The organism is Pseudoalteromonas luteoviolacea NCIMB 1944 (genome assembly GCF_001625565.1).
Lineage (GTDB): Bacteria > Pseudomonadota > Gammaproteobacteria > Enterobacterales > Alteromonadaceae > Pseudoalteromonas > Pseudoalteromonas luteoviolacea_F.
This window is the reverse complement of sequence record NZ_AUXS01000019.1, coordinates 1-57,671: the sequence shown is the minus strand read 5'-3', so window position 1 is coordinate 57,671 and position 57,671 is coordinate 1. Positions and strand designations below refer to the sequence as shown.

Genomic DNA, 57,671 nt, shown 5'->3' with positions numbered 1-57,671 from the left:
CCCATTCTTTTTCTATCAAATTTATGCTCAATTGAGGAGAGGTTAAAAGCTTATGATTCTGGAGGCAATGACTTTATTGCAAAACCTGCAGAGCCTACCGAACTGATTAAAAAGATTAATACGCTTCTTTCGTATGCACAACAGTCTAGCAATGACGCGGAAGATATCGCGATTCAAGCGCTTTCTGACATAGCCTCCCTTGGAACAATCATTCAGTTTTATAAACAAACCCAGCAATGTAGAACATACAGTCAACTTGCCAGCGCCATTTTTGAAACAACTCGCTCTTTTGGGCTACGCACCTCGCTGGTTTTTAGAGTAAACCGAGAAGAGATTGTCTTTTTCGACAACAAAGTGTTTAACAATATCGACGTTAGCTTACTTAGTTCTCTTAAAAATGCCCAGCGCATCATGGAGTTCGGTAGCTGTCGAGCTGCGTTTAATTGGCAATATTGTAGTTTGTTGATAAAAAACATGCCACGCAATGACAGTCGCAGTGGCGTTATGAAAGACTATCTCGCTTATTTAATGGATGGAATTGAGAGTTGTATTTTAAGAATAAAGACGGAGATTAGCCTAGGTAATACCCTTGACACTTATAAAAACCAAAATGCCGTGATAAAAACCGGTATCGTCGAGATCATAGAACACCTTGAGACTGAGCTAAATCAGCTATTTGCGTCTTTTGAACTGGGCCATGAACTTTCCCAGCAAACAGAAACCCAGCTACTTTCTTTGATAACCAACGCTCAAAACAAAGCTGATACATTGATGGAGGCTGGCTATGGGATCGAATCAGACTTAGAAGAAATACTTGAGCAGTTTAACGAACCAAAACACCAACTTTGATATCTTGATTCAAATGAAATCTTAATTACCCATTAAGCGGTGATGGCGCATTGCGATGGGTATTTAACTCTGACAACTATTTCGATTCTGCATAACTTCTGGTGGGTAACGGGAAAAGCAGTTTTGCTTTTCTAACTCAATTGGAATTTTGGCGACTTGTTTTTAAGTAAATATCAAGGTCCTTCGTCAAGTCTAAGAGCTGGTTCACTAACCTAACCATACTTTCAATTTCTTGCTTGCTAATCGAACCCAAACCGTCAGTTTTATGCTTGTGCAGTGCTGCAAATAGGCTTTGTAACGAAGTTTTGATTGCATCATTGTATTCAGCTACTCCCCGAAGGTTTAGTCGCTGTTTTTCAACTGCCTCTTTTTCGCTTTTTTGAAGCGTCGAGATCACTGCTTCAGATTCTGAGCAACGACTTTTAATGCCGCGCGCCAACTCACTTACCTCTTCACAATTGTCTTGCTGAGCTATTTCAAACTTGGTTACCTCTGGATAGTGTTTTATATACGATACCAGCACACTTATCGGTTTAAGAACTTTATACCAAATTGAATAGATTAACCAAATTATCAAAATGGCATACACAAGCTCTAACATCACGATGGACGAAGAGAGTAATCTTTTCGCATCTTGATATTCTCTTGTGCGTTTACTAAGTAAGTTTCTTTCCTCTTGTTCAAAAGCAAACAGAACCAACTCTATCTCTTCCATTAGGTGTTTACCTAAGTCAGTTTTGACTAAATCAACGGCTTCTTGCTTCGTAGCATGCTGTAATAGCTCGATTGTTTGCTCTAGTTCTGAAAACTTTTTATTAAGAATGACATCGAGCTCAGCGAGCCGTTTTTGTTGTGTCGGATTGTCAGCCGTTTTGCGCATTAATACCTCAAAAGTGCTTAAGCTTAAATTTGTTCCCTTTCTAAACGGTTCTAGGTAATCCATATTTTGAGTGAGCAAAAACCCTCGCTGACCTGTTTCTGCATTTTTAACATGTACTTTGAGCTGGCTAATTAAATCGATGACTTCATACGTATGTATTAACCAATATTCATGTTCATTTTTATTTGCATGACTACTCACTATGATAGATAGGTTCACGCCTGCTGCGACAAGGCTAAAAATCATAAAAATCAAAAGAACACTTTTTAAACTATAACCCAAAGCTCTACCCACCTTTTATTAACTCAATAAATTGTAGACCGAATAAGATAGGATGTAACTGACTTCAATTTGACTTAAAACACTTTGTACAAACTAGTAAACTAAAACTTAAAATACAGTGACAACAAATAAGTTCTCCGTCCTATTTTTAAAAAGACTCTGATCACCCTAAAATTTATAGCTAGAGGATGAAGTTGAAACTCCCAACGGCTATATGCGTGCGTTAACAATGATTTTATATCCAACACCCACTTTTGTTTTTATTACTTGAGGTTTTCTTGGGTTAATTTCGATTTTTTTCCTTAGTCTGCAAATAATTGTATCGACAGCCCGGATAGATTCAGGGCCTTCACCTAGTCGAGTCGCATCTATTATCTCCTCTCGCGAATATGTGCGCGGCGCGTTTTTTGCCAGCAAAAACAGAACTGCTTGTTCATGGTATGTCAATTCAATCTCTGCACCGGAATGTTCCAATAACATTTGATTGTAGATATCTAGCTTTTTGTCAGCAAGATACAATATTCCTATTGTTTTGGGCTGCATTGAAGTTGCGTCAATTAAGAGGTTAATTCGTAACAACAACTCCTTAACCGTATACGGCTTTGCTAGATAGTCACTGGCACCGAACTCTAAACCAGCAATTCTATCTTCATCACTTCCCCGGCCAGATGAAATAATGATGGGTGTCGAAGTTTTATTGCTTTTCAATTTACGCAGTAAAACCAAACCATCTTCGTCTGGTAAACCTAAATCGAGTATCATTAGCGCGTAGCTTTTTTTTTGTAAAGCATCCCAGCAAGTTTTCGCACTGTTAACCACATCTACCTTAAATCCAGTTAGCTCCAAGTATGCACAAGTCACCTCGGCCAGTTGTTCATCATCTTCAATTAGGAGTAAAGAGTGCACTAAGTTTCCTCATTTGATCAATTTTGTGTACAGAGATATTTCAGAAACATGTTAGACAAAGTATAGACACATATGGACGCTATAACTGTTAATGGTACACACGCTTTCATGAGCAATGCGCTTTTACAATCATACTCCCACAGAGGTATCTCTATGAAACAGTTAGCAGGAAAAGTCATGATTGTAGAAGACGATTTAGAGTATTTAAATCTCTACAGGGAGGTATTAAACACCCACTTCGATGTTCATTTTTTTACATGTGCACGGGATGCGCTCGGGGCCGTGAACACATTAAACCCACAGGCAATTATACTCGACCTACATTTGCCAGATATTTCCGGAATAGAACTTTGTAATGAACTCAACCAACAAAAACGAGAATTAACGGACGTCGAGATAATATTTGTCTCGGGTGAAACTGACATAGCACAAAAGCTAAAAGCTTATGAACTAGGTGCCGCAGACTTTTTAGGCAAGCCCTTTGAAATAGAAGATCTCAAGCATAAAATCGCATCAAGCATTCAACGTCATATCACCAAGCAAAAGTTGCGTGAAGAACCTCTAAAAAACACCTACTCTCCCAATCATTACAATACACAAGCGCCACTATGCAACCAAATTATGCACTTTTACAACTATTTATCTGGTTGCACTAACCCGCAGAATATTGCCGATGCGTTTTTTTCATTAATGTCAAATTTTGGTTTACAGACATCAATTTGTTTCAGGCTACCCAATGTTAAATGCTTACGCGACGACCATATTCGCCCGACACCAATCGAAGAAGAAATCTTTGAGATACTTCGACATACAGGGCAAATACATGAATTCGCAAACAGAATGCTCGTAAACGAAGAGCAAGTTTCCTTTTTAATCAAAAATATAGAGTGCGAAAGCCTAAGCTTTAAGGAAATTAAACATTCCGTTTCAGACATAGCTCAAGCGATGAATGCAAAAATAATCGCGCTTTCTGCATTAGGGGAAAAAACACCAATATCGTGTGACCTTTCTAGAAACCTTGATGAGCTTTGTTTCAATATATCCGACTATCAAATCGATACAAATAGATTACTCACCATCATGACGTATAAAATCACCGAGCATTTACAGTCTTTAAACATCCCGAACGAAGAAAACCTCAGACTGAATGAATTAATACAAAACACCATTCAAGAGATTGACGCAGCAAGTGAAAATCTTTTAGTCACTACATCAAAGTTGTCAGAGCTATTGAAATATTCAAAGTAATTTCAAAGTGCCTCCTACTGGCATATGCTAAATAGATAAAGATTACTTCATGAGTTACGCACTTAATCCTTTCTACATAGCGCACATACTTCACACTTTTTGACTATACTTTCAATAACTTTATGCCGTTCACGCTACCAACAGAAACGGTGGTAGTCGGTTTAATACCCCACTTACTTTTAGCTGGTTTGAGACAATTTAATGAAGCTGAGAACATTAATTTTTTTGGTTATGCTGTCTTGCACGACGGTTCCTTTAATCATATTTCACCTGTTAAACATAACAAGCGAAAAACAGCTCCTACTTAACGAAACCATCGCAAAACTGCAAGATGTTGCAGACATTAACCACAAACGAATTACGAGTCTACTTGCGAACAAAAAAAACTCAGTCGCCCTAATAAAGAGTCGAACTCAACTTAGGCAATTATTAAAACGATCTGACCGCGATGCAGCTCAAAAAGATGTAGCACGAATAGATAAGATTATAAGTCACGCGATTTCTTCGAGTGAAAGCATCTATGGCATCGCCATTTACAATCACGGCAAAGAACTTATTTATACTTCGAGAGAAGGTTTGCGCTCTCTCATCAATGTAAGTGACTTAAAAAAAGATAGTTCACTTTATAACGTAAAAATACTGTTTTCAGATCAATTGCAATTGCTCCTTTTTATCGAGCCAATCGAATTGGATGGACAACTAATTGGCTATATTGAGGTTGCATTTAAAAATGATGAACTTAGATCCATTGTCAGTGACTACACAGGCTTAGGCAAAAGTGGAGAAATAGTTCTGGCTTCGCGCGATGAAAATGGAGATGCTTTCTTTCTTACTCCAACAAGAAACGATCCAACAGTTGCCCTCTCCCTCACAGTGCCTAAAAGCAACCTAGAAATCCCTATAACACACGCGATCAATGGTACTAATGACATATTTCCGGACTATGTCGATTATAGAGAGGTCCCCGTATTGGCCATTTCACATCACATCCCAGAAACTGATTGGGGTATGGTTGTAAAAATTGACAAAGCCGAGGCATTTAAACGGGTTGAAGAACTAAATTTGCAGTCAATAGAAGTTGTAATTGGCGCACTTTGCTTGGTTTCTTTGCTTTCTTTTATATTGATCAGTTGGATCACCAAACCCTTTTTGATAATTCACGAGGTTTTAGCAAAAGCAGTTAATGATAAGCACATTTCAATCACAGAGCACCATACAATCCATGAGATCCAGGAGGTCGTGCAGTCCCTTAACTTCATGCTTCAACAACGCAATCAAAATGAAGAAGCCCTGTATAACAGCATCAAGGAGCTCACCAAACTAAACCATCAACTAGACTCTGAAGCTGAGCGCTTTAAAAGGTGGAAAGAGTCAAACTTCATTGGCATTATTCATTCAGATGCAAAAGGGAATATCCTCGACGCTAACTCAACTCTGCTTGAAATGATTGGCTATACACAAGACGAATTAACTGATGGCAAAATAGATTGGAAGAACCTGACACCAGAAAAGTATCTGCCGCTCGATCTGCGTGCTGTAGAGGAAGCGAATGACAAAGGGTACTGGACCCCATTCGAAAAGGTTTATATCCACAAATCTGGTTTAGAAGTTCCGATATTAATTGGTGGATCTATTTTCAATAAAGACAGTCAAGAATTCATCGTATTTGTGGTCAGCCTAGCTGATAAATATAAGCAAATGAGAGAGCTCGAACAATACAAAGGAATTATTGAGAATTCGAGTGATATGTTCGCATTCCTTGATTTGACGTATACATTTAAGACAGTTAACCAAGCTTATTTAAAATTGCATGGAAAAAAACGTGAAGAAGTTGTTGGCCATACCGTCTCTGACATTTTAGGCAACACCCTTTTTAAAAAACTAAAGAGCAAAATCGACCATGCTATAAAAGGTAATTCAGTCACGTTTAAAGAAAGCTTGTTTGTTGGGACACCACAAGAGCGTACATTAAGAGTCTCCTATATTCCCTACCACTCAAGTGAAAAGGAAATTATCGGCTTTATTTTCAAAGGCGAAGACATTACCGAGCTCGAGTCCAAACAGAAATTGATTGAGCTAAAAGAAGCTGAGCAAAAGCGTATTATAGAGTCACTGCTAGAAGGTATATTTACCACCGACTCACATGGCACAATTCTTTCCTTTAATCCCGAAGCCGAAAATATATTCGGTTATCAAGAGGACGAAATTGTTGGGCACAATATTGATGAGTTAACCGATGGCATAGATCAGCATAGCGCAAAGCTAGCTAACTACATCAAGTCCGGAAAGTCTCAGATTATCAATAACCGTCTAGGAAGAGACGTAAAGGCAAAACACAAAACCGGTTATATTTTCCCTATTCGTATTTCAGTCGCAAGTATGCCGTTAACGGAACAAGGCGAACTGCATTTCATCGCTAACTTTCAAGACATGAGTGAGCATGAACAACAGGCAAAATTAATCAACCGTAGTTCAAAACTAGAGTCCCTAGGTAATATTGCAGGTGGCGTTGCGCATGATTTTAACAATATCCTAGGCATCATTTTGGGCTACACTAATCTTATTTCAGATCACGATAAAGACCCGTCTTCATGCGTCCAAGCTATTGAAAGAGCTTGCTATCGAGGGCAAAAGCTCACTGGCAATTTGCTTACTTTTGCAAAAAAGAAACCCAGTACGCCTGTATATACCGATCTCAATGAGCTAATAAAGAAAAATAAAAAATTACTCGAAGCTGCAATGACCTCGAAAATTAGACTCACATTGGAACTTAATCCCTTGATTAGCCGTGCTCATATTGAAGAGAACCTATTTGAAGACCTCCTATTAAACTTATCAATCAATGCCATGCACGCGATGCCTAATGGTGGAGAGTTTAAAATATCAACTCAGCAAGTCACGTTATCTGATGAACAAATGGCTGCTCTCGAACTTAAAACAGAAAAAACGATAAGAGTCAGCTTTCAAGACACAGGTGAAGGAATTTTGCCGGAAAATATTGATAAAGTGTTCGACCCTTTCTTTACAACCAAAAAAGAGACAGGAAATGGTTTAGGACTTTCACAGTGTTACGGGTTTGTAAAAGCTTCAAATGGCGCAATCGATGTTTCATCTGAAATAGGGATCGGTACAGTATTTACAGTTTATTTTCCGGCTGTGGTTGAGAAATCTACCAATGGAACTTTTACTCACCAAAAGCAGTTATTGTCCCTCCCTCAACAGATTAAAAATATACTCGTAGTAGACGATGAAGAAGATATTCGTTTTTTAATTCAATCTTTTTTAACAGGAACTAAGGTTAATGTCGTCGAAGCAAGCAATGCCGTTGATGGCCTATCAATACTAAAAGAGCAAAGCATTGATTTGGTGATCAGTGATGTCATCATGCCTAAAATTGACGGGCTTGAGTTTATTCAGGCTGCTTTGAAAAGCAATAAAGAGTTAAAATATATGTTTATATCAGGCTTTATAGGCAATGAAGATATAGAGCACTTAACAACAAATTGTATCCTTTATAAGCCTTTCAACAAGCAACAGCTTATTGAAAAAATTATCGGTATCTTCAGTTGAAAAACTAAAAAAGGCGACATTAAATGTCGCCTTGCACCTTTAATCTCAAGGTTTTAAGGAATTAGTTACACTTACCTAGGTCAGTCCACACTTTCCAGGCGTTACCAACGTTGGAGTTTTGTGCTGGGTTTGCACCACGGTTCCACCAGTTACTGCGGTACTTGCTACCATTGTAAGACACCTCTGTACCAGCTACGTAAACTTGACCGCTGTTCCACTCGGTCAGACCTACACAACCTGTGTTATCAACACCATCAGTCACAGTTACAGACTTAGTTACGCTGTGCGTTGCGCCTGCATCGTCTGTTACGGTCACAGAAACTTGGTATGTGCCAGCATTTGCGAATGCATGCGCAACTGTTGCACCCGTTGTATTGAATCCGCCAACATTCCAGTCATAACTGACTACTTGACCATCTGCATCGCGGCTTGAGCTTGCATCAAAGTCACAAGCTAGAGCTGAACAGCTAAAAGTAAAATCTGCAACAGGCGCTTGATTGTCTTGTACACCGCTACAACCATGTGTCGCGATATAGTCTGAAGCAGCTTTGGCTTGAACTAGACCATAGCCATATTCATCATCACGACCCGCTGTACCTAAATCAATCGCGGTTGCATTTAGTGCATTACGAATATCGACGTTTGTACAACTTGAGTGCTGAGACCACACTAGTGCGGCAACACCTGCAACATGTGGGCTTGCCATTGAAGTACCGCTCTTAAGACCGTAATCTAGTACCGCGTTCAGCTCAACTTTCACACTGCTACCAACTGATGATTTAAGTGCAGTACCTGCTTCTTGTGATAAGGAAAGCACAGGAATAGTTAGGCCATGGTTTGTATCACCAAGCGTACCACCAAATTCACCTGGCGAGTTATTGTAAATGATTGCAGCGACACCACCACCCGCTTGGCAATTAGCTGCCTTATCTTTGAACGATGCACCACCACGCTCAATTAAACAGATGCTTTGTGTAGCAGCACATGTTGTTAAGCCTTGGCCACAATCAACTAGATCAGCACTCACTGTGCCTTCAACTGAGTGCGTCATGCCGCCCGCTTTAACTTGATTACCACCCGTTGTAATAGCAGCAAGAATACCGGAACTTCTTGGCACAGTTGACAGTACATCAGTACCTGGCGCCGCGATTTCAACTTGCACATTATATTGAGAAGATGGGTTTTTAACTCGGTTTTCGTCAATATTCGCGACTGAAACAACCGTATCGTAACTTGCTGGATAACTCATGGTCGCATTACCATCATTACCGGCTGCGGCAATCAACAATACACCTTTGTCGTATGCTGCTTGCAGACGCTCTTGGAAATATTGACTTGGGCTACCACCACCCAAACTCATGTTGATGACTTTTGCGCCATTTTCTACACAGTTATCTACAGCGCGAGCGATACGAGATGTTAGACCTTGTTTACCGTCGTTATCAAATACTCGAACGTTGTGGATCCCTACTCTGTCGTTAGGAAGTACACCTACAACGCCTTTACCGTTTTTAAGTGCAACGATAGTACCAGCAACGTGTGTTCCGTGGCCGGAACCGTCTTGGTACCAAGTTAATCCACCTGGTAAATCAGTGAAACCTGTCGCATTTTGAGGTAAATCTGGGTGACCTAAATCATAACCAGAGTCAATAACACAGACTTTGAATAGATCAGCGTTTGTGTCTTGCAACAAGTTTGCTTGCACTTCAGCTAAACCGTAAGGCGATGCCTCACCAGCAAAGTCTTGAGTAAACGGCTTGTATTCAATGTCTTCTTCGATATAAGCATATTGACCAGACGCTTTAAGTTTTGCCACTTGCTCTGGTGTAAGCTCCATTGTCACAACCGTACCATTGGGATCAGCAGACAGTACTTCTGCTGTTGGTTCCGCGCTAAAGCTCTCTGCAATATTTGCTCTAGAAAAACGGCTCGTCTCAGGAGCAAAAATACTAAGATCACTCTGTTTTAGAATGTACTGTTTTGTCTCTTGAGCTTGAGCAACCGTTGCAGAAAGCGCAGCAACTGCGAATGCGACCGATGTTAACTTAAATGTTTTTTTCATGTTGATTCCTAATTATTATTCTTATCCGCATCCGATGCGGTGGTGTCCTGTTTAATATTTAACTATGTACCTTGTTTAAAAACAAACTACACAAACAAAAATACAATTACAACCTTTTATTTACACTTTTTAATTTTTTTGTCATTAAATACAAAAAAGCAATAAAAAAGTCTTTAATCAATGCTCTGCAAGCAAGAAAGAGAAAGGGTTAATACGAATTGCTTTTCTATTACACTTAAATACAAACTGGCAACATTTTGAAAAATAACACTGGAATTGAAAATTATTTAGCCACAAGGTATGTGGCCAAAGAAAAAAGTTAAACAAAAAATGAAAAAAGCACTAATTTTCTCAGTAAATTACCTGAGTATAATTTACTCCTCAATTTAACCGACCATGTGATTGTCCCAACGTAGGCCTGAGTTTGAATTGAGTACATTAGAACCCTGCACTATTTCACCTCTACCTGTAGATATCATAAAACCTGATTCGGAAGCGCAAATACCTGCACAGTCTCTGACACTAACAACCTTTTTAAGTGAAAGAGTCTCTAAATCCCAAAAGCTTGTGATATTGCCTTTGGGAGAGGTCACACCAAGCGTTTTTCGTTTTTCATCTACAGCCAAACTTGCAGTGTATTGTTTGAAGCTAAGCCAAGTCGCTTGTGGTGCTTTAAGCGGCTCAAGCTTTGAGTTCATTTTGTGCTTATAAATTAAAGGTTTAATAATGTAATCTGGACCCTGAAATTGACAACCAACGTATATATTATCTTGCTGGTCGACACACAAATGCCGAGTACTCAGCTGATGATGAGGCGGCGCAACAGAATCAATAATGTGCCCTTTTTTCAAATCCAAATAAGATAGATTGGGCTTCATATCATTGAGATTCAATTTTGTTCTTGGTGAGCTTGGGTGAGTATGGATCCCACCGTTTGCAATGACTAATATATTTGGGTCAGACAAACTTTGAAGTTGATGAGGACCAACACCGCCACTGGGGAGAAATGTCTCTACTTTCCAGTTTGCGGTGTTTCTCACTGCAATAACACCTTCATTCGGATTCTGTGCATCATCAAATTTATTCTCTGTTGTGAACAACCAGTTTCCATCTTTGCTCAAAATGCCATGACCATAAAAATGATGTGCTTTCGAAGCCTCAATACTTCTGACAACCCTTTGCTCATGCAATTTGATAATATGGAAATAGCGCCCCGGTCTACGCGAAAACGCTAACAGCACTTGTTTATCAGGAAAAAAATGCAAATCGTGCGCTCTTTGTGGCAAAGCTACTTTTCCACGCAGTACTCCGTTGTTATCAAACCAACCAACAAAGTGCTCTCCGGATGATAAGGTAAATGCACTAGCAAACACCCTATTTGATTGGATTAAACAACCAGAAATTAACGAACCAGCGGGTAATAAAGCACTCAGTGCGAGCACGTTTTTACAAAACTCTCTTCTCGGCTTACCGTTTTTAATCGCCGTCATTAGTGTTGAACCCCGGCTGTATATCTGTTACCTGAACAAAGTCTGTACTCATGACGGTTCGCAAAGCAGTGATGGCTACGCCTAACTCATTAATTTTTTCGCGACCTTCTGACTGTTGAATTAAGTCTGCTAATTTATTCCCTTCCATCGTTTTCAATATGGCAAAGATTACTTCGAAGCGCTCATTGATATCATCCTTTAAATCTTCTCTATTGTTAACGGCTACCAGATAGTCATCAAAGCCAAACTCATCACCAGCATCGTATAACGCTTTCAAAGATGTAATATTCGACTCAATACTTTGTAAACTCACCTGTGCCCAATGGCTTTCCAGCTCTTCCGGTTTGCCCGGCACATCAAGGCCTAATGGTTTCTTTAGTTTGTCATCTGCTATCACCTCTAAATACTCAAACCAGTATTTAAAAAGTGTTTCAAGCGCACTTTTACTGCTTTCAAATTCACCATTGCCTGCCTTGAATTGCTGTGAAAATTCGCTTACCCATTGAGAATTAACCGAAGTCATTAAATTATTCACGTTGCTCGCAATGGCTTTCAGATAGTTGCATCGCTCGGCTTTGTCAGCTGCTGTTAAGATATTCGTATCTGTTTCTTGATTGAATACTAAATACTCGAAAGCAGGCAAACCTTGTCTTTGATGAGTAGAATCATTGAACCCCTGTGAAAAGTCGTAACTGGTTTCAATTGTGCTTTCGACAGAGCTGACAATTCTACTTGGTAAAAATGGCCAAAGTTGGATCCTAGAATACGTAAAATTGTCAGCAAGAGGGCCAAATTTAGTTGCACGGATCATCTGCCATTGACTATTTACTTGCTTCCATGAGTCTTGAAGCTGACTCAAATCACTTTGTTGAGGCTCACTAATATTACAGTATGTATTTGTTGCACTGGCCAAAGATTGAGTCGAATCTAAAAAAGACTGATACATAGGCGTGATTACAGAGTCACTAACCGCACCTAATACCTTGCTCTGTCCTTCAGCAACCGGCATTTCACCAGGAGCTAGTGTACCGCCATCTGATGCACCGCCATCTGATGTGCCGCCATCTGATGTACCACCATCTGATGTACCGCCATCTGATGTACCGCCGTCTGATGTACCGCCGTCTGATGTACCGCCACCTAATGTACCGCCACCTAATGTACCGCCATCTGATGTACCGCCACCTGATGTACCGCCACCTGATGTGCCGCCATCTGATGTGCCGCCGTCTGATGTGCCATTGTCAGCCCCGGCGTTATTGGTAGGGGTTGCACTATCGCCGCCCGAGCCTCCGCACCCTGAGAGCAAGGGCAAAGACAACGAACTTACTATCGATAATATCAATAAGTCACTTTTAATAGTCATTGTTTTATCCTAATGAAATTTTAAATTTGTTTTAGAAAATAAATTAGAGATTCACGCTCTTGCAGTGAAAGTGCTTTAAAGGCTTGCTGCTGTTTCTTGGCCTCGCCACTATGCCATAGCACAGCTTCTTCAATGGTTTTTGCCCTGCCATCATGAAGGTAGCCTTCAAACCCTTGAATTCGTTTCTGTAGGCCAATTCCCCACAAAGGCGGCGTACGCCATTCACTTCCGTTCGCTTGGTTTTCCGTTCCTCGGTCAGCTAACCCTTCTCCCATGTCATGCAGTGCTAAATTGGTATATGGCCAGATTTTTTGATTCGCTAACTTATCGACAGGATAATCTGATGAGGTCGTGTAGCTAGGCGTGTGGCAGCCATTACAATTTAGCTGGTAAAAGTGCTTTCGCCCCTGCTGAGCCTTTTTTGATTTCAACTTTCTTGCAGGTGGGACTGTCACTGTTTGACTCATGTATAACGTTGGTTCAAAGAGTTTTTTAGGAATATCTAATATGGATGCGGGTTCTATACTAGCGGCCTGATTACAACCGGTTTGATGTGATAAACAATTCTCAGACTTAAAAACTGGATTGGTAATTCCAATATCATTTAAAAACGCACCGGCAACTTGCTGCTCTAATGTTGGGTGAAGACCTTTAAAACCAAAACGTCCAATTGCCAACTCGCCTGTTTTAACATTTTCAACTCGATTATATTTGGCGCTGATCCCGTCTTTGTTTTTATCGTGCGTATCTTCTTGTGCAAGTAAATCCTCTTCATTAATAGCATCCAATAAGCCCATTCCGTAAATTGCAGGTGCATATCGAGCAGAAATAAAGCTATCTTTGTCAATTTTTCCGTACCCCAAGTCTATTAGTTCATACCTTGGTTTTCTTAGTGTGTAAGGGGTTCCATCGTCGTACTTACCTTCAATTAAGTCATAATGAACTATCACCTGACCTTCCGCTATTGTCGGCGTTTTAATTCTACTGTGGCTTAATCTAACTGAAAACGGCTGTAGCTGCCCCCCGTAACGGCTGTCCACATTGCCATCATCTTTTAGAAAGCGAAATAGTAGCGACATTTTCGCAATTTCACCCGATTCACCTAACTTTCCTCGCCCGCCACTGTTGTGGCAAGCTTTACATGATCTCGCATTGTAAAGGGGGCCTAAACCATCACGGTCTCTGGTGATTGAAGGTGCAGCTACCCATGGATCGCGAAAAAATGAAAAGCCATCCCAAAAATCAAACAAAATCATACCGTCTTCATTTGCTATCGGTTCAATAAAGCTTCTTCTTGGTACTCTACGAGCGGTAGATTCACCGGCAGGTTTCATTTCTTGCTGAGAAAACGCAGGTGGTTGATATACTGAACTTTGTACAAAAACTACAAGTAGTGAAATGGTTGCTATGAAAATCAGCGTTGAAAATATCATTCTCACCATCATTACAACGACTCTAGAAATTTTATTAAAGCTTGCCTATCTGACTTGGTCATATTTACGAAGTTTTGCTGTGCCTGTTGGGCCTCCCCGCCATGCCAAAGTATCGCTTCACTGATTGTCCGTGCCCGCCCGTCGTGTAAAAAAGTTGCTCTAGGATTAACCGTTTGAACCAGTCCAAGCCCCCAAAGAGCTGGTGTTTTCCATTCGCTTCCCGATGCTTCGCCTTCCGGCCTTCCATCAGCTAGCCCTTCGCAGCGCTGGACATATAGGCATGAATTTGAAGTGAGATCATCGCACGCTTCACCGCTTTGTAATTCTCGTTTCATTTCACACTGCCCACCCATATCATGAAGCAATAAATCTGTGTATGGATAGATAACTAGATTTTCCAGTGCTGTAATATTGGTACGCGTATCACTCAAACCAAGAATGTCCACGTCGCCCAAAATACTGCCTTGTGCTTCACCAGTCTTATGTCTTGGGACGTGACAACTGTGGCAATTAGCTGAAAAAAACATGGCTCGCCCCTTTAAAACATCAGCACTCCATGTGTTATTGTCAGCATCAAAACCGCGGCGAACAGGTACAGCTAAGGTTCGGTTATAGAATTCTACTAACGCTAAGTCCAAGTTACCGAGATCAACCCCCTGATGATGCTGCTTTTGCTCTTTTTCAGCTTGTGTGAGACATGCAACTTGTTGATTCGTACATACTTCTTCGGGAACAAGTGAATTTGTCACTCCCATATCGCCTCTGTAAGCGCCCGAAGCTTGCTGCAACACTGAACCGGTAACCGCTTTATATCCAAATCTAGCCAGTAATTTTTCTCCAGTTGTAGGGTGCTCTGTAAAGGCCGCACGCCCTGAAATACCATCCTTATTCTCGTCGTTTTCATCTGCGTAAGCTAAAATTGCAGACTCAGGTATGCTTTCTATTAGGCCAGAGCCAAAAACATGAGGCGTTACTCTCGCAGAGAACTGAACACCTTCCATAAACGGGCCGTATGACAAATCTCTGGCTTTATTTATTGGTTTTCTCAATTCATAAGCTTCTCCATCTGAAAACGTTCCGCTTATCAACTCGTATTCAACCCAAGTATGTGCTTCACCGTATGCTAGCGCATCATCAATCGCGCCATTAAATTTGGCTTTGGCACTGCTTGATAATCCATCAATTGTGCCAAAAACTTGAATTTGGTCACCGTAGATTGGGTCCAAATTCCCTTGGCTATCACCTATTCGAAAAAACATGCTTAACATTGAGTCTTCGGTACTTTGTGGCAATTCACCTCTGCCATCTCTAATGTGACATCCCTGACAGCTTTCATTGTTAAATAGTGGGCCCTGTCCTTCGTGATTCTTTCTAAATATGTGGTCACCTGCTTTAAAATTACTATCTAACGAAAAATTAGCCTCTATGGACGGAATCGCTTCACCAAAAGCATCTTCATTTAATGTAAAAGATGTCGCAGCTCCAGCAGACAAATGTTCACTTTTGTCAGGCGTATCTGTTAACAAGGGTTCAAGGCCATCTTTGGGATCTACATCGAATGCTAAATTTGAAGGTGATTGATCATCAGTGTTATCTGGATCTTCATTTCCATCATCTGGTTCTGGTTCATTATTATTTCCATCGTCAGGCTGCGGTGGCGTAACATTGCCGTCTGTAGGCTGTTGCGGACTTGGTTGGTTCTGTGATGCTCCGTCTGAGCCACCGCCACAGCCTACCAACACACTGTTTGAAAAAAGTAAAACCAAAATCAATTTTGTAATTTTGTAATTCATGATTCAATGCCCCTACTTCGAATCATTAGAGTAAACGTCAAAAGCCGACAATAAATCGGCTTTGTGATGTGACTAACTAATTAAAACTCTTCTTCAGTGTCACCAGTTAGCGACTCAGTTTGTAAACCAAGCGTATCGATGACTTTCTGAACAATTGCAGTTTGATCTTTAAGAGCTGTCATTGCAGCACGAACTTCCAATTGATTCTTTGTGGTCTGGATTTGTACATCAAACGGTAAGTTATTGTTCTTCGCGTTGTCATCGATTACTCGTACAGCGGCCATTGTCGCATCGATAGCAGTTTGTAATTCGCCTGCTAGTTCTTTGTGGCCTGCAGACATTAGCAAGTCATGAATACCCGCTCCTTTCAACACTTCACCATCTGTTCTGGTATAAGTGCCTAAATAGTGGTTTTCTATACCCAATGCATTCAACAAAATATCTCTATGCGTATTGTCTGAAAAACACGAGTGTTCGTCCTCTTGGCTATCAGTTCTAACAGCCACACTCATACGCTCTCCAGCTAGCTCGCCATGGCCTAATCGACCCATACTTTCAAGCATGGCAGCCAAATTTGCCTCTGCATTTTCTTCTTTCGTGTAATTTATGTAGTGGAAACCAGAGCCTGGAGTCCAAGCATCTACAACACCTTGCAAGTCATCAACAAGTAGCTCTGCTGCCGCTTTTAAATACATCCCCCTTCTTGAGCAAATGGTATCTCCAGAAACATTTGTTCCCGACGTACAAGTATCCACTGTATTGATGGTTTGAGTATTTGCGGTTGTATAATAATCAGTAACTGGGCGGTGGCCCGCTGTAAAATCTCGCGCTTGTGTGTACGAACCATCTTGATTTAGGTCTTGGCCCCACAATAAAAACTCAATTGCATGATAACCAGAAGACACATTTGCCTCTTCGTCATTCACTTCAAATTGATTCTTAATTAGCTCTGCGGTTATATCAGGGAAGCTGGTAGCATCGGCGATAATATTACCCCCAGTCGAATAGATAACATCGTCACCTCTAGCCTGCAATCCGTCCATATCTATGGTGTAATCAATCATAGCTTCAGCCAAAGGCCAAGCATTGATAGCTCCCTCTGGGCCTTCTTCTTTCACTAGTACTGGCTGCCCAGCATCATTGGTAGTCAAATCATCAATTGGGCCGTCTCTAAAACGATACACTTCAGATTGACCATAAGGTTCACGGGCATCTAACCAAGCTTGTTTTGCAGCAGTGAAGTTTTCATCAGTTGGTAGCGCAACAAATGCATCGATTTTTTCTTTTAGTGTTTTGGCTGTTTGCAATGAATCACTATAAACCGCATAAGCATGCTGAGCATTGGTTTGCACGACATCTTTCGCAACAGCGTATCTCACAACACCATCTAGGCCTTGAACACCCTGCTCACCTTGAACGCCCTGCTCACCTTGAACGCCTTGCTCGCCTTGAACGCCCTGCTCACCTTGAGCACCTTGTTCTCCATTATTACCGTCATCACCGTTACATCCCGCAAGTACCGCTGCACAAACAAGTGTTAGCGTAAAATGTTTAAAAGTTTTCACAATTTCCCCAAATTATCTATTTTTCATAGTTCACATGATTAAGGATGAAAAATTCCATCGCGAAAATACTAACCAACACAGTTAATGAGATCAATTATTATTTTTATTTATATTCAACTTGCTCAATGGTTGAAATTAATGAATCAGTATTAGTAATAAAGGGTTACAGATCGGGGGAAAGAAACATAGAATTAAACAAACATCATAAACTATTACGGTTTGCACAATAAAAGTAAACTACAGAAATGGATTAACACAAAGTTCTGTGATCTAGATCACTTTATAATTTACAAATATTACCGTTTTTAGGTATCTAACAATTTACTAATAGAACGATTTGCTCGATAATGCGAATAATTTCCATTTAAGGAGTAACATCAATGAAGGTTATAAACAAAGTAGCAGTTGCCGCACTGTGCATTTCAGCATTTCAAGCTTCAGCAAATGACTGTGAATTAGCCATAGAATCCAATGACATGATGCAGTTTTCTGAAAAAGCTTTGTCTGTTCCAAGTAAATGTGAAGAAGTAAAACTCACACTCGTTCATACGGGTAAGTTACCTGCTGCCGCTATGGGTCACAATTGGGTTTTAACCGAGAAAAAAAACGTAAAAGCCGTCGCTTCTGATGGTATGCGAGCTGGCGTAAAAAATAGCTATGTAAAGCCAAATGATCCTCGAGTATTTGCTTTTACCAAAGTGATCGGTGGTGGAGAGTCTACATCAATCACTTTTTCGACTAAAAATATGAGCAAAGATTTGGAATATAACTTTTTCTGTTCTTTCCCAGGTCATTTTGCAATTATGAAAGGTTCATTCAAAATCGTATAATCTGACAACACTGTTGCCAGTGTGACCCACGTTGCGCTGGCTTTAATTGCCTTTTTACTTGCCTCCTCCCCTTCAAATCAGCCAGATGTTTCTTTTGTGTAAATTTTAGGTCCGATTTTGTTATTTTTCAGAAAAACTTCGGTTTTTTATACCTGACTACAACAAAACCGTAAGGATATATAAATGAGAAAGTCATTACTGGCTAGTACATTAGCACTTGTTTTTAGTTCAGCAACTTTGGCAAACAACTATGCGCCACTGGCAGAAGTGAGAGACCAAATTAAGTCTCCTGAATATACACAACAAGAAAAAGAACGCGTTGTAGAACAAGCAAGAATTTTCTTAGAAGATCTATACGTACACCAATACGCAAAAGACATCTATTATGGTATTTCCCCAACAGGGCATGTGAATGCTGTTTCCGAAATTCATAAAGTAATTGCTGAATTAGATAATCTTAGTACAGAACAATTACACGCGCGCTTGACAAAAATCTTTAAAGCTCAGCGTGATTTGCACTTGGTCTATGTACACCCTCAGCCTGTGAGAAGCTATGCATCTTACCTACCATTTGAATTCGATAAAACGTTAGATGTGTTTGGTAACGCTGAAGTGCGCGTTTCGAACATTCTTGAAAATATTTCGCCATATGTGACCGACAGCCGTTTACCAGAAGTTGGAGATAAGGTTGTGTCTTATAATGGTGTGTCAATTCACAAGGTCGTTGAGCAAAACCTAAACACAGGTTACGGCGCAAATGAAGACGCAGGCTTTATTCGAGCTCTGAGCGCCATCACTCGTAAAAGGCACTCCGTTTCACTTGTCCCTGAAAAGAATGACGTCACTATCGAATTTGTATCTCACGTAACTGGCGAAACATATACCACTACCATTCCTTGGATCACAAGACTTCCTGCTAATGCTACGGCTTCCAACAACAATGAAACAGCCATTGCAGATTTACTTGAAGAAAGTACAAACTTCGAAGCGGCTGAGCATGAACTAGTCAAAGCTGAATTAGACAGCGATTCAGGCACCCCATTTGCAACGACTCCAACTGCAGATCCAGAAGTGTCATGGGCGATCCGCGAAGTTGACGGTAAAAAAGTCGGTTATATCAAACTTGATAGCTTCAGTGTTGTTGGTTCAATCGATTACTCACTATGGCTACTTATCGACCTTCTTCAAAATCAGCTAGCAGATACAGATGCATTGGTTTTTGACGTTCGAAATAACCCTGGTGGATTGATCACCTACGCTGATAGACTCGTGCAATTGTTTTCAAAAAAACAAGCTAAGCCAACAGAGCTCAGATTTATCAATACTCAGCTGAACTATGACATCCTTCACGACACAATCTTCAGCACATTCGGCCCTCACTGGCAAAAAGTACTTGCTGATGTTGTTGGTACAAATGCAAGATACACGGCAAATGCAACCTACATTACTGTTCCCGAGAACAACGTATTTGGTCAAAACTATTACAAACCAGTCGGTGTATGGTCTAATGCTAAAACTTATTCATCAGGTGATGTATTCACTTGTGCAGTTCAGGATAATGGTGTAGCTAAAGTTTACGGTGAGCACACTCGTACAGGTGCTGGCGGTGCAAACGTTATGAGACACTCTGTTTTTGCACAGTATATTGGTGCACCTTATTTTGAGGCGCTTCCTCATGGCCAAGAAATGACGGTTTCTTGGAGACAAATGGTCCGTCACGGCCACAATAAAAATGCACTCATAGAAGATTTTGGTTGCGTATCAGACAAAGTAGTACCGCAGACGCTTAATAGCTTGCTGGATAATGGTGTTGGCAACTTTGACACCATTGCAAGAGATCTACTTAATCAAGTTCAAAGCAAATCAACGGTGACATTCTTGCAACCACACGTTTCTGACCTTAGTGGTACAGGCAGAACACTCTCTGTCGAAGTCACTAATACTGAGTTTGTGGACGTGTACTTTAACGACGTAAAAATGCAACGGATCCAAGCGAGCGCTTACGGAAATTCAAGTAAAACTATCGAGTATGCAATTCCAGACGACGCGATTGAAGGACAAATCAAATTCGTCGGTTTAGACGGCGGCAACACGCCGTTATGGAATGGTGCTAGATACTTTTACTAAGTCGATTATTTATAGCAACAACCCCATCATTTAACTAAATTATACAAATGCACAGGCCCATACAAATTGTGGGGCTGTGCATTAATGTTTAGCAACGATAAAGCTCATAGAAGACATAATTAAAAAGATACACCAATAAATCAGTTTGTGGTTTCGCGAATAAGTACACAACCAACCACTAATTGAAAAGACACAAAGTGCAACGAATAAGACCGTTTCTTTTGACGGGTTTTCAAACACCGTAAAGACAAAAATAACACCACCAAATCCAAACCAACAGGCTGTGGAGAAATGCCACATAGTCAGCAGTACCTTTTTTGTGCAAAATCGGCCTAGCAAACGTTTTGGCTTGACCCGTTCTAACGCCTTTTTATTTAAAATAAGCTTGTATCCGATCCAATGGTGCAACGTGCCAATTAACAATATTAAGAAAAATACAGAACTCGGCATCTACTACCCTAAATCACCACTGAAACTCTTGAATGAAGAAAACTAACGTGCGTTTTTATTTCCATTTTGGCAATTATATACTGAATACGGTAAAATTACTTCACATTCTTGGAACATTCCAAGTAATGAAAGAACTTTCATACTCATCGGAATAAAAAACGAAGGATATCAATCGATCAATCGGCGGCATCACGTTTAGTATCCTTTTGCTCCACGCTATTTACGAAGTTATCTATCTCTTCAGGGGTTTCGGCTAGCATATGCGCGATAGATATAAGCTCATTAAGTTCATCGCTGTTATTGAACGAAGCAGAATTACCCTTAAACTTTTTAAGAGCAGTGTACACCTTGTGTGCTGGTAATTTCGTCTTCAGGCTCAAATCGACTAAAAACTGATTCTGAGCACTGAGTAAATCAGAGTCGAGTGTTTGAGCTTGTTGCAATTTAACAATGGTTGCCTCGCTGTCCGCACAGCGTTTTTTTATGTCGCTGGCTAACTGCTCTACTTCGTGACAACTATCTCCCTGAGAAGTTAAAATCGAATTTTCTGCAAGGTCGCTTTTCACATATGTATTAAGGGTCTGAAGCGGTTCCAATACCTTATATTTTATCGTGTAAATTACCCAAATGATTAAGATCAAATACATGGCTTCGAGTAACCAGACTGAAATATGGTACAGCGCTTTTGCCTCTTTATACTCTGAGGTTCTCGCTTCTAGTAGTACCCTCTCCTCTTTTTCAAAGGCCAACAAAGTATTCTCAATCTCTCCCATTAAATGACGTCCAAGGTTCGTTCTGACAAGCTCTAACGCGTCTTGCTCCTGGCCATTTTTGACAAGCTGAATTGTTTGTTCTAACTCCGAAAACTTATTGTTCAGTATCACAATCAACTCTGACAACCTGTTTTGTTGAACTGGGTTGTCTTGCGTTTTGATTTTCAGCGCTTCAAATAGTTTAGAGGTTAATTTGGTGCCCGAGTTATAAGGCTGTAGATACTGCAAATCATGAGTAAGCAAAAACCCACGTTGCCCTGTTTCAGCATTTTTAATCTGTGTTCTGAGTTGGTTCACTAAATCAATCACTTCATGCGTATGGATCACCCAAAACTCATGTTTGTCTTTAACGCTTTGGCTGCTATTAAGTATTATCAAATTGACCAATGCAGTGATCAAGCTGGCTAATATAAAGACCGTAAGCACAGTTTTAAGGCTGTATCTCACTATTGATACCTATTTTGGCGGATCCATGTATATATAAATTGTAGTCACAAAAACAAATACTGTGAAAAATCATTAAGATAATTCGCTAAATATGCATGGGGATTATATTTAAGGAGGGGTTGTCACTAGGTGCTCACCTGACTTGAGTACAGCAATAAAAACCTGAGCACCTAAACTATTATGACCACTACATATCTGTAGGTATTTATAGTCGAAATTATGACGGGACTTTACTAACCAAGGTCTCGCATTAGTATCTCATACTCCTCATTTGCATCTGCAATAAGGTGGGATAGCTCTCTTGCATCGCGCTCTTTAAGTACAACTTGCCAGCTAGTAGATCCTTCAATACCTGTGATCACAATATCGGCACCAGTGTGTTCATATTTAATATTATCAAATTGGGTTGAATGGTGCTCATGAAGCTCAACAATATCGACATCCAGCTGACCTGTTGGGAAGACTTCAACATGGGCATGTAAATTTCTTTCTCCAGATAAGCAATATTCTCTATGTATAGTAATCATCACAAGCTCCTTACTGTTTGTTTAAGCCAAAAGTAAGTGTAGATCAGGTTACTCAGATAGTAATACTCCCCCTTGGATGCTGATGACTTATATTTTACAAATATCGGAATCGGCGTGAAAAAAACACATATTAAATTTTTATGAATTATCAGCTTTGGGTAAATCTCAAAGATCCCTTGAGGCAGATATCACATAGAGTTAATCAGTCCATAATTATCCAAATTGGCCTTGATAACCCGCTAAAGCTTAGTGATTGATTCAACTGATTGGTACTAAAGGAGCAGAAAGTCAGTTAAATAAAGTTGGAATCTTTCACGCAGTTTAGCGCGCAGTGCCAAAAGCATTGTTGGGTACAATTGTATACGACCAAGCTGAATTGAAAAAAACACATATTATGCACAAGTGACTGGCAATGATTGCATGGTGAGGCTAATTGATAACTATAGAGAATAGGCTGAAGCTAAAAATGAAGGTACAACAATAAGCTTTAAATATATAACAAAGGGGGCTATCGCCCCCTCTAAGTATTATTGAAACCCGTTCAACATATTTTCACATACAACAGGTGTCGGCCTGTGATTGTCATCAACCGCTACAAATGTAAAGCTGCCTGAAATTGCTAGGTGCTTGTCATCTTTGTGCATTGTTTCCAAGAAAATTTGCACTTCTACTTTAAGACTTGTGTTACCAACATGAACAACCTTCGCAACAAGCTCAGCAAACGTGCCCGCGGGAATAGCTTCTTTAAAGTCTACACGGTCCGAGGAAATTGTTACCAATGGTTTGCGACAAAACCTTGTTGCCGCGATAAACGCCACTTCATCCATCCACGCCAACGCATCGCCACCAAAAAGCGTGTTGTGATGATTGGTTCTGCCCGGAAATACAGTTTTGGTTACCGATGTTATCGAGTCATTAATACGTTTCGCAATGGTTGCGTCTCTATCTTGTTCTGTCATTATTTACTGCTTTTGTTTGCTGGTTTATCTATCATTAGTAATTCAGGGTCCAGTCTCTCACCGTACCAATTGAAGCGCCAATCTAAATGTGGGCCCGTCACGCGGCCAGTTGCGCCAATATCACCTATTACGTCACCTGTGGAAACCATGTCGCCTACTTTAACGTGTAATTTGCTCATATGAATATAGGTCGAAGTAATGCCGTAGCCATGATCTAAAATCAAAGTGCCACCACTGTAATACAGATCTTTTTCAGCAAGCACAACTTTACCCGGCAACGGCGCCCATATTGGTGTACCGGTTTTATTAGCGATATCTAGACCAAAATGGGGGCGACGAGGCTCGCCATTAAAATACCTTTGACTACCGTATACACCAGAAATACGACCTGTTGCAGGACGATAAACTGGAGAGTCAAAATATTCTAGCGTGCTGCTTTTAGCACGCGCAGCACTCACTTTCTTGGAGTCGTTACGAATGCGCTGCAATACCTCTTTCGGTGGAGAGACATATTTTTTTGCGACGCCGGTAATGCGATCGATATCGTAATCACGAGAGGTTATAAAAAACTCTTTTGAATGTTGGTTATTATTTTTGTCCACCCAAACTAGCTTGTGCTCGCTCTTGGCGTCACGTCCAAAGCCAAAAACAAACTGGCCATTGGGTGTTATTTTCAGTTCTTTGCCGTTTAGAGATACTGATTTAATGCCCTCTAAATGACCAGTGACCATGCCACCTTGAGTAAGGTGGCCTTTTAACTCAATTGCTTGTGCACTCAGTGCAAAGCATGCGCTCAGTGCCAGCAACAATTTATGCATAAGCAATAGCTCCTTTGCCCACACCCTCGTAAGCTCTTACTTTTACTTCTTTGTCTGGGTATGTTGATTTAATTTTATTAGCTAAGTAATCGGCGATACACTCTACTGTCGTATCACAAGGTAAAATATCACAGCGCTCTTGGCTGATACACATTTCAAAATAGCCTTGAGATGATTCGTATGCGAACGAATAGTCTTGTTGTTTCGCTGAAATATACTTTAATTGAGCATGCTCAATTAAGTCTTCTTGCGTACCTAAGTAGATATCTTCCCACTTTTGAGACCACTCTTTTTGTAGTCTAGGCATACTTACACCGTCAAAGAATATGCCGATCAATGAACGGTGACCATGAATAATGCGTTGGCAATTACCGTCGTGCTTTTTCAAGCCGTGGCTGTAATGATAATAAAAGCTACTGGTTTGCTCTGGACGTAGAGCAATTTCAATGTCTTTAACGTTGTCAGGCATTTGGGGCAAAATTTGTTGCTTTAAAAAGGCTATGACAGATTGCTCGTCAATCTTTTCACCTTCAACAACACAAACCGCTTCGTCAGGCGCACTCATTGCAAGGTGATGACCACCAAACTCATAATCGAATGATACCCTGCCGTCATTCATATCTAACTGACAATCTAACGCCGAGGGAATGGCCAATTTATGATCTATTGTGTTATCAATAATTGCTTTAATTTGTTTTTTTACTTTTGCAAAGTCTAAAACCATTGACTCTTCATTCAGTTGACCGTGCAGCGTCATATCAACTATCCAACTTTCTCCAACTGCGCCACGTTTAGCACATAAGTAAGAAAAATCTATTACCGTCAAGGCATCTACAAAAAGGATCATAAATTTCCATTAAATTACTAACAAACAACCCGATTATAAAGTTTTTTCAACCAAAAATCGCGTAATTCACAAAGAGAATTGATTTTAATGTTACTGACGTATGTTATAGATAAAAATTTAACTGTTCAGAGTTGTTTAGCGTACAAGTGTACGCTAGAGTACCCGCAATTAGAAAATGAAGAATGAATACTATGGAACCTAAAAATAGCTATACAAAAGAAGAACTAATCCTTTGTGCTGAAGGTAAAATGTTTGGTGAAAACAATTGCCGTCTGCCAATCGATAACATGTTAATGATGGATCGCATTGTTGAAATCAATGACAACGGCGGTGAATACGGCAAAGGCCAAATCATTGCTGAGTTAGATATTAACCCTGATCTATGGTTCTTCGATTGTCACTTCAGAGGTGACCCTGTAATGCCAGGTTGTCTTGGTTTAGACGCTATGTGGCAGATTGTTGGCTTTTTCTTAGGTTGGTCCGGCGGCCCAGGCCTTGGTCGTGCACTAGGTGTAGGCGAAGTTAAGTTTACTGGTCAAATCTTACCTACAGCTAAAAAGGTAACGTACCGTGTCGACATGAAACGTGTTATCAAGCGTAAATTGTTCATGGGTCTTGCAGATGGCGTTGTTGAAGTAGACGGCCGTGTAATCTATGAAGCAAAAGATCTAAAAGTGGGTCTTTTCCAAGATACTAGCGCATTTTAATTTTTATCAGTCGCTAGAAACAAATAAGCCCCTTTCGGGGCTTTACTTTATCTCTTCGGTTCTGTTGATTCTGTTTTAGGTTTTAAACATATTGCGATTGTCTATGGCCTCTCGCCAGCCACCTAACCATTCTGATCTGTGCTCAATTTGCTGATATGGACATAAATCTTTGGACCGTCCTGCTAAACCTGCTTTAAATCCTTGTGAGTGTGCTCTCTCTAAACGGTCTCTTTTCTGTCTCTTCATAGGTAAATTCCTCACCTTCAATTTTTGATTGCTTAGTCTTACCGACATCCACATTTAATAAATAGTTAACCCAACTGTAATTTGCAACTATATTTGCGTCTTAATCTCGAATGCTATTTACAACCTCGTTTTAAGCAGAAAAATATATATGTCGCGCAAATATGGCACTACAAGTCACCCAACTATCTTGGATAGAATCAAATTTAAATTTTGCAATAATGGTAACAATAAGACATCTGCGCACACTTAACGTGAGTGCGTGCAAAACTTATTCAGAAGGAATGGCCAAACCTCAGGTTCCAATTAACCATAGTTTGAAATCACATGCAATAGAGAATAGATAAGAACTTTTCTCAAATTGAAAATTTGGTTTTATCTTGCGCTTATTTAAAATAATTGAATTAAAATGACAAAATGCACAACTTAAAAGAGTAATAAATACCAATTACACTGTAAAAAAACATTCATTATTTTGTCACAAAAAAGGCCGCTGGATAGCGGCCTGATATCAATCACTTGGGCAGATTACTTAAGAACTTCTAAACCACCCATGTAAGGCTTAAGTACATTTGGCACGACAATAGAACCATCTTCTTGTTGATAATTTTCTAATATTGCAACAAGTGTACGACCAACAGCGAGACCAGAACCATTTAGAGTGTGAAGTAGCTCAGGCTTCTTCTCTCCCGCACGGCGGAAACGTGCTTGCATACGTCGTGCTTGGAAATCTTGCATGTTTGAACAAGATGAGATCTCACGATACGTGTTTTGCGCTGGTAGCCAAACTTCTAGATCATATGTTTTAGCTGCACCAAAGCCCATATCACCCGTACACAGAACAACTTTTCTATATGGAAGTTCAAGTGCTTGTAAGATGCCTTCTGCGCTGCCAGTAAGCTCTTCAAGCGCCGCCATTGAATCTTCTGGTTTAACCAATTGGACAAGCTCAACTTTGTCAAACTGGTGCTGACGGATAAGACCGCGTGTATCACGGCCGTAGCTACCAGCTTCACTGCGGAAACAAGGCGTATGTGCAGTCATCTTGATTGGTAATTCTTTCTCGTCGAAGATTTCGTCTCTTGCACAGTTTGTAAGTGGCACTTCAGCAGTTGGGATCAAACTGTAGCCATCTTGGTCTTCTTCAAGCACTTCTGTGTGGAATAAATCAGCCGCAAATTTTGGCAATTGACCTGTTCCGTACAAACTTGCTTTATTTACCAAGTACGGTACATACATCTCTGTGTAGCCGTTTTTGTCAGTGTGCGTATCAAGCATGAATTGAACAAGCGCTCGGTGCATACGTGCCACACCACCACGCATAACAGTAAAGCGAGAGCCACTTAGCTTCACGCCCGTTTCAAAATCAAGACCTTTGCCCAGTGCTTCACCTAAATCAACATGATCTTTCACTTCGAAATCAAACTGCTTAGGCTCACCCCATTTAGAAACTTCAACGTTATCATCTTCATCTGCACCCTCAGGTACATCTTCAGCAGGTAAGTTTGGCAATGTTGATGCTAAGTCTTGTAGCTGGGCTAAAATTTTGTCCTGCTCTGCTTTTGCAGCGGATAGCTGGTCACCAAGGTTTGCAACCGCATCTAGTAGCGGCTGTGCATCTTCACCTTTTGCTTTTGCTTGACCAATTGCTTTGGAGCGACTGTTTCGCTCGCTTTGTAATTCTTGGGTTTTTGTTTGCAAAGTTTTACGCTGCTCTTCAAGCGCGTTAACTGTTTCAACATCTAGCTCAAAGCCACGTTTTTTTAAGCGCGCAGCAGCTTCTTCGATGTCCTGTCTTAAATACTTTGGATCTAACATGTTTGTTCTTTTAACCTTTTTGCGTGACTAAGCAAAGACCTATCCAGGCCATAAATATACATACGACGACATTCAACGTTATATTCAATGCCATCTTCATAAACTGGCCTTGTTGTAACAACAATAGGCTGTCCATGGAAAATGTTGAAAATGTCGTCAAAGCACCTAAAAAGCCAACTCCTATCAAAGCCTTGGCAGGAGATACCGCTATTATTTGCTTTTCGATTAATCCGTAAAGAATGCCCATCAACAATGAACCAAGAATATTAACGGTCAATGTCCCAAAAGGGAATCCCTTACCCATGAGTTTTAACACAATATCGCTAATAAAAAACCTTAAGCAGGCGCCAAATGCACCACCAAAGGCAATCATTATATAAGTTTTGAGCATTTCCATTTATGCTTGACCTGGCTTTTTGGTATACCTTTTTTGGTTACTTATATTGTCTTGGCTTTTTAAGTAGTTGAGCTTTTCTTTAATTTGCTTTTCTAAACCGCGATCTGTTGGAAAGTAGTATTGCCGATCAGACACCGTTTCTGGAAAGTAGTTCTCTCCTGCTGCATACGCCCCAGGCTCGTCATGGGCATAGCGATATTCTTCTCCAAAGCCCATTTCTTTCATTAATTTTGTCGGCGCATTGCGAAGGTGCTCTGGTACGGGTAAATCGCCATCCGTTTGAGCATCCCGTTTTGCCTGTTTGAATGCTGTGTATACTGCATTGCTTTTCGCTGCACTTGCTAGGTAAATTGTCGCTTGTGCAATTGCGCGCTCTCCTTCTGCCGGGCCAACTCTGTGGAAAATGTCCCACGCATTAAGCGCGACTTGCAGTGCTCTGGGATCTGCGTTTCCTATATCTTCACTGGCAATAGCGAGCAAACGCCTTGCCACATAAAGGGGATCTCCTCCACCTGCCAAGATACGACAGTACCAGTATAACGCTGCATCAGGGCTGCTTCCTCGCACCGATTTGTGAAAAGCAGAGATTAGGTCATAATAGATGTCCCCACCTTTATCGTATTTCGCAAGATGGGTGGGCAATATTTGTGTCAACACTGACTTATCAATATCGACCTTGCTGCCATCTCGATGGCCTAAATCCACTGCCTGCTCTAATAAGTTGAGCGCTTTTCGTGCATCGCCGTCCGCCGCTTGTGCCAGCGCATTTATAGCCTCATCCTCAATGTTAATTGCAAGCTGACTTAATTGCTCGTCATCATTAAGTGCTTGCCGCAGCGCAAAAACCAACTCATCCATAGTCAATGGCTTGAGCGTGTAGACACGTGCTCGCGACAAAATTGCATTGTTTAATGCAAAAGAAGGGTTTTCAGTCGTCGCGCCTATAAAAACAAAAGTTCCATCTTCAATGTGGGGCAAAAACGCATCTTGCTGAGATTTATTGAATCGATGTACCTCATCAACAAATAGCAAGGTACGTCTCCCTGATTGGGCTAATCGGCTTTTTGCTTCTAGCACTACTTCTCTGATCTCTTTTACACCAGAGGTAACCGCTGACAGCTTTGCCAATTGTGCATCTGCATGGTTTGCAATGATCTCAGCTAAAGTTGTTTTGCCAACACCTGGCGGGCCCCATAAAATCAAGCTGTGACAACGCCCCTGTTCTATCGCACGATATAAAACAGAGTCCTTAGCAATTATGTGTGTTTGGCCAATATAGCCCTGTAACGACTTTGGCCGCATTCTAGCGGCCAAAGGTCTAACATCAGGTGCGAAGTCAAAACCTAAACTACTCACTGGCTGTTTGGTCGTCAATGACCACTCCATGGGGGATTTTGAAAGTAAATGACTTATCGTCTAGCTCAATGTTTGTTTTGGCATTTGAAAACTTAAACGTCGAAGTCTGTCCTGATGCATCTTTAATACTCAATGAATCAATGGCGACGCCAGCACTTGCAAAAACAATGTCTAAAAGCTCAACTTGTGATTCGACATTCGGCTTTGGTGAAATCCGGTAGCCTACAGTCGTTTTGCTTACATGGTACTTATCCCATTGCGCTTTGTCTTGAGTCGTTAATAAAATAAATGGTGTTGTATCTATCAAACCAGCAGTGTTCATTACTGTCACTTGCTCAGCAAAGCTGTCGAAATAGAACGTCTTATTTCCATCTGATACCAACAAGGTTTCATCTGGCTCAAGTTGCTGCCAGCGTATCTTTGATGGGTATTTAAGAGCTATATTGCCCGTACCATCTTGCAACAATGTACCTTCTTCATCCTTAACTTTTTGAGTAAAATTCGCTTCAAATGTATTCAGAGATCTGAGTTTTAACTTTAAGGACTCAGCTTCATTCGCAAAGCTTTGCGTAATAAAACCGCATGACAAACCTAGTACTAAGGCTATTGTTTTAAACTTCATTCTAATTTGCTCCACCTTTCGGTACTAATACTTCACGCGCACCATTGTGACCCGGTGCACTGACAACGCCAGACATCTCCATTTGTTCAACTAAACGTGCCGCACGGTTATAACCGACTCTAAGCTTACGTTGTACACTCGAAACAGACACTTTACCTGTTTCAATTACAAACCCTACCGCTTCATCATACAGTGGATCAGATTCCTCATCGCCACCTTCTGGCTGCTCACCCGGTAACAAAATCTCTTCTGTTGCATCACCGCATAAAATATCTTCGATGTAATTTGGTTTGCCTCGCGCTTTCCAGTCATTTACTACTGCATGCACTTCGTGATCATCCACGAATGCGCCGTGAACACGAATTGGAACACTGGTGCCTGGCGGCAGATATAACATGTCACCCATGCCTAATAGATTTTCCGCACCTTGCTGATCAAGAATGGTACGAGAATCAATTTTACTCGATACCTGAAACGCCATACGCGTAGGTATATTGGCCTTAATCAAGCCTGTAATGACATCAACAGATGGCCTTTGAGTAGCCAAAACTAAATGTATCCCAGCTGCACGCGCTTTTTGTGCGATACGCGCGATTAACTCTTCAACTTTTTTGCCAACTATCATCATCATGTCAGCAAATTCATCGATTACAACAACAATGCTTGGCAATTTATCTAACTCTTCTGGGCCATCAGCCATACCATCAGTGTCTTTAAACAATGGATCCAAAATTGGCTGTCCGGCCTCTTTTGCTGCTAATACCTTTTGATTGTAGCCTTTGAGGTTTCTCACACCCAATGCAGACATTAGCTTATAACGGCGCTCCATTTCACCAACGCACCAACGCAGTGCATTGGCTGCCTCTTTCATATCCGTCACAACCTCGCATAACAGATGTGGTATCCCCTCGTATACTGATAACTCCAACATTTTTGGATCTATCATGATCATACGAACATCTTCAGGCGGTGACTTATAAAGTAAGCTTAATATCATTACATTAACGCCAACTGACTTACCTGAACCAGTTGTACCTGCTACTAGTAAGTGAGGCATTTTAGCAAGATCAGCAACCACAGGCTCCCCTGCAATATCCTTTCCCAGCACCATGGTTAATGGCGACGCGTTTTGTTCAAACTTTGGTGCATTAATGACTTCTGAGAGCCTTACGATCTCTCTGTTTTTATTTGGCAGTTCAAGACCAACATAAGTTTTACCTGGAATGACTTCAACAACTCGTACACTGACCGCTGAAAGTGACCTTGCTAAATCTTTTGCCAATCCAGTTATCTTGGCTACTTTAATACCCGGAGCAAGATCGAGCTCGAAACGTGTAACAACTGGCCCGGGATAGACCCCAACAACGGCGGCTTGAATGTTAAAATCCAAGAGTTTTGCCTCAACAAGACGAGATACCGTTTCTAATTCTTCTTTTGTTATCGGGTTTTTTGCTTTATCTGGCCTATCAAGTAGGTCAAGTGACGGCAGCGGATCAGCCGGAGGTTCCGCTTCTAACAAAGCTTCAAACTGCTCTTTTGCAGATGGTGGTGATTGATATGCTGCTTTGCTAGCTTCACCAACTGGCTTTTTCAACGGTCTCGCAGGTGACACAACCTTAGTTACAGGCTCCTCTTTTACTGCTGCGTCGTCCAACGCATTCAATGCAGCCACGGTGTCCATTGACTCGTCGTCAATCGCAGAGAAGTTTATTTCCTGCTCCAAAATATGGTCAAGTTCATCAAATACATCAGCTGAAACTGGCTCATCAAAAGGTGGCTGCGTCTGCAATACAGGTTCAACCGCTTCGGCTGTTTGAGGCTTTTTATCTTCCTTTTTGCCGACAACAGAGAACAGCTTGTCTTTTAGTTTGAGTGGCTTTTCACCCTCGTCATGCACTTCAGGTTCAGCCACAGGAGCGCTTGGCTCTGTTATATTATGAGCGCGCTCAATTTTATGCTCATCTTCTGATTCAAGCTGTATTTCTTCAATAAGAGTCTCGCTTTCAGGTGCTTCAATTCGCGCTCCACTTTGAGGCATTGTGTCTGCTTTTTGCTGAACTATGTCATTTTTCTTGGTCATTTTAGTAAAAACAAACTTGATAAATTTAACGACCTTCTCGCCTAAATAATCAACAGCTTCAACCCAAGAAACACCGGTTAATAAAGTGATACCAGCAAAGAAAAAACATAACAGAAGAATAGAAGTGCCCGTGAAGTTAAATGCCGGCATCATGGCACCTGCCACGACGTCCCCCACTACTCCACCAGAAGAAAATGTATATATATCGTCAAAATTGATACTACTTATCGCACTGGATGAGGCGATAAGCAATGTTGCACCAATGATACGTAGACCAAGAGTGGTATAATCTAATTGGAAAATCTTATGTGGTTTTTTAAATAGCAAATAGCCAAATAACTGCATTGCAGCAGGTACCCAAAAGGCAAGCCATCCAAAACTCAATAACAAAATATCCGCAACCCATGCACCTGCTGCACCGGTGATATTATTTACTTTTACAAACTCACCCGCTTGTGTCCATGCCGGATCGGCTGGATCAAATGAAACCAAGGCGCAAAGCGTAAAAATCGCAGCAGCAGTGCTGACAATGAGACCTGTTTCTAGTAGGCGCTGAACACCATTTAAGCGCATTACATTCAACCTGTATTTATCTTTCTATTGTGAACTTCTATTATAGGTTACACCATATCAAGAAATTCTTTAAGGTGCACAAGGTTTTATAACCTCTCCTTGCTCCCCTTTAACCTCTTCCATTACAACATAAGTACGACTTTCGTTAATATTGGGCAGTTTTAAAAGAATTTCACCGAGTACACCTCTGTACTCCGACATGTCAGTTACCCGTGTTTTCAATAAAAAATCAAAATTGCCTGATACTAGATGACATTCGATAATTTCATCATGTTGCTTAACCGCTTCATTAAACTGCTCAAATACGTCTGGGGAGTTCTTGTTAATTGTAACTTCAACAAAAACAAGCAACCCCTGCCCCAGCTTTACTGGGTCTACCACCGCTTTATATCCTTTAATGAACCCATCTCGCTCGAGTTTTTTTACTCTTTCTAAGCAAGGTGTTGCACTGAGCCCGATGCGTTTTGCCAATTCTACATTAGATATCCTTCCGTCTTTTTGTAATTCGACTAAAATTTTTCTATCAGTTCTATCTAGCTGAGTATGCATGAAAAGTGTTTTATCCTGCGTTTAAGCATTTTATAGATTTATCGTCTTTAAAATAGCACAAAAAAGGTAGGACACACTAGCTTTGCATAATTATAATAGTCGAAAATGTTATCCGTTCTTACTTTGAGGCGATTTATTATGATTATTGGTGTACCTAAAGAGATTAAAAACCACGAGTACCGTGTTGGTATGGTTCCAGCAAGTGTTCGTGAACTAATAAACCACGGCCACCAGGTTATTGTTGAAACAAGTGCTGGTATCGGCATTGGTTTCACTGACGAAGATTATATCCAAGCGGGTGCTGAAATTTTACCAACAGCTGCGGACGTTTTCGCAAAAGCTAAAATGATTGTTAAGGTAAAAGAGCCGCAGGCTGTTGAGCGTGCAATGTTACGTGAAGACCAAATCCTTTTCACTTACCTTCACCTAGCACCAGATCTTCCACAAACTGAAGATCTAATTAAGAGCGGCGCAATCTGTATTGCATACGAAACGGTAACTGACGCACGTGGCGGTCTTCCGCTTCTAGCACCTATGTCAGAAGTTGCTGGCCGTATGTCTATCCAGGCTGGTGCTCAAGCGCTTGAAAAATCAAATCTAGGTCGCGGCATGCTATTAGGCGGCGTACCAGGTGTTGAGCCAGCTAAAGTTGTCGTTATCGGTGGTGGTATGGTTGGTCGTAACGCTGCACAAATGGCTGTAGGTATGGGTGCAGACGTTACTATCCTAGATCGTAACATCGACGTTCTACGTAGCCTAAACGCGCAGTTTGGTAGCCAAGCTAAAGTAATTTATTCAACTGTTGACGCACTTGAGAAGCATGTTGTTGAAGCTGACCTTGTTATCGGTGGCGTACTAATCCCAGGTGCTGCTGCGCCTAAGCTAGTAACAGCAGATCACATCAAAGCAATGAAGCCTGGTGCTGCTATCGTTGACGTTGCTATCGACCAAGGTGGTTGTATCGCAACTTCTAAAGCAACAACACACGCTGAGCCAACTTACATTGTTGACGATGTTGTTCACTATTGTGTTGCTAACATGCCAGGTGCTGTTCCACGTACTTCTACATTTGCACTTAACAATGCAACGTTACCGTACATCATCAAGCTTGCTAACCTAGGCTACAAAGAAGCACTTCTTTCTGATGAGCACTTCCTAAACGGTCTTAACGTTCTTAAGGGCCAAGTAACTTGTAAAGAAGTTGCTGAAGGTTTCAATATGGAATTTGTTGAGCCTCGTTCAGCTGTTGAAAACGCATAATCGCGATCAGCTTTTTGAATAATAAAAAGGTTCGCACTTTGCGGGCCTTTTTTATTTTTAATCAATAGTGCACCTCCACTACTTCTCTAATTTTCTCGTTTTTTACAATTTTTGGCTATTCTTATCTGTATAAGATAATGCAGTGAGCGAGTAGTTATGGCCATATCTTTGACCCAACAAGAAAAACAGATCCTTAGGTCTATTTCAATCCCTCCACGTCCAGAAGCGTTAGTCGAGTTTTCCGAAGAAACAAAATCAGCAGAGCCAAATATCAGTAAAATCACGCAAATTTTACAAAGCGACATTGCTATCAGTGCGGCGATATTACAAGTTGTCAATTCGGCTGCATTTAGACGCAGTAAAGAAATCGAATCGCTAGAACAGGCGATTATGATTTTAGGTTTAAAAAGGCTGATACCGCTTGTAAAAGCTGTTGCAGTCAAAGCAACTGTAGATACCCCTGCCGCACTCGATAACTTCTGGTCTGAGCAAAGTGACATTGCCCAATTATGTTCAACACTTTGTCAAAGCCTCAATAAACCTGCTTTAGCAAACCATGCATATATGTTAGGCCTATTTCATACTGTGGGTATACCACTGCTCTGCGTGCACTTTGAAGACTATAACGAAGTTTTAGAAGTTGCTAAATCTGATGGATGGACTAAAGCCACTGAATTTGAATTCAATAAGTACAATACCAGCCACGCCACGATAGGTGCTTTATTGGCACAGCAATGGAAATTACCTAAACCTATGATAAACGTTATTTACTATCAACACGATGCCAATGGCATCTATCGCTCTGGTGAGTTAGAAGGCATAGCACTGGAACTACTCTCAATATTAAAGCTTGCACGCCACGGTAACTTCATATTTAAGAATACGGCTTCTATTGAACAAGACCCAGAATGGCACGCTATCAGTGATGAGGTTTTAGACTTTATCAATCTGTCTGAAGACGAGTTAGATGAGCTATATAGTTCGTTAGAATCAGCCTAAATTCTCGGTTTTTGATAATTTTGTCGCAAATTTGTAAATAAATCCTTTAAACTAAAGGAAATCATTGCAACTATTCGCTTATGATTTACCTTTAATAATAAGCTCATATCCGGGAGACGTTCAGTGAAGTTTAAATATAAAGTAGTCGCCGTTTCTGCTAGTGTATTAGTGCTTGCCTTATTTTTGCTTTCAGTCAAGCAATACTTCCTGCTTAAAGAAAATTTAGAACAACAAGTCACACATAGTATGGAAGAAGTGATCCAGGGGATCAGTAATACTGTCACAGCTCAAATGCAAGGGTCGATGAACCTTGCTGCACTTACAACTGGGTTAGTTTCTCAAGTAGACGAACTTGAAGACGCTAGGCCGATGATATCTCAACCCAAACTCACTTCTGAATTCCTATTAATAGGATACGGAAAAGAAAGCAGTGGCAAATATGTCGCGAGCGACCCTAATTGGGACCCCGGTTCAACATGGGACCCAAGAGTGAGACCTTGGTACAAAGATGCTAAGTCGGCAAGGACTCTAGTTGTTACAGATCCATATGCCGATGCGGTCAGCGGTGAAATTGTCGTATCAATTGGTGCTCCTGTATATAAAGACAATAATTTTGATGGCGCTATATTTTACGACGTTAGCCTCGCCAAGCTGGGTAATATGATAAATTCATTTAATTTGTTTGATGCAGGCTTCGCATTTATGGTGAGCTCAAATGGCAGCATCATCTCTCACCCTGATATATCACTAAATGGCCAACCAGCTCGTACATTTTTGGGCGACACGGTCGTAAGAGAGTCTTCTCAAGAAATTGAAATCGATGGCGTCAGCTATCTTGTTATGTTTAAAGCGGTAGAGGGATACGAATGGTATGTCGGCGTCGCACTGGAAAAACAAAAAGTGTTTTCAGCCATGGAAACACTTACATACAATGCAACTGTCGTGTCTATCATTGCAGTTATAGCGAGTTTCTTGGCCCTTTCTTACGTGATCAATATCCTACTCAAGCCTTTGGAAGCAATAAACTCCGCGATGTCTAATATCGCGCGCGGCAATGCAGATTTAACCGTAAGGCTACAAGCGTCGAGCGAGCCAGAATTTTCAGACTTGGCTGAAAACTTTAATTTGTTCACCTCAAGGCTACAAAATATCATCGCAGAGATCCAAACCTTGGGCCACGAGGTGCTCGCAGATGCCAAACAGACTTCTGCCGGGGCAAATCACGCTACTCAAGCTATTCAAAGACAACTCGAATCTTTGAACTCGCTAGTCAACTCTACTGCGAATATGTCGAATACTGAACAACAAGTTGCGAGCACAGCGCAGCAAGCCGCTGAAGCGATTAAAACTACCGACGGCCTTGCACAGGACGGTGAAGGGATTGTAGAACAGTCAACAAACTCAATTGGTGAGTTGTCATCCCAGATAGAACGCGCCGTTGATGTCGTCAACGAGTTAGAAGTATCTTCTTCAGGGATAGAACAGATTTTATCTGTCATTAATGGTATAGCAGAACAAACCAATCTACTGGCTTTAAATGCCGCTATTGAAGCTGCGAGAGCTGGCGAGTCTGGACGTGGGTTTGCTGTTGTAGCCGATGAAGTTAGAACACTTGCCCAACGAACACAAGAAGCAACAACTGAAATAAAAACGATGATCGACCAACTTCAATCGGGCGCGGAAAATGCGGTTGGCGTCATGAAGCAGAGTCAGACAATTGTTGAAAAAACAGTAGTCAAAGCACAAGAAACTAAAGACGCACTCCATGCGATCAGAGAGTCAATTGACAATATTGTCGAGCTCAATGTGAATATTGCAAGCATGCTCGAAGAGCAAAAAGCAGTTGTTGAAGCTGTAGATCATAACGCATCAGAAATACGCAACTTATCCAACACTGTGGTTGATGAAGCAAAGGTGGTCGATCATACAATGCAATCGCAAGTTGATAAAATCGCTAAACAAGAGGAAATGTTAGAGCAATTTAAAGTATAAACTGGTTAACACCTTGATTTAAATAGCTAGAGTGGAGAGAATAAAGACACTGCTACTCTAGCTACACTGAATATTGGCATACATATAAATGCAAACAAATTTAAAAGAAAACTTTGAACAGTATTTTCAAATTGAAGAAACAAACCAAATCAACTTGTTTCCAGTTGATGAAAATATGGTGCCGAAAAACCAAGCACAACTTGAAGCCGCTATCCCACCATTGTTTAGGCTTGCTAACGAAATTAATGAACTCGATCTTAATGCTTTGAGACCACTGCGTAACCTCGGGGATGTCGCATCTGACTTAGCCGCTTATTTACAAGCACAATCTAGAAAAATTGACTTGATCATGAGTCATATATTGGCAAATGAACAACCTGAAGATGAAAGCAGTTACTGTGATAGTTACGGTGGTGGTGGCATTAAAGTAACCACAACTGAAAAGTTTCAAATTGGCCAAAACTTTAGGACAAAAATTTTTCTACAGCACGAAGCCAGTGCCATCTTTTGTTACAGCCAAATTATAGAAATAAGTAAACAGGAAGACGAAGACTTACAATATACTTTGGCGTTTACCCAAATAAGAGATTCTGATCAAGAATTGTTGGTTAGAGCAAGCCTGCACGCACAAACTAGGCAACTAAAAAAGCGTCAATCAGATAACGAAAGTGATCAAAATAGCTGACACAGCGTTGTGCAGTGATACACTTAGCCCCTAGCAATCAAAAATCAATAATTGTCATGAGTTTTACGTTATTACCAGAATGGTCACCGCAAGACGCGGTGATGGTCACTTGGCCACATAAGCAAACTGACTGGGTAGACATACTGGAGCAAGTTGAGCCTGTTTATGTCGCGTTATGTCAGCAAATCTCCCAAATTCAAAAAGTCGTTATAGTTGCGCATAGTTCTGAACTCATGGCACATATCACCACCCTACTCGTTGACGCGAGTATCAATATGCAACAAGTTGTATTCGTAGATGCACCTTGCAATGACACATGGGCAAGAGATCATGGCCCACTGACTACTGCAAATGAGCAAGGTGAGCTCAACATCAAAGACTTTGTCTTCAATGGTTGGGGCAATAAATACCAAAGCGATCTTGATACACAAATTAATACTGCACTTTGTAAACAAGTTGCTGATAAAAGTAATAAAATACAAAAAATTGATTTTGTTCTTGAAGGTGGCGGCGTTGAAATCAACGAGCACAAAGTACTGCTTACTACCTCCGAGTGTTTACTTAACCCAAATAGAAACCCGGAATTGAATAAACAACAAATCGAGACAAAATTATCTCAAGAGCTCGGTGCTGAGTCTTTCTTGTGGGTTGACCATGGCTATTTATGTGGCGACGACACAGACAGCCATATCGATACCTTGGTTAGGTTTGCACCAAATGACACCTTGGTTTACGTGCAATGTGATGATGAGGAAGATGAGCATTACAGTGCACTCAAAGCGATGGAGTCTCAATTACAAACTTTTGTTACGCCATCGGGCAAGCCATACAATTTAGTGCCACTGCCATGGCCTAAAGCAAAATACAACACAGAAAACGAACGCTTGCCAGCAACTTACGCAAACTACCTGATAATCAATGAAACTGTTTTGCTGCCAATATATGGCGACGAAAAAGATGCATTGGCGCTTACCCAACTGCAAAAAGCACACCCTGAGAGAACTATCATTGGCATAGACTGTCTGCCCATAATTCATCAGTTCGGTAGTTTACACTGCATTACTATGCAACTTCCTAAAGGTTTTTTAAGTAGGGATCCAAATGAGCAATAATAATTTGAAGGTCGCTCTTGTACAGCACAGCAACAGCGACAATCTTGAAAACAATTTTGAAAAATCAGTCGATGGTATCAGGAAGGCAGCCCAACAAGGCGCAAAGCTTGTGGTGTTGCAAGAGCTTCATCGCAGCCTGTACTTTTGTCAAACTGAAGACACAGACCTGTTTGACTTAGCCGAAACGATACCAGGCCCAAGTACAGATGCTTTTGGTGCACTGGCAAAAGAGTTAAACGTTGTGATAGTTGCCTCGTTATTTGAAAAACGCGCGACGGGTTTGTATCACAATACTGCGGTAGTCATCGAATCAGATGGTTCAATTGCAGGCAAATACCGGAAAATGCATATTCCAGATGACCCTGGGTTTTACGAAAAGTTTTACTTTACTCCGGGCGATTTAGGTTTCGAACCTATCCAAACTTCTGTTGGTAAATTAGGTGTGCTTGTATGTTGGGATCAATGGTTCCCTGAAGGTGCAAGGCTCATGGCAATGGCGGGTGCCGAATTGTTGATCTACCCAACCGCCATCGGCTGGGATCCTCGAGATGATAAAGAAGAACAAATACGCCAAAGAGACGCTTGGATGATTGCACAAAGAGCACACGCCGTATCAAATGGCGTGCCAGTGCTTAGTGTTAACCGAGTCGGCCACGAAACTGATCCGAGCGCACAAAGCGACGGTATATTGTTCTGGGGTAATTCATTTGTGGCGGGCCCACAAGGTGAATTATTAGTACATGGCTCTGAAGACCAAGAAGAAGTATTGGTCGTCGACATCGATCAAGAGCGCAGTGAATCTGTACGCCGCATTTGGCCATATTTACGTGACAGACGTATAGATCATTACCAAGACCTATGTAAAATATACAGAGATTAAGTAGTTAGGAGTTTAGAATGGCGTTAGTGCAGTGGAATGAGCTACCTTGGGTAAAATCGGCAAAGGATAAAATCCATTGGGGTCAATTACTCGGTAGTAGTTTGGCAATTTCCGTAAGCGAGAGTGTGAAGAACAACAACTCACTCGTTGTGTTGGTGACGCCAGATACCCCCAGTGCACTGCGCTTGGAAACCGAACTGGGTTATCTACTCGGTGAAGACAATGTCATGGTGTTTCCCGACTGGGAAACCCTACCCTATGACCACTTTTCTCCTCACCAAGACATTATTTCCCAGCGTTTGGCGAGTTTAAATGCACTGCGCAAAAAACAACAAGGTGTGCTACTCATTCCTGTTGCAACCTTAATGCTAAGAACTGCGCCACCGGAATTTATTTACGGCAATGCACTACAGTTTAAAGTCGGTGATACACTTGATGCACAAGGTCTAAAAGAAACGCTGACACAAGCGGGGTACCGCAATGTGCAGCAAGTGATGGAACACGGCGAATTTGCAGTACGAGGGTCTATTATTGACCTTTATCCGATGGGTAGCCAACACCCCTACCGCTTAGATTTTTTTGATGATGAGTTAGATAGCATTCGCCTGTTTGACATTGAAAGCCAGCGTTCAAGCGATACCATTTCATCTATTGACTTATTACCAGCCCATGAATTCCCAACCAATGATGCAGATATAGAGCGATTTCGCATAAAATACCGAGAGACATTTGGTGCCAGTTCTGAGCAAGACTCAATTTATATGCAAGTTACTCGTGGCAACTGGCCAGCAGGCATAGAGTATTACTTGCCACTGTTTTATGACAAGCTCGCAACTATTTTTGATTATCTGCCGAATGACACCGTGTTTATGCACCTTGGTGACATAGAGCATGCTGCAAGTGATTTTTGGCTGGATGTTAGCAAACGTTATGAAAGCCGTCGAGTTGATCCACTTAGGCCTCTTCTAGAACCAAAAGAACTGTACCTCAATGTCGAATCTTTGTTTGAGTCATTTTCTCACTATCCAAGAATTAGATTGAGTGAAGCGCAGCTTGGTACAAAAGCGGGTCACACCAATGTCGACTCAGCGCTTATTGACGACGTGCGAGTTGATCACAAACAGGCTGATCCCTATCACGCTATTTTGAGTTATATAACGACTCAAAAAAAGCAAAAAGGTAAAGTACTTTTTAGTGTTGAATCTGATGGTCGACGAGAGTCCCTACTTACACTACTAAAACCCACTGGTTTAAAGTTAAAAGAGTTCGAATCATTTGAAAAATTCGCTAAAGGTCGAACTGACGTAGGCCTTATTGTGAGCCCACTAGAGGCTTCAGTTTTTCTCGATGGCAAACAGCCTTTGACTTTAATTACCGAGCAAGAACTGCTTGGTATTAAAGTTTCCCAGCGCAGACGCCGTAAGCATAAATACGAGCAAGGCCAAGATGCGCTAATTAGAAACTTGGCTGAATTAAAAGAAGGCCAACCAATAGTGCATTTGGACCACGGGGTTGGGCGCTACCTCGGTTTACAAACCATTGATGCTGCGGGTGTTGCAACTGAATTTGTGACAATTATTTATTCAGGTGATGCCAAACTCTACGTACCTGTATCTTCTCTTCATATGTTGAGTCGCTATTCAGGTGGTGAAGAAGCTTCTGCACCTCTGCACAAATTAGGCTCTGATGTATGGGAAAAAGCCAAACGCAAAGCTGCTGAAAAAGTACGAGATGTTGCCGCTGAGCTGTTGGATATTTACGCCAAACGCCAAAGTAAGCCAGGCTATCAATTCAAACTTGACGGTGGGTCGTACAGAGATTTCAGCAATAGTTTTCCATTTGAAGAAACCGATGACCAACGCAATGCAATCGAGGCGGTTATTGGTGATATGCAAACTAACCAAGCAATGGACAGGTTGGTATGTGGTGATGTTGGTTTTGGTAAAACTGAGGTGGCAATGCGTGCTGCATTTGTGGCCATCAATGACAACAAACAAGTTGCGGTGCTCGTTCCGACTACACTACTTGCTCAGCAACACTTTGAAAACTTTAAAGACAGATTTGCAGACTTACCAATTGAGGTTGGCGTTTTATCTCGATTTAACAGTACAAAAGAGCAAAAAGAAACCCTGAGTGCGCTTGAAAGTGGCAAGATAGACATTGTAATTGGTACGCATAAGCTGATCCAAGAAAGCATTAAGTTTAAAGATTTAGGCTTGCTTATAGTCGATGAAGAACATCGCTTTGGTGTGCGTCAAAAAGAGAAAATCAAAAAGCTTAGAGCCGATGTAGATATCTTGACGCTTACCGCAACACCGATCCCAAGAACGCTTAATATGGCAATGAGCGGAATGCGAGACCTGTCGATTATTGCCACTCCACCAGCGAAACGCCTTGCTGTTAAAACCTTTGTACGCGAGCGCAATGATGAGCTGATCAGAGAGGCAATTCTGCGTGAAATTAAGCGCGGTGGTCAGGTTTACTTCTTACACAATAACGTAGAAACCATTGAGAAGACAGCGGCGGATATTGCGCAGTTGGTTCCTGAAGCAAATATTGCTGTAGCGCATGGTCAAATGCGCGAACGAGAACTAGAGCACTTAATGAGTGACTTTTATCACCAAAAACATAATGTTTTAGTGTGTACCACAATCATTGAAACCGGCATTGATATTCCATCGGCTAACACCATCATTATGGACCGTGCTGACAAATTAGGTTTGGCTCAGCTGCATCAGCTGCGTGGTCGAGTTGGCCGAAGTCATCACCAGGCCTACGCCTATTTACTCACTCGTAATAGCCAAAGCTTAACCAAAGATGCAGTGAAACGTTTGCAAGCCATTGAGTCTCTTGAGGACTTAGGTGCAGGTTTTGCGCTCGCAACCCACGATTTAGAGATCCGTGGTGCTGGTGAGCTTTTAGGTGATGATCAAAGTGGTCAAATTCAAACGGTTGGATTTACGTTATACATGGAGATGTTAGAGCAAGCAGTCCAAGCCCTTAAAGATGGCAAAGAACCAACTTTAGAAAACTTGCTGCAACAACAAAGTGAAGTAGATCTTAAAATCCCGGCACTGTTGCCGGATGACTACATTCACGATGTCAACATCCGTTTGAGTATGTACAAACGCATTGCCAGTTTGGCGTCTGAAAACGAGCTTGATGAATTGAAAGTAGAATTAATCGATAGATTTGGTTTACTACCAGACGCTGCGAAGAACATTTTTGAAATACAATTACTCAAATGCAAAGCCCAACAGCTTGGTATCCAGAAAATAGAAGCCAACCCGAAAGGCGGTTACTTCGAATTTAGTAATAATACCAGTGTTAACCCAACGTTCATTATCGGGTTGATACAAAGCAACCCTGCTATATATCGTATGGAAGGCGCGAGCAAATTACGCTTTAATATAGAAGAAAAAAATGGTCAAGAGCGCTTAAAGCTCATTAACGCCATGATGGATGACTTTCAGAAAAAGGCTGTTGCATGAAGCAATCTATAGTTAAATGGGGACTTTTGGCGGCATTGTCCACAGCGACAATGCCTGCACTTGCAGTGCGCTGGTTTGAAGTAGAGCTCATCGCTTTTGCGCAAAAAGATGCATCGCAAATTAAAGAGGACTTCTCCATTGAGACTCCTCCTTTGCCAAATAAAAAGCGATTGGATTTGCTAACACAAGGCTATAACAATGTTGGCCATCAGGCCTGTTTAGCTGGTAACCCCAACTATGACCCGCGCAGTGTAACAGAGCAATTTACCACATCTCAAAGCTCTTGGTATTGCGATGATGACATCAACTACGTTCAAAAGTATGACGTTTTACCAGTTGTACCTGTCAGCGAACCTCTAGAACACATGCAGTCGATGTACTTACTTGCACCAGAGCAGCTTAAGTTCGAGTCGATTAGAAAAAAACTAGAACGTAAAGGACATACTGCGATATTACACACTGGTTGGCGATTCCCAGATCAAAGTAAAAAACGAGCGCCCAATGTTGTTGTATACGGTGGTAAAAAATTCGCGCAACCAGCCAGTTACATATATCGCGAACAGCCCAGCGATAACTTTATTAGCTTGCTCAATAGCGCAGTGCAACCAAGTATTAAATCTGGCGGGGAAACGCTTTGGGAATTAGACGGCACAATGAAAATTCATATTCGCCACTATTTATATGTGACGAGTAATTTTGATTATCGCTACCTGTCCGACTCAGGTGAGCTAGAATCAGCAAGAATGTCACAGTTCACACGTGTATACAGTGGTGACATACACTATTTAGACCACCCCAAAATGGGGATTATTTTCCAGATAAGAAAATATAAACACTAACAGGACCGATAGCATGAAAAAACTTTGCGTTATGCTTGCCTTACTTTCACTTACAGCATGCTCAAAAGTGAACATTGAAAATTATGAAAAAATATCCGTAGGTATGGAACGAGCTGAATTAGAACAAGTACTCGGCTCCGCTGACTCATGTGAAGAAAAAACATTACACACCAATTGCATTTGGGGTAACGAGTCTAAGAATATCACCGTAACACTTGTTTCAGGCCGCGTTACTTTATACAGCAAAAAAGGCTTATAACTAATTGAAAAGGCTTTTAACTCAAGTTTAATCTATATTTATCATGCTTGTGTTCAAAGCCTAAATACTTGAGAAGATTAATACTTCGAATATTCTTAGGTGCAACTTTCGCGTTGACTTGTAAGATTAGCGCTTTCGGTAAGATGTGATGGAGTGAATCAATTAAGCAGGTTGCAGCTTCTCTCATGTAGCCTTGATTCCAATGTTCCGGCGACAACTCATAACCCATAGATATTTCAGAACAGCTCTGTTGATAGTCAAACAGCCCTATTGACCCAATTACGCTGCCTTCTTTCAATAGGATAAAACGTACACCAATGCCTTGGTAAAATAGTTCCAAATCACTTTGGATCATTGCTTTGATATCCTGCAAAGTCAGTGATTTACCATAGTCATTGTGTTGGCTTACTTTTGGATGATTCAAGATCTGCATTAGTACATTGCTGTCTCGATAAGAAACCACGCGTAATGTAAGTCTCTGTGTTAGTAGTTCCATTGGGTTTAATTGGTCGATTTTTTATTATTTTGGTATAAACTACCCCATCTTATTTGAAAGTCCAGTGAAGATAAAAATATGACGGAAAAAAACGCAGAATTTAAAGTCATCCCCCCCACTACCAAAGTGCTTTGCCCGGAAAAAGGTGAAGGTTGGACACTTACAGGCATCACCGGCATAGATGAACATACTTCAGTGATGTTTCAGGGCGTGCGCTACACATTACCAGCAAAATTAATTGTTGACGAACTCTTGCCTAACTATTTGGAATCTCAGAAAAACAAATAACCAGCGATTTTTTTAATCCATTAGTCGTAATTTATTGTTGCAATTTTGTTCATAAGGAGACATGATACAATTAGATTGCAAAGATAATAATGGAAGCGTCTGTCTCGAAGGACTAAGAATGCACGTCGTACAATGGACGTAGATGTGTGATTACTTTGTGTTGTATTAGCTTGTCTAGGATAAACCGAACAGAGTTTGTTACCATGCTAAAAACATCACTAACCATTTTAACCCTCGCAACTGCGTCATTGCCCTCCCTCGGGTTTGCCAACACCTGTCACGGTGAACTGTTTGGCATCAATGCTGGACGCGGCGATGTGGGGATCTTATTTGGCTTAAATGAGCAAAACAACAGTGCATATGCACAAACCCTCGCCGAATTTAGTGCTTCAGCGCTTGCTTATGATAGTCAGAGCAAACGAATGTACTACATCTCTGCACCAAGACCCATCGAATACAAGGTGGACATTAGCGGATTGGCACTAACCGCAGAGCAAAAGGAACACTTGCCTATAGAAGGCAGTCGGTTTAAGTATTTACGATTAGCGTATTACGACTTCAATACCAACTCACATACTATCGTTGATAGGACAACTCAGGTTCTCAGCCTTGTGTATGATGCAGATAACGATGTGTTGCTTGGGACTGACTTTAAAAAGTTGTACCAAATTAATAAAAACTCAGGCGCTGCAACTGAGCTAGGCGCTTTAGGATCACTTAAGGGTAAATTTAGAGGCGACTTGGTTATTCAAGATGGCAACCTCTACTTGATAACCAGCCGCTCTGTTTATCAAATAGACAGAAACACTTATGACGTGACTAAACTCGCAAACCACTCATTGACAGCCGCAACGGGTGCCACACTGAACCAAGCTGGTGAAATCGTGGTCAGCCGAACGCTCATTAATGACTATGGTCATGTCAACAAATCCAAATTATACAAACTCAACCCACAATCAGGTAATACCTGCCTGTTGGCTACAGTCCCTGTTCGTCTCAACGACCTAGCGACCAATACAGACAATGCTGTTGCCTGCTACACCACGCCGACTTGCGAAACTGATCCACTACCATCATTTACGTTAGAAGCGATAACAGATTCAGCCAATGAAGGTGGTCAGTTGGAGTATCAGATCACCCTAAGCAATGACTACTATCAAGATGTTACGATTGACCTTAGCATAGTTCACGGTTCAACCAGCGCGAACGACGTGAGTTTAGGTGCTAGCAGTGTCACTATTGCCAGTGGTGACACAACAGCAAGTGTCATTGTAAATGCGCTTGATGACCAAGATCATGAGGACAACGAAACATTTACCCTTCAGGCTACAGCAGATCAAAATGTAACTGGCTCTGCCTCTTTACCTGGCACTATTTTGGACAATGACCCAGCATGTATCCCTGATGATTACACCCGGATCAACTATCAATTTATCAGCGAAAGTGCCGCGTATAATAATGATTGGGGCGTACAAGTTAATGGCAGTTATGTGAAATTGCTTGATGAGTACGGAGGTTCTGGTAGCTATGATGTGCTTGTCGGCGCCAACTACAACTACGTTTTAGCAATTAATGGAAACAGCAACCAATTGACTACCAATTATTCAGTTTATGGTGATAAACAATATTGGGAAGATCAAAATGATAATGACTACAATGACTTTGTAGTTAGAGTCTGGACAACATCTATTCAAAAAGGATGTGATTAAACTTAATCTAATCTAACTTTTGTGCGATTTGCTGCTTAACTGGCCTTAACAGCAAATCGCTTTTTTGATAAAAACCTCTGTCACAATCCCTTATTCCCAAAAAATAAAGTGTGTTTGTTTCTCAACTCGACCAGGCGACGTTGTTACATCGTAAGTGTATTTCTGCAGTGACTCAAAAGTGACAGTGCTACGTAAAATACCTTTTTGATATTTATATTTTACCTGCTCATCGGGTGTAAGCGCTGAGTATATTGCGCCAGTGGAGTCGCTTTGATGTTGCTTGATTTCTAAATAGTCGTTGAAACGGCTTTGTGTTGTATTTTCAATCGATACCGATTCGACATCTGGTATATCCACTCTATCGCTAAAGTCCGAAAAAACAGTTGCCGCCGATGTATTGAATGAGATCCCAATTGCACCAATGAAATACACTAAGTCACATTTACCCATAATTACTCCTTTTTGCTGCACTCCTTTACTTTAAACAAGAATAACGACAAAAAGCCAGTGCAAAATATTATGGAAAGTCTCTATTTTTGGTCCGCATTAATACACACTCAGAATTTACTCTTTAAAATCAATCGATTAAAAAATAGTATTATTAAAGGGTCCACCTAAATAAAAATGGACGCTCAGCTTCAACTGTCTCGGTAAAGTGGCTCCAGTGCTTAGTAAACAAGCACACCTACGCTACCTGCTAATCATTTTTTAATGACATTAGCTAAGTAGAACAAACCTAAAATCGGAGTAATTAAAATGAACACATTTAAAAAAATGGCCATTGTAACTGGGCTGTCCTGTATCTCTATTACTGCAAGCGCCCATCACTTAACGCCAGACCAGCAGGCAAAATTATCAAGCATACTCGGTTGTCTATCACAGTCGAATGACACGGTCCATATTCATGGCTGTAATTTGCAAATCACCAATGGACTTGGTGAGACTAGCTCAAACAATGGCACAGGCAATTTAATTATTGGCTACAATAATGGTTCTTCTGCCCCGTCAGCCCCCACAGCTTCTACGTCTGGTTCTCATAACTTAGTCATTGGTCATGGACATACGTATACACGTTCTGGATCTTTCATTGCCGGGACAAACAATACCGTTCATTCTCCCGCTAGTTTTGTAACTGGTTCTAGCGGATTAGCAGAGGGTCGCAACGCATCTAGAAGTACCATTGCAGGTGGTTTGGGCAATAAAAACTTTGCTTTTCAAAGCGGTATTTTAGGAGGCAACAGCAATACAATTTCAGACCAATTCTCCCATGCAATGGTTATTTTGGGTGGACAACACAATGATCTAGACGGCCAATACAGCACCATTGCAGGCGGAGTAAGAAATAAAGTAGTGAAAGCACTACAAGCCAACATCCTCGGTGGTGAAGATAATACTGCAACCGTACAACAAACCGTGATCGCAGGTGGTCGATTCAACACAGCAGCCAGAGAAGCAGCCACCATATTAGGTGGGCAAAACAACACCGCAAAAGGATTCCGTTCAACCATTGCAGGTGGAGCTGAGCGCCAAACAACCACAGATCACGAATTCAGAGCTGGCGTCTTCAACTCACAAGACCCATATCGAGCTGACGCATTAAACTCAAACGACTAAAAAATAATATAGAAGGATAACTAAAATGAAAACACTATCTAAATTCGCTTTTATCGCGCTATCAGCAGCTTCTATAAATGCCCATGCAGCGCTTACTGAGCAAGAGCAAACAGCTTTAATTGACATTCTTTCTTGTTTAGAGCGAGTAGACAATACGCTTGTAGTCAGAGGGTGTGATGTCCAAGTTGTTAATGGCTCTGCGGGCAATGTAGAAAAAAATGGCAAAGGTAACGTTATTGTTGGTTATAACGCACAAACCTTACCTTCGCAGCGAGTTGCAACAGGCTCGCACAACCTTGTGATCGGAGATGGCCACCAATATACCTCCGTAGGCTCTGTAATTGCAGGTGACAACAACGCAGCCTTTGCAAACTCAGCCTCAGTTGCAGGCACAAATAACCACGTATCAGGCTTTCACAGCGCAATCTGGGGTGGCGAGTCAAACGTTGCGCAAGCAAGCTTCTCGGTGATATTAGGCGGTCAAGAAAATCACACGCCTGCTTTTCATAACTTTGCGTTGATTGCCGGAGGTAAATCAAATACGGCAAGTAATTTCTTTGCTTCTATTTATGGTGGTGAAAACAATACCGCGAAAGGTCAAAGCTCTATGATTTTAGGCGGACAGAATAATTTTACTCAGGGTCCAAGCTCCAGTATCACAGGCGGTCGTAATAATGAGGCCAATGGCGAGCTAAGCGCAGTTTTAGGCGGCGAGTTTAACCGCGCGAATGGTTTTACCTCAAGTATTGGTGGTGGACTAAGTAGAACAGTTAATGGCCAAGATGACTATCAAGCTGGCTATTTCTTCTCAGAAAAATAATCAAATAAAAAATATTTTGGAGCTACAACATGTTTAATTTTAAAAAATCAGTACTACTAATGAGCCTTGGCCTACTAAGCAGCGCGACTTTTGCCAGTTCACACGACCACAACCCTATCAATGAAGAGCAAGCACTGCGCGCCATCCTGCAGTGTATGAGTAAAGTTGGTAATACTTTAGTTATTAATGGCTGCAACTTACATATTTCAAATGGCTCAGGTTATACACATAAGAAAAATGGCGTTAGCACAGCCAACGCCGTCGGAAATTTAATTCTTGGATACAATGCAGTGCGCTATGGAAGCCAAACCCCTCAACTTGACCACCGCGGCTCTCACAACGTGGTTTTAGGTGATGGCCACAGCTATCAATCTACTGGCACCCTTTTTACCGGACAAAACAACACAGTAACAGGTCAGTCTGCTGTGATTGCTGGTGCAAACAACCAGATCAGTGGTAATGCTTCTGCTATTATGTCTGGCAGTAATCACACTGTTGAAGCAAATCATGGTGTTATATTTGGCGGAACTAATCACACCCTCTACTCCGATGCAACATGGGGGAGCATTTCAGGTGGCGAATCAAACAGAGTTTATGCACCATTAGCAAGTATCGTGGGAGGCCGACATAATACAGCATATGGTATTGCCTCTTCTATCAGTGGTGGTCAATTCAACCAAACAACCGCTAACGCGCCATATGCAGTTGTCGTAGGCGGAAGTGAAAACAAATCAGGCAGCGCCGCTGCTGTTGTCTTGGGTGGGCGTTTCAATGAAGCAAATGGCGAAGCTTCAACAGTTGCAGGCGGATTCAAACGCGCAACACCTGGCAAGCACGACTACAGAGCTGGGAGTAACTACTTCTCAAATCAATAAGCTGTAAGGCACAACTTATTCATTGTTCGGTCTAAGCCATCTATTCCGATGGCTTATTTTCTGGGGCTTCTCAACTATTCTACTAAAAAATGAGTAAGCTCACGATTGTATCCACTGCCCTTGTCATCATCGAATAATCCACATTTTTCTTTGCGAAATTGACTCGGCGTTAACCCAGTATAAGACTTGAACAATTTATTAAACGTGGATTTACTGTTAAAACCCGCATCAAATGCCACAGCTAACACCTTATGTTGGGTATTACACAGCAATAATTTTGCTTCATCGACTCGATATCGGTTTACAAAATCATAAAAATTCATTTTGAGGTGCATATTCAGTGTATTGGAAACCTCTGCAGTCGTGGCATTAATATGTTCAGCTAGCTCAGAAATACTTAACTGAGGGTTTAAAAACAGCTTGTCAGTTCGCATCGACAATTTTAACTGATGAACTATTTGCTCATTCTGACGTGAGTTGATCGGCTCAGCCTTCGCTATCGGCTCTGCCAACACGCCTTGTACATAAAGTGGTTTTATTTGATTAAAGTAGGACAAATAAAACAACCAGAAACTCATAGGTATATAACTGGCGAGCGTTATCAGCTTGCTAATAGGCACAGAAAAAATATCATTCACAGACAAAAGTAATAAAGTAAACACCCAACATACCAGCTGAAAACGGGCCATAAAAACCAACCAAGTATAGTTATCATACTGGCGACCCACTCCAGATAAAGAGACATTTGATTCATGTGATTTTAAGTAGTGAAGTATATACATTGCGTATGATAGAGCACATATAACACCAAAACAGAACTCCCAAGTCATGCTAAATAAATAACTGGCGAAGACTGGCAATAGATGAAAAACATCTTCGAATGAGACTTTTTTCGCTTCTAAATGAAAACGTACATAAAAGTAAAAAACTAGCCCATAAAAGGGATCAAAAGATACATAGTGCTCATACGCCATAAAATCATTCATCACAAACGCTACTTGAGTGAGTTCCGTCATAAACAGTAATATCCATATGCACAGGAGGCTACATGCGAGGGTTTTAGTTTTTGATAGGAGAAGTAACAGACACAATATCCCTGCCAAGGCCAAACTTAAAATGTAGAAGTTTTTTATCAAATCGGTGAGTAGCTCAAACATGCTAATTTTCCTTATTTTCTTTTGCGCTATCATGCAGACCGTTTCACGCTCAAAAATGTCACAAAATTACTCACCAAATTTAACAAGTGACGAATGACATATGAGATGCCGCAGAGATTTTACTGCTTAATCACTAAAACATTGCGTTTGCTGTATTGGCGCACATAATTACATATCAAGACTTAACGAACTGGCGCCCGTAGGCAGATCTCCATGAAAAAATTCTCTGTGCTCCTAGTCGAAGATAATCATGTCTATGCAAAACTGATACAACTTTTAGGTAGAGATAAAGCGCAATTTACTTGGTGTAAAGACCTACAGGCCGCTAACGAGGCCATCAAAACAAAGCAGTTTGATATCTATTTACTTGATCTCTATTTACCAGATGGCGACAGCATCGAGTTTTGTCGATGTATCAATACACCCAAAAAAGAAGACACTATCACGGTGTTCATTAGTGGAGAAACGGATTTGGAGTGGCGGCTTCGTGCCTTTGAGGCTGGCGCAGAAAATTATATTCAAAAAGACATTTCGAAAGAACTGTTGAAACTAAAGCTAGATAGCTTACTGGATTATCAGGCCAATCGATTACTCGCACTAAAGCACGCAAAAAATGATTCTAAAGTTCAAACTGATAGAACATTTAGAACGCAGCTAGACCACAATGCACTTATCCATTTCTATCGTCAATGCCTTAATCTCAATGATGTCAGCAAGTTTTCTGGCTATTTATCCTCGTTAATGGAAAGCTGGGAGCTCGACTACATTGCACGTCTAAAGCTCACCGACGGTACTGAGTACCACTTTAAAAATAATGATGAAGCAATTTGTGAAATGGAGCTTGAGCTATTTAACGATTTAGAAGTAAACAGCGCCAATGTTCAATCATTTGGTCAATCTACATTTTTCAAATATCAACAAGCGGAGCTTATTGTGAAGAATATGCCTACCGATAGCTATAGTAAGGGGTCTTTAGTCGATATATTTCACTATGTTGTTGAGGCTATTGATATTCGATTAAATGAGATAGCCAAATTGCAGCACATGGACTCAATCATTCAAGAAATAAAAGAGCACTTAAAAGAACGAGAAGATGATAAAAGCCTTAGTTTGCTAAATGAGTTGGTAGACGATCTCGAATCTATCACAATTGAAAAAGACTTGTGTGACGATAATGATGACATGGTGTTTTTCTGAGAGAAATTAAATGGCAAAGTTCAAGAATATATTTAATAGTTAAAGTAGTTCCCCTAATCAGGGTGATTGCTGCAAAGATTTGGACAATACACAATAAAAACATTACTTGGTGGAAAATCGCTTCGGACTGAGAAAAGTTTAACTCAAACCTAAACTGACTTTTACTGGTATAAACAGGGGTAGCAGTCAGAGCAAGTCTGAACCAGTACAAATTAAGAGTAGATGTTCGATCAAAATCTTACAGTAAAGAGAAATCAACAAACTTATTTCTTTTGACTTTCTTTTTCGCTGCAAAGAGCCGGTAAACTACTTTTAAAATAAAAACCCCGGCAAAGCCGGGGTTTGTGGGTGCCAATTGAGTTTAAACGTTTAATTCAAGTGTCTTTTACTACCACAACTTATTGATAATAATTAATTAACTTAGAATCCACCATATTCCGAGAACTGAGCGCAACATCATCTTGCGCATCATCAAAAGCGAGCATTGCATTGACTAATAGCTCAGACTCTTTATCAATTTGTGCAGTTAATGCCTCTACATTATTGGAGTAATTAATCTGTATCAAATTTCTCAGAGAAAGTACTGTTCCATCTGTAAACTCAAGGTTATCTAGAAACTCGTGATGTTTACGGTCTAATTTCCCCGTAATAGGGTTGTAACCGCCGCCACCGTTAATTGTTACCTGCGATTGTGTAACGCCATCATCAATCGTGATCCAAGTTTTTTCTCTATACATTGTCGTTCTTACGCTTATCATATCTGATGTGATGCCATTACCAAATTTAAGAGTGTTACTTTCATAGGACCTTTCTATTACATCGCTACCATCCCCGAGTTGATATTCAAATACCACTCGATCAAGGGAGTTTCCAGCTCTCAATGTGTCGTCACCTAACCCACCCACGATGATTTTTTCCGCAGCTTCTTGCACATTACCTTGAGAATCTAAGATCGATTCTCCTGCATTGATCGTGTCATCGCCACCACCACCAAACAATTTAGCGTGTCCGCTCCCCCCATATATATTGTCGTTCCCCTCTCCACCAAACACAATGTCGCTACCAGAGCCTGCTCTAATCAAGTCGTCACCACCGTACCCGTATATGGTCTCATCCATATAACCACCTAGTAACGTTTCTCCAATGTCACTGCCGTTTACTCGCGCTGTTTCTTGTAATATCTGTACCATATCCAATTCAGTACCATCAGAAAACCTTACGTTCTCCAGCTTTTTCCCCAAATACTCGCCTTCTATTGTGATAGAACCAACTACCTCATCGTGCGCATTCCTCACTTCAAAAATTAAATCGTGCTGCACTCTTCGGTATGTCAGGTTATCAGCGTTTATTTGCTCTCCAAACAATAGAGTATCCTCGCCACGCCAACTCCCTGCTTCGATAATTGTGTCGTGACCATCACCTAAGTGATAGACATACGTATCATTTCCATAAGAATGGACAAATTTATCGTTCCCTTTACCCCCGATAAAGGTGTTACTCGCGTTGTAATCCTCTGCTGCGCTCGCATAAACGGTGTCATTTCCATCACCACCAAAGACAATATCATCTCCTACAGACTCGATTATATAATCGTCTCCTTCATAGCCTTTTATAGTATCTTCTGAGACCGTACCTGTCAGTCTATCTGCTTGAGCAGTGCCATGAACAACTTTTACAATATCTATCACCTCAGCCATGGTTATGACTGACCCGTCTACAAACTCGATACTCTCTATTTTACCTGCATTTAATTCATCAGGCCTTATCGGCGGAGTTTTATAATAAAAGCCATCTTTAATGGTAATACTGCCACTATATGAACCGTCAGTATTTGTTATTTTGATAAGGATATCGTGACCTACTCGTCCAAAAGTTACTTGGGCCTGGCTAATCCCCTCACCAAATATAATTTTATCTTCACCGAATTCCGTCCCGGCGTGTTCAGTATAAGTGTCATTTCCATCGCCAAGATTGTAAATGTAAACATCTGAGCGCTGGCCTCCGACAACAGTGTCATCGCCTAGACCTCCTTGTATCATGTTGGTTTCGTTTTTAGTGCCGCCCCATGTATTTATATTGTCATCGCCAGCTCCACCATTAATGGTATCGTTACCTTCTTTAGATGTTATGGTGTCATTTCCTTCTCCACCGTCCAAAATATCGTCCCCTAGACCTCCAGACAATACATCATTACCAGCTTCACCATTAATCACGTTATCTAAGTTTGTACCGCGAAGCGCTTCGTTCGCGTCAGTACCCTGAACAATTACTCCTTTGTCCATCCAAAGATTGTAAGTGGAATATGCTTGGCCATTGATATTTACTTGCTCTAGTTTACCTGTAGAGAATATTGGTGCTTGGTTTGCCAATGTAATTGAGCCATTGACCTCTCCATTTTCATCCAAAACTTCAATTATTAAAGCGTTACCTAAACGGCGCATCGTGACATCGTTATACTCTATACCCTCCATGAGTACTAATTTATCACTCTTGCCTGGAGCATCAACTACTACATCGTGTCCATCGCCGTAACTATATTCAATGGTAGCACTGGTGTATTCGGTTAATATTTCATAGGTGTCATTGCCCTGACTACCTACCATCAAGGTTGTTTTTTGATCTTTTGTGAAACCATCATGCTTTATACGCAATACATCATCACCAGCACCACCATTCATAACTTTAGCTTCGAGCGTCGTAACTATAATGTCATTCCCAGCTTCGCCATAGAGCTCATCAAGGCCTGTATTTCCATATATGATGTCGTTTCCGCCTCCTCCATAAATGATCTCTTCGATTATAGTTCCGTATATTTCATTGTCATTGGCGTCACCTCTAGTCACTTTTGCAACTTCAACCAATTCGGAAAATGCAACCACAGACCCATCAAAAAGCTGAAGCTCTTTCAATCTATAATTACTATAGAGATAAGCATCTTCAACGAAAATACTGCCAGATAATGATGCATCAGTATGGTTTACAGTGATTTCTATGCCATCACCTTTGCGTTTGAACTCTAGCATGCTTTGAGTTATCCCAGAGCCAAATGAAATCACGCTATTTTTCGAAAAGTAGTTTTTAATTGTGTCGTTACCATCGCCTAGGTTATATACATAGGTATTTAGAGCGAACGAACCTATATTGATGTCATCTCCTGTTCCACCGATAAAGGTGTTCTTATGGTCTTCCATTCCAGTGGCAGTGAGCACATCATCCCCCTCTCCACCGTCAAGTAGGTTACTACCAAGTCCCCCATCAAGTGTATCATTTCCACCAAGTCCAAATATCAAATCATCTAGACTGGTTCCCAACAAGCTATCAGCACCTGAAGTCCCATAAAAACGCCTTGCCATTTCGAATAAATCGCCGTCACTCCAATGGCTCCCATCTGCAAATTGAATCAGTTCAATTTTATAATCACTATCAGTGAAAGCTCGTTCAATTCGAATACTGCCATTAATACTCCCATCGGCATTTAAAATCTTTAAAACTATATCTATACCATCTCTGGAAACTTCAACATTATCCTTAGTGATTCCCGTACCAAACTGAATTTTATCTACCTGATAGCGATCTCCCTTATCCGTGATAACATCATGCCCATCACCAAAGTCATAAACATAAGTTTCTGCACTATAAGAACCGATTAGCTTATCATTACCTAAACCGCCAACAAGGGTGTTTTGATAGCTTCTAAAGCTGGTACTAGCGCTAGTCGAAATTTCATCATTACCTGCGCCTCCATCCAGATAATCATTACCAAATCCGCCTCGAATGATGTCGTTACCGTTGTGACCAAAAATCCTATCTGACTCAGACGTGCCTTCTAGCGAGTCATCCAAAGCACTACCATGTGTCGTACGAGCTTCAATTAATATTTCTTCAGCTGAAATTATACTGCCATCAAAAAGCTCTAATTGATCAACTACTTTGTTTGTATTTGTAAAGCCATTTTTAAAGGTAATTGAGCCACTTTGTTCTGCTTGCGTACTGTTTATTTCTATAACAACGTCATTTCCTAAACGCTTTATAATGAGCATTTCACGAGTGATCCCACCTCCAAATCGGAGAAGATCTTTATCTCCTATACTGCCTACATCATCAATTACATCATGGCCATCACCTAGACTATAGATATAAGTTTCTGAACTGACATACCCTTTGAGCATATCATCGCCTTGACCACCAACCAGTGTATTTTTTGTATACCTACTCGCCGACGTTTGTCCTACAACCAAGGTATCGTTGCCATTACCACCATCTAGGTAATCGTTACCACCAAAGCCATCTATGTGATCATCTCCATCTAAGCCATAAAGTTTCTCATTTTGGCGCGATCCTCGTATTTCATCATTGCCGTCCGTCCCAGTTTGCATTTGTGCCAAATTGAACACCTCTTCAGCACTTAAAAAGGTACCATCACTGAACACA

At 41.1% G+C, this 57,671-nt stretch carries 45 protein-coding genes (1 of these 45 running past the window's edge); 21 read left to right on the top strand and 24 right to left on the bottom strand.

Translation table 11 applies throughout. From position 1 onward, the window contains the following. Positions 1-849: the 3' portion of a response regulator transcription factor gene (locus N483_RS07795; protein ID WP_036975787.1), read on the top strand. Its footprint begins 219 nt before the window's first position; only the last 849 of its 1,068 coding nucleotides appear in the window; the start codon falls outside the window, past its left edge; it ends in the stop codon at positions 847-849. A gap of 136 nt (positions 850-985) precedes the next feature. On the opposite strand, the gene N483_RS07790 is transcribed toward N483_RS07795, so the two are convergent. Together N483_RS07790 and N483_RS07785 are read right to left on the bottom strand one after the other, a co-directional pair. Further along, the gene (locus tag N483_RS07790; RefSeq protein WP_231105430.1) at positions 986-1,975 is read right to left on the bottom strand and encodes a CHASE3 domain-containing protein; all 990 of its coding nucleotides are present in this window, start codon (positions 1,973-1,975) and stop codon (positions 986-988) included. A 246-nt stretch (positions 1,976-2,221) separates the two neighbouring features. Then, entirely contained in the window at positions 2,222-2,917 is a 696-nt protein-coding gene (locus N483_RS07785) for a response regulator transcription factor (RefSeq protein ID WP_023398839.1), read from the bottom strand. Positions 2,918-3,070: 153 nt separating this feature from the next. Between N483_RS07785 and N483_RS07780 the strand changes: the two genes are divergently transcribed. Further along, entirely contained in the window at positions 3,071-4,165 is a 1,095-nt protein-coding gene (locus tag N483_RS07780) for a response regulator (protein ID WP_023398840.1), read from the top strand. Positions 4,166-4,366: 201 nt separating this feature from the next. Then, positions 4,367-7,735 carry a PAS domain S-box protein gene (locus tag N483_RS07775; protein ID WP_023398841.1) on the top strand — a complete coding sequence of 1,123 codons (3,369 nt, stop codon included), beginning with the start codon at positions 4,367-4,369 and terminating at the stop codon, positions 7,733-7,735. A 61-nt stretch (positions 7,736-7,796) separates the two neighbouring features. Here the strand turns inward: N483_RS07775 and N483_RS07770 are convergent, their stop codons facing one another. The 6 genes from N483_RS07770 to N483_RS07745 form a co-directional block, all read right to left on the bottom strand. Next, positions 7,797-9,797 carry a S8 family serine peptidase gene (locus N483_RS07770; RefSeq protein WP_023398842.1) on the bottom strand — a complete coding sequence of 667 codons (2,001 nt, stop codon included), beginning with the start codon at positions 9,795-9,797 and terminating at the stop codon, positions 7,797-7,799. 386 nt (positions 9,798-10,183) lie between these two features. After that, the gene (locus tag N483_RS07765) at positions 10,184-11,287 is read right to left on the bottom strand and encodes a DUF1513 domain-containing protein (protein WP_023398843.1); all 1,104 of its coding nucleotides are present in this window, start codon (positions 11,285-11,287) and stop codon (positions 10,184-10,186) included. Beyond that, positions 11,274-12,653 carry an imelysin family protein gene (locus N483_RS07760; protein WP_023398844.1) on the bottom strand — a complete coding sequence of 460 codons (1,380 nt, stop codon included), beginning with the start codon at positions 12,651-12,653 and terminating at the stop codon, positions 11,274-11,276. Before N483_RS07760 ends, N483_RS07765 begins: the two co-directional genes overlap by 14 nt. Positions 12,654-12,673: 20 nt before the next feature. Beyond that, the gene (locus N483_RS07755; RefSeq protein ID WP_036975845.1) at positions 12,674-14,086 is read right to left on the bottom strand and encodes a di-heme oxidoredictase family protein; all 1,413 of its coding nucleotides are present in this window, start codon (positions 14,084-14,086) and stop codon (positions 12,674-12,676) included. 11 nt (positions 14,087-14,097) lie between these two features. Continuing rightward, positions 14,098-15,879 (bottom strand): di-heme oxidoredictase family protein, encoded by a 1,782-nt coding sequence (locus N483_RS07750; protein ID WP_023398846.1) that lies wholly within the window; start codon positions 15,877-15,879, stop codon positions 14,098-14,100. 80 nt (positions 15,880-15,959) lie between these two features. Then, positions 15,960-17,444, bottom strand: a complete 1,485-nt coding sequence (locus N483_RS07745; protein WP_023398847.1) for an imelysin family protein — start codon at positions 17,442-17,444, stop codon at positions 15,960-15,962. Between the two features lie 380 nt (positions 17,445-17,824). Between N483_RS07745 and azu the strand changes: the two genes are divergently transcribed. Then, the gene (azu, locus tag N483_RS07740; RefSeq protein WP_023398848.1) at positions 17,825-18,274 is read left to right on the top strand and encodes an azurin; all 450 of its coding nucleotides are present in this window, start codon (positions 17,825-17,827) and stop codon (positions 18,272-18,274) included. 183 nt (positions 18,275-18,457) lie between these two features. Next, positions 18,458-20,401: a S41 family peptidase gene (locus tag N483_RS07735; RefSeq protein WP_023398849.1), complete on the top strand. Its 1,944-nt coding sequence runs from the start codon at positions 18,458-18,460 to the stop codon at positions 20,399-20,401. A gap of 626 nt (positions 20,402-21,027) precedes the next feature. On the opposite strand, the gene N483_RS07725 is transcribed toward N483_RS07735, so the two are convergent. The 5 genes from N483_RS07725 to N483_RS07705 all read right to left on the bottom strand — a co-directional run bounded on the left by N483_RS07725 (position 21,028) and on the right by N483_RS07705 (position 25,222). After that, positions 21,028-22,071 (bottom strand): CHASE3 domain-containing protein, encoded by a 1,044-nt coding sequence (locus tag N483_RS07725; RefSeq protein ID WP_023398851.1) that lies wholly within the window; start codon positions 22,069-22,071, stop codon positions 21,028-21,030. A 233-nt stretch (positions 22,072-22,304) separates the two neighbouring features. Continuing rightward, the gene (locus N483_RS07720; RefSeq protein WP_023398852.1) at positions 22,305-22,598 is read right to left on the bottom strand and encodes a hypothetical protein; all 294 of its coding nucleotides are present in this window, start codon (positions 22,596-22,598) and stop codon (positions 22,305-22,307) included. 527 nt (positions 22,599-23,125) lie between these two features. Beyond that, on the bottom strand, positions 23,126-23,557 hold the full coding sequence (locus N483_RS07715) for an acyl-CoA thioesterase (RefSeq protein ID WP_023398853.1): 432 nt from the start codon (positions 23,555-23,557) through the stop codon (positions 23,126-23,128). Next, positions 23,557-24,375: a M23 family metallopeptidase gene (locus N483_RS07710; protein WP_023398854.1), complete on the bottom strand. Its 819-nt coding sequence runs from the start codon at positions 24,373-24,375 to the stop codon at positions 23,557-23,559. Before N483_RS07710 ends, N483_RS07715 begins: the two co-directional genes overlap by 1 nt. Beyond that, positions 24,368-25,222: a 6-carboxytetrahydropterin synthase gene (locus N483_RS07705; protein WP_023398855.1), complete on the bottom strand. Its 855-nt coding sequence runs from the start codon at positions 25,220-25,222 to the stop codon at positions 24,368-24,370. Before N483_RS07705 ends, N483_RS07710 begins: the two co-directional genes overlap by 8 nt. A 191-nt stretch (positions 25,223-25,413) precedes the next feature. Between N483_RS07705 and fabA the strand changes: the two genes are divergently transcribed. Then, positions 25,414-25,929 carry a bifunctional 3-hydroxydecanoyl-ACP dehydratase/trans-2-decenoyl-ACP isomerase gene (gene fabA, locus N483_RS07700; RefSeq protein WP_036975796.1) on the top strand — a complete coding sequence of 172 codons (516 nt, stop codon included), beginning with the start codon at positions 25,414-25,416 and terminating at the stop codon, positions 25,927-25,929. A 75-nt stretch (positions 25,930-26,004) separates the two neighbouring features. Here the strand turns inward: fabA and rmf are convergent, their stop codons facing one another. The 7 genes from rmf to lrp all read right to left on the bottom strand — a co-directional run bounded on the left by rmf (position 26,005) and on the right by lrp (position 33,567). After that, positions 26,005-26,175 (bottom strand): ribosome modulation factor, encoded by a 171-nt coding sequence (gene rmf, locus N483_RS07695; protein ID WP_023398857.1) that lies wholly within the window; start codon positions 26,173-26,175, stop codon positions 26,005-26,007. Positions 26,176-26,700: 525 nt separating this feature from the next. After that, complete coding sequence (serS, locus tag N483_RS07690; RefSeq protein WP_023398858.1) at positions 26,701-27,990, bottom strand: serine--tRNA ligase; 1,290 nt, start codon at positions 27,988-27,990, stop codon at positions 26,701-26,703. Between the two features lie 10 nt (positions 27,991-28,000). Then, the gene (crcB, locus tag N483_RS07685; RefSeq protein ID WP_036975851.1) at positions 28,001-28,381 is read right to left on the bottom strand and encodes a fluoride efflux transporter CrcB; all 381 of its coding nucleotides are present in this window, start codon (positions 28,379-28,381) and stop codon (positions 28,001-28,003) included. 6 nt (positions 28,382-28,387) lie between these two features. Continuing rightward, complete coding sequence (locus tag N483_RS07680) at positions 28,388-29,743, bottom strand: replication-associated recombination protein A (RefSeq protein ID WP_036975855.1); 1,356 nt, start codon at positions 29,741-29,743, stop codon at positions 28,388-28,390. Next, complete coding sequence (gene lolA / locus N483_RS07675) at positions 29,736-30,365, bottom strand: outer membrane lipoprotein chaperone LolA (protein ID WP_023398861.1); 630 nt, start codon at positions 30,363-30,365, stop codon at positions 29,736-29,738. Before lolA ends, N483_RS07680 begins: the two co-directional genes overlap by 8 nt. Position 30,366: 1 nt before the next feature. Then, a complete protein-coding gene (locus N483_RS07670; RefSeq protein ID WP_023398862.1) occupies positions 30,367-33,018 on the bottom strand; it encodes a DNA translocase FtsK in 2,652 nt (883 codons plus the stop codon). Positions 33,019-33,087: 69 nt separating this feature from the next. Next, positions 33,088-33,567 (bottom strand): leucine-responsive transcriptional regulator Lrp, encoded by a 480-nt coding sequence (gene lrp, locus N483_RS07665; protein ID WP_023398863.1) that lies wholly within the window; start codon positions 33,565-33,567, stop codon positions 33,088-33,090. Positions 33,568-33,705: 138 nt separating this feature from the next. Between lrp and ald the strand changes: the two genes are divergently transcribed. From ald to N483_RS07620, 9 genes are all read left to right on the top strand, one after another. Then, complete coding sequence (gene ald, locus N483_RS07660; protein ID WP_023398864.1) at positions 33,706-34,827, top strand: alanine dehydrogenase; 1,122 nt, start codon at positions 33,706-33,708, stop codon at positions 34,825-34,827. 156 nt (positions 34,828-34,983) lie between these two features. Continuing rightward, the gene (locus N483_RS07655; RefSeq protein WP_023398865.1) at positions 34,984-35,826 is read left to right on the top strand and encodes an HDOD domain-containing protein; all 843 of its coding nucleotides are present in this window, start codon (positions 34,984-34,986) and stop codon (positions 35,824-35,826) included. A gap of 123 nt (positions 35,827-35,949) precedes the next feature. Next, positions 35,950-37,818: a methyl-accepting chemotaxis protein gene (locus N483_RS07650; RefSeq protein WP_023398866.1), complete on the top strand. Its 1,869-nt coding sequence runs from the start codon at positions 35,950-35,952 to the stop codon at positions 37,816-37,818. A gap of 88 nt (positions 37,819-37,906) precedes the next feature. Further along, complete coding sequence (locus N483_RS07645; RefSeq protein WP_023398867.1) at positions 37,907-38,503, top strand: PilZ domain-containing protein; 597 nt, start codon at positions 37,907-37,909, stop codon at positions 38,501-38,503. Positions 38,504-38,559: 56 nt separating this feature from the next. Next, on the top strand, positions 38,560-39,615 hold the full coding sequence (locus N483_RS07640; protein ID WP_023398868.1) for an agmatine deiminase family protein: 1,056 nt from the start codon (positions 38,560-38,562) through the stop codon (positions 39,613-39,615). Then, the gene (locus tag N483_RS07635; RefSeq protein ID WP_023398869.1) at positions 39,605-40,495 is read left to right on the top strand and encodes a carbon-nitrogen hydrolase; all 891 of its coding nucleotides are present in this window, start codon (positions 39,605-39,607) and stop codon (positions 40,493-40,495) included. Before N483_RS07640 ends, N483_RS07635 begins: the two co-directional genes overlap by 11 nt. 17 nt (positions 40,496-40,512) lie before the next feature. After that, positions 40,513-43,986: a transcription-repair coupling factor gene (mfd, locus tag N483_RS07630; RefSeq protein ID WP_023398870.1), complete on the top strand. Its 3,474-nt coding sequence runs from the start codon at positions 40,513-40,515 to the stop codon at positions 43,984-43,986. Continuing rightward, on the top strand, positions 43,983-44,825 hold the full coding sequence (locus N483_RS07625; protein WP_023398871.1) for a CsiV family protein: 843 nt from the start codon (positions 43,983-43,985) through the stop codon (positions 44,823-44,825). Before mfd ends, N483_RS07625 begins: the two co-directional genes overlap by 4 nt. Before the next feature lie 13 nt (positions 44,826-44,838). After that, positions 44,839-45,084: a hypothetical protein gene (locus N483_RS07620; RefSeq protein ID WP_023398872.1), complete on the top strand. Its 246-nt coding sequence runs from the start codon at positions 44,839-44,841 to the stop codon at positions 45,082-45,084. A gap of 16 nt (positions 45,085-45,100) precedes the next feature. Here the strand turns inward: N483_RS07620 and N483_RS07615 are convergent, their stop codons facing one another. After that, on the bottom strand, positions 45,101-45,580 hold the full coding sequence (locus N483_RS07615; RefSeq protein ID WP_023398873.1) for a GNAT family N-acetyltransferase: 480 nt from the start codon (positions 45,578-45,580) through the stop codon (positions 45,101-45,103). A gap of 78 nt (positions 45,581-45,658) precedes the next feature. Between N483_RS07615 and N483_RS07610 the strand changes: the two genes are divergently transcribed. Together N483_RS07610 and N483_RS07605 are read left to right on the top strand one after the other, a co-directional pair. After that, positions 45,659-45,868, top strand: a complete 210-nt coding sequence (locus N483_RS07610) for a hypothetical protein (RefSeq protein ID WP_023398874.1) — start codon at positions 45,659-45,661, stop codon at positions 45,866-45,868. A 203-nt stretch (positions 45,869-46,071) separates the two neighbouring features. Further along, the gene (locus N483_RS07605) at positions 46,072-47,577 is read left to right on the top strand and encodes a hypothetical protein (protein ID WP_023398875.1); all 1,506 of its coding nucleotides are present in this window, start codon (positions 46,072-46,074) and stop codon (positions 47,575-47,577) included. 90 nt (positions 47,578-47,667) lie between these two features. Here the strand turns inward: N483_RS07605 and N483_RS07600 are convergent, their stop codons facing one another. Continuing rightward, positions 47,668-48,027 carry a hypothetical protein gene (locus tag N483_RS07600; protein ID WP_023398876.1) on the bottom strand — a complete coding sequence of 120 codons (360 nt, stop codon included), beginning with the start codon at positions 48,025-48,027 and terminating at the stop codon, positions 47,668-47,670. A 306-nt stretch (positions 48,028-48,333) separates the two neighbouring features. Here N483_RS07600 and N483_RS07595 point away from each other — a divergent pair, with 306 nt between their 5' ends. From N483_RS07595 to N483_RS07585, 3 genes are read left to right on the top strand one after another with little or no spacing between them, the layout of a single operon-like run. Continuing rightward, positions 48,334-49,191: a hypothetical protein gene (locus N483_RS07595; protein WP_023398877.1), complete on the top strand. Its 858-nt coding sequence runs from the start codon at positions 48,334-48,336 to the stop codon at positions 49,189-49,191. 25 nt (positions 49,192-49,216) lie between these two features. Further along, positions 49,217-50,011, top strand: coding sequence for a hypothetical protein (locus tag N483_RS07590; protein WP_023398878.1), 795 nt, complete (start codon positions 49,217-49,219; stop codon positions 50,009-50,011). A 29-nt stretch (positions 50,012-50,040) separates the two neighbouring features. After that, positions 50,041-50,886, top strand: coding sequence for a hypothetical protein (locus tag N483_RS07585; RefSeq protein ID WP_023398879.1), 846 nt, complete (start codon positions 50,041-50,043; stop codon positions 50,884-50,886). Between the two features lie 74 nt (positions 50,887-50,960). Here N483_RS07585 and N483_RS07580 read toward each other — a convergent pair whose 3' ends face one another. Continuing rightward, positions 50,961-51,902, bottom strand: a complete 942-nt coding sequence (locus N483_RS07580; protein WP_172642405.1) for a helix-turn-helix domain-containing protein — start codon at positions 51,900-51,902, stop codon at positions 50,961-50,963. A 354-nt stretch (positions 51,903-52,256) separates the two neighbouring features. Between N483_RS07580 and N483_RS07575 the strand changes: the two genes are divergently transcribed. Further along, complete coding sequence (locus tag N483_RS07575; RefSeq protein WP_023398881.1) at positions 52,257-53,240, top strand: response regulator; 984 nt, start codon at positions 52,257-52,259, stop codon at positions 53,238-53,240. A gap of 398 nt (positions 53,241-53,638) precedes the next feature. Here N483_RS07575 and N483_RS07570 read toward each other — a convergent pair. Beyond that, positions 53,639-57,671: calcium-binding protein (locus N483_RS07570; protein WP_269201364.1), on the bottom strand; the 4,033-nt coding region annotated here is incomplete at its 5' end.

What these genes read in the sequence shown, in the direction of transcription:
- N483_RS07605 (WP_023398875.1), top strand. Translation starts at nt 46,072, where the DNA reads ATGCTAAAAACATCACTAACCATTTTAACCCTCGCAACTGCGTCATTG.
- N483_RS07590 (WP_023398878.1), top strand. Translation starts at nt 49,217, where the DNA reads ATGAAAACACTATCTAAATTCGCTTTTATCGCGCTATCAGCAGCTTCT.
- azu (WP_023398848.1), top strand. Translation starts at nt 17,825, where the DNA reads ATGAAGGTTATAAACAAAGTAGCAGTTGCCGCACTGTGCATTTCAGCA.
- N483_RS07790 (WP_231105430.1), bottom strand. Translation starts at nt 1,975, where the DNA reads ATGATTTTTAGCCTTGTCGCAGCAGGCGTGAACCTATCTATCATAGTG.
- N483_RS07780 (WP_023398840.1), top strand. Translation starts at nt 3,071, where the DNA reads ATGAAACAGTTAGCAGGAAAAGTCATGATTGTAGAAGACGATTTAGAG.
- N483_RS07595 (WP_023398877.1), top strand. Translation starts at nt 48,334, where the DNA reads ATGAACACATTTAAAAAAATGGCCATTGTAACTGGGCTGTCCTGTATC.
- rmf (WP_023398857.1), bottom strand. Translation starts at nt 26,175, where the DNA reads ATGAAGAGACAGAAAAGAGACCGTTTAGAGAGAGCACACTCACAAGGA.
- N483_RS07610 (WP_023398874.1), top strand. Translation starts at nt 45,659, where the DNA reads ATGACGGAAAAAAACGCAGAATTTAAAGTCATCCCCCCCACTACCAAA.
- N483_RS07760 (WP_023398844.1), bottom strand. Translation starts at nt 12,653, where the DNA reads ATGACTATTAAAAGTGACTTATTGATATTATCGATAGTAAGTTCGTTG.
- lrp (WP_023398863.1), bottom strand. Translation starts at nt 33,567, where the DNA reads ATGCATACTCAGCTAGATAGAACTGATAGAAAAATTTTAGTCGAATTA.
- N483_RS07625 (WP_023398871.1), top strand. Translation starts at nt 43,983, where the DNA reads ATGAAGCAATCTATAGTTAAATGGGGACTTTTGGCGGCATTGTCCACA.
- N483_RS07655 (WP_023398865.1), top strand. Translation starts at nt 34,984, where the DNA reads ATGGCCATATCTTTGACCCAACAAGAAAAACAGATCCTTAGGTCTATT.
- N483_RS07750 (WP_023398846.1), bottom strand. Translation starts at nt 15,879, where the DNA reads ATGAATTACAAAATTACAAAATTGATTTTGGTTTTACTTTTTTCAAAC.
- fabA (WP_036975796.1), top strand. Translation starts at nt 25,414, where the DNA reads ATGGAACCTAAAAATAGCTATACAAAAGAAGAACTAATCCTTTGTGCT.
- lolA (WP_023398861.1), bottom strand. Translation starts at nt 30,365, where the DNA reads ATGAAGTTTAAAACAATAGCCTTAGTACTAGGTTTGTCATGCGGTTTT.
- N483_RS07575 (WP_023398881.1), top strand. Translation starts at nt 52,257, where the DNA reads ATGAAAAAATTCTCTGTGCTCCTAGTCGAAGATAATCATGTCTATGCA.
- N483_RS07600 (WP_023398876.1), bottom strand. Translation starts at nt 48,027, where the DNA reads ATGGGTAAATGTGACTTAGTGTATTTCATTGGTGCAATTGGGATCTCA.
- serS (WP_023398858.1), bottom strand. Translation starts at nt 27,990, where the DNA reads ATGTTAGATCCAAAGTATTTAAGACAGGACATCGAAGAAGCTGCTGCG.
- N483_RS07765 (WP_023398843.1), bottom strand. Translation starts at nt 11,287, where the DNA reads ATGACGGCGATTAAAAACGGTAAGCCGAGAAGAGAGTTTTGTAAAAAC.
- N483_RS07770 (WP_023398842.1), bottom strand. Translation starts at nt 9,797, where the DNA reads ATGAAAAAAACATTTAAGTTAACATCGGTCGCATTCGCAGTTGCTGCG.
- N483_RS07755 (WP_036975845.1), bottom strand. Translation starts at nt 14,086, where the DNA reads ATGATATTTTCAACGCTGATTTTCATAGCAACCATTTCACTACTTGTA.
- N483_RS07705 (WP_023398855.1), bottom strand. Translation starts at nt 25,222, where the DNA reads ATGATCCTTTTTGTAGATGCCTTGACGGTAATAGATTTTTCTTACTTA.
- N483_RS07645 (WP_023398867.1), top strand. Translation starts at nt 37,907, where the DNA reads ATGCAAACAAATTTAAAAGAAAACTTTGAACAGTATTTTCAAATTGAA.
- N483_RS07635 (WP_023398869.1), top strand. Translation starts at nt 39,605, where the DNA reads ATGAGCAATAATAATTTGAAGGTCGCTCTTGTACAGCACAGCAACAGC.
- N483_RS07615 (WP_023398873.1), bottom strand. Translation starts at nt 45,580, where the DNA reads ATGGAACTACTAACACAGAGACTTACATTACGCGTGGTTTCTTATCGA.
- N483_RS07640 (WP_023398868.1), top strand. Translation starts at nt 38,560, where the DNA reads ATGAGTTTTACGTTATTACCAGAATGGTCACCGCAAGACGCGGTGATG.
- N483_RS07620 (WP_023398872.1), top strand. Translation starts at nt 44,839, where the DNA reads ATGAAAAAACTTTGCGTTATGCTTGCCTTACTTTCACTTACAGCATGC.
- N483_RS07735 (WP_023398849.1), top strand. Translation starts at nt 18,458, where the DNA reads ATGAGAAAGTCATTACTGGCTAGTACATTAGCACTTGTTTTTAGTTCA.
- N483_RS07585 (WP_023398879.1), top strand. Translation starts at nt 50,041, where the DNA reads ATGTTTAATTTTAAAAAATCAGTACTACTAATGAGCCTTGGCCTACTA.
- N483_RS07580 (WP_172642405.1), bottom strand. Translation starts at nt 51,902, where the DNA reads ATGACGGAACTCACTCAAGTAGCGTTTGTGATGAATGATTTTATGGCG.
- N483_RS07715 (WP_023398853.1), bottom strand. Translation starts at nt 23,557, where the DNA reads ATGACAGAACAAGATAGAGACGCAACCATTGCGAAACGTATTAATGAC.
- mfd (WP_023398870.1), top strand. Translation starts at nt 40,513, where the DNA reads ATGGCGTTAGTGCAGTGGAATGAGCTACCTTGGGTAAAATCGGCAAAG.
- ald (WP_023398864.1), top strand. Translation starts at nt 33,706, where the DNA reads ATGATTATTGGTGTACCTAAAGAGATTAAAAACCACGAGTACCGTGTT.
- N483_RS07720 (WP_023398852.1), bottom strand. Translation starts at nt 22,598, where the DNA reads ATGATTACTATACATAGAGAATATTGCTTATCTGGAGAAAGAAATTTA.
- crcB (WP_036975851.1), bottom strand. Translation starts at nt 28,381, where the DNA reads ATGCTCAAAACTTATATAATGATTGCCTTTGGTGGTGCATTTGGCGCC.
- N483_RS07710 (WP_023398854.1), bottom strand. Translation starts at nt 24,375, where the DNA reads ATGCATAAATTGTTGCTGGCACTGAGCGCATGCTTTGCACTGAGTGCA.
- N483_RS07775 (WP_023398841.1), top strand. Translation starts at nt 4,367, where the DNA reads ATGAAGCTGAGAACATTAATTTTTTTGGTTATGCTGTCTTGCACGACG.
- N483_RS07670 (WP_023398862.1), bottom strand. Translation starts at nt 33,018, where the DNA reads ATGCGCTTAAATGGTGTTCAGCGCCTACTAGAAACAGGTCTCATTGTC.